The sequence below is a fragment of the Cupriavidus sp. 22TCCZM01-5 genome, from assembly GCF_057798915.1.
Map to the genome: position 1 here is coordinate 1 of NZ_JBYOJR010000035.1, position 56,020 is coordinate 56,020.

At 64.7% G+C, this 56,020-nt stretch carries 51 protein-coding genes and 2 pseudogenes (1 of these 53 cut by a window edge); 25 read left to right on the plus strand and 28 right to left on the minus strand.

All coding sequences use genetic code 11. The annotated features are described in order from the left end of the window. A pseudogene (locus AC3FNH_RS26070) lies at positions 1-187 on the minus strand (hypothetical protein); the annotation flags it as partial. A gap of 1,293 nt (positions 188-1,480) precedes the next feature. Between AC3FNH_RS26070 and AC3FNH_RS26075 the strand changes: the two are divergent. After that, positions 1,481-1,786 (plus strand): panthothenate synthetase, encoded by a 306-nt coding sequence (locus AC3FNH_RS26075; RefSeq protein WP_276102712.1) that lies wholly within the window; start codon positions 1,481-1,483, stop codon positions 1,784-1,786. Between the two features lie 265 nt (positions 1,787-2,051). Here the strand turns inward: AC3FNH_RS26075 and AC3FNH_RS26080 are convergent, their stop codons facing one another. Next, complete coding sequence (locus AC3FNH_RS26080) at positions 2,052-3,167, minus strand: ATP-binding protein (protein ID WP_488722170.1); 1,116 nt, start codon at positions 3,165-3,167, stop codon at positions 2,052-2,054. 816 nt (positions 3,168-3,983) lie between these two features. Further along, positions 3,984-4,739: an IclR family transcriptional regulator gene (locus AC3FNH_RS26085; RefSeq protein ID WP_488722120.1), complete on the minus strand. Its 756-nt coding sequence runs from the start codon at positions 4,737-4,739 to the stop codon at positions 3,984-3,986. A 129-nt stretch (positions 4,740-4,868) separates the two neighbouring features. Here AC3FNH_RS26085 and AC3FNH_RS26090 point away from each other — a divergent pair, with 129 nt between their 5' ends. The 5 genes from AC3FNH_RS26090 to AC3FNH_RS26110 all read left to right on the plus strand — a co-directional run bounded on the left by AC3FNH_RS26090 (position 4,869) and on the right by AC3FNH_RS26110 (position 9,614). Next, positions 4,869-5,807 carry a Bug family tripartite tricarboxylate transporter substrate binding protein gene (locus AC3FNH_RS26090; RefSeq protein WP_488722171.1) on the plus strand — a complete coding sequence of 313 codons (939 nt, stop codon included), beginning with the start codon at positions 4,869-4,871 and terminating at the stop codon, positions 5,805-5,807. Positions 5,808-5,915: 108 nt separating this feature from the next. Continuing rightward, entirely contained in the window at positions 5,916-6,614 is a 699-nt protein-coding gene (locus AC3FNH_RS26095) for an RraA family protein (RefSeq protein ID WP_276102716.1), read from the plus strand. After that, a complete protein-coding gene (locus AC3FNH_RS26100; protein ID WP_488722121.1) occupies positions 6,611-7,543 on the plus strand; it encodes an NAD(P)-dependent oxidoreductase in 933 nt (310 codons plus the stop codon). The genes AC3FNH_RS26095 and AC3FNH_RS26100 overlap by 4 nt, the downstream gene beginning before the upstream one ends. Before the next feature lie 9 nt (positions 7,544-7,552). Further along, entirely contained in the window at positions 7,553-8,626 is a 1,074-nt protein-coding gene (locus AC3FNH_RS26105; protein ID WP_488722122.1) for a cyclase family protein, read from the plus strand. Between the two features lie 31 nt (positions 8,627-8,657). Continuing rightward, a complete protein-coding gene (locus tag AC3FNH_RS26110) occupies positions 8,658-9,614 on the plus strand; it encodes a tripartite tricarboxylate transporter substrate binding protein (RefSeq protein WP_488722123.1) in 957 nt (318 codons plus the stop codon). Between the two features lie 201 nt (positions 9,615-9,815). Here AC3FNH_RS26110 and AC3FNH_RS26115 read toward each other — a convergent pair whose 3' ends face one another. Then, positions 9,816-10,253, minus strand: a complete 438-nt coding sequence (locus AC3FNH_RS26115; protein WP_488722124.1) for a universal stress protein — start codon at positions 10,251-10,253, stop codon at positions 9,816-9,818. Between the two features lie 403 nt (positions 10,254-10,656). On the opposite strand from AC3FNH_RS26115, the gene AC3FNH_RS26120 reads away from it, so the two are divergent. After that, complete coding sequence (locus tag AC3FNH_RS26120) at positions 10,657-12,471, plus strand: L-lactate permease (protein ID WP_488722125.1); 1,815 nt, start codon at positions 10,657-10,659, stop codon at positions 12,469-12,471. A gap of 198 nt (positions 12,472-12,669) precedes the next feature. Then, a complete protein-coding gene (locus tag AC3FNH_RS26125; RefSeq protein ID WP_488722172.1) occupies positions 12,670-13,032 on the plus strand; it encodes an AMP-binding enzyme in 363 nt (120 codons plus the stop codon). Positions 13,033-13,267: 235 nt separating this feature from the next. On the opposite strand, the gene AC3FNH_RS26130 is transcribed toward AC3FNH_RS26125, so the two are convergent. Continuing rightward, positions 13,268-14,005: an SDR family oxidoreductase gene (locus AC3FNH_RS26130; RefSeq protein ID WP_488722126.1), complete on the minus strand. Its 738-nt coding sequence runs from the start codon at positions 14,003-14,005 to the stop codon at positions 13,268-13,270. A gap of 141 nt (positions 14,006-14,146) precedes the next feature. On the opposite strand from AC3FNH_RS26130, the gene AC3FNH_RS26135 reads away from it, so the two are divergent. Next, positions 14,147-15,076 (plus strand): AraC family transcriptional regulator, encoded by a 930-nt coding sequence (locus AC3FNH_RS26135; protein ID WP_488722127.1) that lies wholly within the window; start codon positions 14,147-14,149, stop codon positions 15,074-15,076. A gap of 268 nt (positions 15,077-15,344) precedes the next feature. Here AC3FNH_RS26135 and AC3FNH_RS26140 read toward each other — a convergent pair whose 3' ends face one another. Next, complete coding sequence (locus AC3FNH_RS26140) at positions 15,345-16,259, minus strand: LysR substrate-binding domain-containing protein (protein WP_488722128.1); 915 nt, start codon at positions 16,257-16,259, stop codon at positions 15,345-15,347. 167 nt (positions 16,260-16,426) lie between these two features. On the opposite strand from AC3FNH_RS26140, the gene AC3FNH_RS26145 reads away from it, so the two are divergent. The 3 genes from AC3FNH_RS26145 (at position 16,427) to AC3FNH_RS26155 (ending at position 19,470) form a co-directional block, all read left to right on the plus strand. Then, positions 16,427-17,440, plus strand: coding sequence for a Bug family tripartite tricarboxylate transporter substrate binding protein (locus AC3FNH_RS26145; protein WP_488722129.1), 1,014 nt, complete (start codon positions 16,427-16,429; stop codon positions 17,438-17,440). 76 nt (positions 17,441-17,516) lie between these two features. Next, entirely contained in the window at positions 17,517-18,938 is a 1,422-nt protein-coding gene (locus AC3FNH_RS26150; RefSeq protein ID WP_488722130.1) for an amidase family protein, read from the plus strand. A 103-nt stretch (positions 18,939-19,041) separates the two neighbouring features. Beyond that, complete coding sequence (locus AC3FNH_RS26155; protein ID WP_488722131.1) at positions 19,042-19,470, plus strand: hypothetical protein; 429 nt, start codon at positions 19,042-19,044, stop codon at positions 19,468-19,470. Between the two features lie 53 nt (positions 19,471-19,523). Here AC3FNH_RS26155 and AC3FNH_RS26160 read toward each other — a convergent pair whose 3' ends face one another. The 9 genes from AC3FNH_RS26160 to AC3FNH_RS26200 form a co-directional block, all read right to left on the minus strand. Continuing rightward, positions 19,524-20,345, minus strand: a complete 822-nt coding sequence (locus tag AC3FNH_RS26160; protein ID WP_488722173.1) for a GntR family transcriptional regulator — start codon at positions 20,343-20,345, stop codon at positions 19,524-19,526. 342 nt (positions 20,346-20,687) lie between these two features. Continuing rightward, positions 20,688-21,989, minus strand: coding sequence for an MFS transporter (locus AC3FNH_RS26165; RefSeq protein WP_488722132.1), 1,302 nt, complete (start codon positions 21,987-21,989; stop codon positions 20,688-20,690). A gap of 37 nt (positions 21,990-22,026) precedes the next feature. Continuing rightward, a complete protein-coding gene (locus tag AC3FNH_RS26170) occupies positions 22,027-22,629 on the minus strand; it encodes a cysteine hydrolase family protein (RefSeq protein ID WP_488722133.1) in 603 nt (200 codons plus the stop codon). A gap of 304 nt (positions 22,630-22,933) precedes the next feature. Then, positions 22,934-23,791 carry a sigma-70 family RNA polymerase sigma factor gene (locus AC3FNH_RS26175; protein WP_488722134.1) on the minus strand — a complete coding sequence of 286 codons (858 nt, stop codon included), beginning with the start codon at positions 23,789-23,791 and terminating at the stop codon, positions 22,934-22,936. Beyond that, positions 23,788-24,261 carry a carboxymuconolactone decarboxylase family protein gene (locus tag AC3FNH_RS26180; RefSeq protein WP_276102733.1) on the minus strand — a complete coding sequence of 158 codons (474 nt, stop codon included), beginning with the start codon at positions 24,259-24,261 and terminating at the stop codon, positions 23,788-23,790. Before AC3FNH_RS26180 ends, AC3FNH_RS26175 begins: the two co-directional genes overlap by 4 nt. Before the next feature lie 195 nt (positions 24,262-24,456). Further along, positions 24,457-25,221 carry a bestrophin-like domain gene (locus AC3FNH_RS26185; RefSeq protein WP_276102734.1) on the minus strand — a complete coding sequence of 255 codons (765 nt, stop codon included), beginning with the start codon at positions 25,219-25,221 and terminating at the stop codon, positions 24,457-24,459. A gap of 357 nt (positions 25,222-25,578) precedes the next feature. After that, positions 25,579-26,070: a VOC family protein gene (locus AC3FNH_RS26190; protein WP_276102735.1), complete on the minus strand. Its 492-nt coding sequence runs from the start codon at positions 26,068-26,070 to the stop codon at positions 25,579-25,581. 286 nt (positions 26,071-26,356) lie between these two features. Continuing rightward, complete coding sequence (locus tag AC3FNH_RS26195) at positions 26,357-27,550, minus strand: acyl-CoA dehydrogenase family protein (RefSeq protein WP_276102736.1); 1,194 nt, start codon at positions 27,548-27,550, stop codon at positions 26,357-26,359. A gap of 13 nt (positions 27,551-27,563) precedes the next feature. After that, the gene (locus AC3FNH_RS26200) at positions 27,564-28,316 is read right to left on the minus strand and encodes an SDR family NAD(P)-dependent oxidoreductase (protein ID WP_488722135.1); all 753 of its coding nucleotides are present in this window, start codon (positions 28,314-28,316) and stop codon (positions 27,564-27,566) included. 136 nt (positions 28,317-28,452) lie between these two features. Here AC3FNH_RS26200 and AC3FNH_RS26205 point away from each other — a divergent pair, with 136 nt between their 5' ends. Together AC3FNH_RS26205 and AC3FNH_RS26210 are read left to right on the plus strand one after the other, a co-directional pair. Continuing rightward, entirely contained in the window at positions 28,453-29,136 is a 684-nt protein-coding gene (locus AC3FNH_RS26205) for a GntR family transcriptional regulator (RefSeq protein WP_276103356.1), read from the plus strand. 41 nt (positions 29,137-29,177) lie between these two features. Then, a complete protein-coding gene (locus tag AC3FNH_RS26210) occupies positions 29,178-29,462 on the plus strand; it encodes an MHYT domain-containing protein (protein WP_488722136.1) in 285 nt (94 codons plus the stop codon). A gap of 33 nt (positions 29,463-29,495) precedes the next feature. Here AC3FNH_RS26210 and AC3FNH_RS26215 read toward each other — a convergent pair whose 3' ends face one another. Next, on the minus strand, positions 29,496-31,505 hold the full coding sequence (locus tag AC3FNH_RS26215; RefSeq protein ID WP_488722137.1) for an alkaline phosphatase D family protein: 2,010 nt from the start codon (positions 31,503-31,505) through the stop codon (positions 29,496-29,498). A 346-nt stretch (positions 31,506-31,851) separates the two neighbouring features. On the opposite strand from AC3FNH_RS26215, the gene AC3FNH_RS26220 reads away from it, so the two are divergent. From AC3FNH_RS26220 to csgH, 3 genes are all read left to right on the plus strand, one after another. Then, complete coding sequence (locus AC3FNH_RS26220; RefSeq protein WP_488722138.1) at positions 31,852-33,234, plus strand: ethanolamine ammonia-lyase subunit EutB; 1,383 nt, start codon at positions 31,852-31,854, stop codon at positions 33,232-33,234. 62 nt (positions 33,235-33,296) lie between these two features. Next, positions 33,297-34,052: an ethanolamine ammonia-lyase subunit EutC gene (eutC, locus tag AC3FNH_RS26225; protein WP_488722139.1), complete on the plus strand. Its 756-nt coding sequence runs from the start codon at positions 33,297-33,299 to the stop codon at positions 34,050-34,052. Between the two features lie 53 nt (positions 34,053-34,105). Continuing rightward, a complete protein-coding gene (gene csgH / locus AC3FNH_RS26230; RefSeq protein ID WP_488722140.1) occupies positions 34,106-34,417 on the plus strand; it encodes a curli-like amyloid fiber formation chaperone CsgH in 312 nt (103 codons plus the stop codon). A 45-nt stretch (positions 34,418-34,462) separates the two neighbouring features. Here the strand turns inward: csgH and AC3FNH_RS26235 are convergent, their stop codons facing one another. The 3 genes from AC3FNH_RS26235 to AC3FNH_RS26245 all read right to left on the minus strand — a co-directional run bounded on the left by AC3FNH_RS26235 (position 34,463) and on the right by AC3FNH_RS26245 (position 37,375). Beyond that, a complete protein-coding gene (locus AC3FNH_RS26235) occupies positions 34,463-34,936 on the minus strand; it encodes an aminoacyl-tRNA deacylase (protein ID WP_276102743.1) in 474 nt (157 codons plus the stop codon). A gap of 88 nt (positions 34,937-35,024) precedes the next feature. Then, positions 35,025-35,963: a LysR family transcriptional regulator gene (locus AC3FNH_RS26240; RefSeq protein WP_488722141.1), complete on the minus strand. Its 939-nt coding sequence runs from the start codon at positions 35,961-35,963 to the stop codon at positions 35,025-35,027. 98 nt (positions 35,964-36,061) lie between these two features. Continuing rightward, complete coding sequence (locus tag AC3FNH_RS26245; protein WP_488722142.1) at positions 36,062-37,375, minus strand: MFS family transporter; 1,314 nt, start codon at positions 37,373-37,375, stop codon at positions 36,062-36,064. A 407-nt stretch (positions 37,376-37,782) separates the two neighbouring features. On the opposite strand from AC3FNH_RS26245, the gene AC3FNH_RS26250 reads away from it, so the two are divergent. Beyond that, positions 37,783-38,097 carry a hypothetical protein gene (locus tag AC3FNH_RS26250; RefSeq protein WP_276103359.1) on the plus strand — a complete coding sequence of 105 codons (315 nt, stop codon included), beginning with the start codon at positions 37,783-37,785 and terminating at the stop codon, positions 38,095-38,097. Between the two features lie 27 nt (positions 38,098-38,124). On the opposite strand, the gene AC3FNH_RS26255 is transcribed toward AC3FNH_RS26250, so the two are convergent. Continuing rightward, the gene (locus AC3FNH_RS26255) at positions 38,125-38,877 is read right to left on the minus strand and encodes an SDR family oxidoreductase (RefSeq protein ID WP_488722143.1); all 753 of its coding nucleotides are present in this window, start codon (positions 38,875-38,877) and stop codon (positions 38,125-38,127) included. Between the two features lie 163 nt (positions 38,878-39,040). On the opposite strand from AC3FNH_RS26255, the gene AC3FNH_RS26260 reads away from it, so the two are divergent. From AC3FNH_RS26260 to AC3FNH_RS26270, 3 genes and pseudogenes are all read left to right on the plus strand, one after another. Beyond that, positions 39,041-39,940 carry a LysR family transcriptional regulator gene (locus AC3FNH_RS26260; protein WP_488722144.1) on the plus strand — a complete coding sequence of 300 codons (900 nt, stop codon included), beginning with the start codon at positions 39,041-39,043 and terminating at the stop codon, positions 39,938-39,940. 7 nt (positions 39,941-39,947) lie between these two features. Then, positions 39,948-40,049 (plus strand): annotated as a pseudogene (locus tag AC3FNH_RS26265) (LysR family transcriptional regulator); the annotation flags it as partial. A 77-nt stretch (positions 40,050-40,126) separates the two neighbouring features. Further along, a complete protein-coding gene (locus AC3FNH_RS26270; protein ID WP_488722145.1) occupies positions 40,127-40,315 on the plus strand; it encodes a hypothetical protein in 189 nt (62 codons plus the stop codon). A gap of 54 nt (positions 40,316-40,369) precedes the next feature. Here AC3FNH_RS26270 and AC3FNH_RS26275 read toward each other — a convergent pair whose 3' ends face one another. The 4 genes from AC3FNH_RS26275 to AC3FNH_RS26290 form a co-directional block, all read right to left on the minus strand. Then, entirely contained in the window at positions 40,370-41,317 is a 948-nt protein-coding gene (locus AC3FNH_RS26275) for a pseudouridine-5'-phosphate glycosidase (protein ID WP_488722146.1), read from the minus strand. 136 nt (positions 41,318-41,453) lie between these two features. Further along, entirely contained in the window at positions 41,454-42,005 is a 552-nt protein-coding gene (locus AC3FNH_RS26280; RefSeq protein ID WP_276102750.1) for a BON domain-containing protein, read from the minus strand. Between the two features lie 401 nt (positions 42,006-42,406). Further along, the gene (gene fumC / locus AC3FNH_RS26285; protein ID WP_276102751.1) at positions 42,407-43,813 is read right to left on the minus strand and encodes a class II fumarate hydratase; all 1,407 of its coding nucleotides are present in this window, start codon (positions 43,811-43,813) and stop codon (positions 42,407-42,409) included. A 350-nt stretch (positions 43,814-44,163) separates the two neighbouring features. Then, positions 44,164-44,514, minus strand: coding sequence for a four-helix bundle copper-binding protein (locus tag AC3FNH_RS26290; RefSeq protein WP_224081108.1), 351 nt, complete (start codon positions 44,512-44,514; stop codon positions 44,164-44,166). Positions 44,515-44,781: 267 nt separating this feature from the next. Between AC3FNH_RS26290 and AC3FNH_RS26295 the strand changes: the two genes are divergently transcribed. Further along, positions 44,782-45,168 carry a hypothetical protein gene (locus tag AC3FNH_RS26295; RefSeq protein WP_276103361.1) on the plus strand — a complete coding sequence of 129 codons (387 nt, stop codon included), beginning with the start codon at positions 44,782-44,784 and terminating at the stop codon, positions 45,166-45,168. On the opposite strand, the gene AC3FNH_RS26300 is transcribed toward AC3FNH_RS26295, so the two are convergent. Then, a complete protein-coding gene (locus AC3FNH_RS26300) occupies positions 45,162-47,153 on the minus strand; it encodes a sensor domain-containing diguanylate cyclase (protein ID WP_488722147.1) in 1,992 nt (663 codons plus the stop codon). The two genes, AC3FNH_RS26295 and AC3FNH_RS26300, sit on opposite strands and share 7 nt — an antisense overlap. A 292-nt stretch (positions 47,154-47,445) precedes the next feature. Here AC3FNH_RS26300 and AC3FNH_RS26305 point away from each other — a divergent pair, with 292 nt between their 5' ends. Next, a complete protein-coding gene (locus AC3FNH_RS26305; protein WP_488722148.1) occupies positions 47,446-50,682 on the plus strand; it encodes a bifunctional diguanylate cyclase/phosphodiesterase in 3,237 nt (1,078 codons plus the stop codon). A gap of 77 nt (positions 50,683-50,759) precedes the next feature. Here the strand turns inward: AC3FNH_RS26305 and AC3FNH_RS26310 are convergent, their stop codons facing one another. Continuing rightward, a complete protein-coding gene (locus AC3FNH_RS26310) occupies positions 50,760-51,089 on the minus strand; it encodes a PadR family transcriptional regulator (RefSeq protein WP_276102754.1) in 330 nt (109 codons plus the stop codon). A gap of 485 nt (positions 51,090-51,574) precedes the next feature. On the opposite strand from AC3FNH_RS26310, the gene AC3FNH_RS26315 reads away from it, so the two are divergent. After that, a complete protein-coding gene (locus tag AC3FNH_RS26315) occupies positions 51,575-52,486 on the plus strand; it encodes a DMT family transporter (RefSeq protein ID WP_488722149.1) in 912 nt (303 codons plus the stop codon). A 3-nt stretch (positions 52,487-52,489) separates the two neighbouring features. Here AC3FNH_RS26315 and AC3FNH_RS26320 read toward each other — a convergent pair whose 3' ends face one another. Further along, the gene (locus AC3FNH_RS26320) at positions 52,490-52,741 is read right to left on the minus strand and encodes a hypothetical protein (RefSeq protein WP_276102756.1); all 252 of its coding nucleotides are present in this window, start codon (positions 52,739-52,741) and stop codon (positions 52,490-52,492) included. Between the two features lie 31 nt (positions 52,742-52,772). Next, the gene (gene fur / locus AC3FNH_RS26325; RefSeq protein WP_276102757.1) at positions 52,773-53,213 is read right to left on the minus strand and encodes a ferric iron uptake transcriptional regulator; all 441 of its coding nucleotides are present in this window, start codon (positions 53,211-53,213) and stop codon (positions 52,773-52,775) included. A 590-nt stretch (positions 53,214-53,803) separates the two neighbouring features. Between fur and AC3FNH_RS26330 the strand changes: the two genes are divergently transcribed. Then, positions 53,804-56,020, plus strand: the 5' portion of a protein-coding gene (locus AC3FNH_RS26330) for a bifunctional diguanylate cyclase/phosphodiesterase (RefSeq protein ID WP_488722150.1). Its footprint extends 426 nt past the window's final position; the window shows 2,217 of its 2,643 coding nt (coding positions 1-2,217); it begins with the start codon at positions 53,804-53,806; the stop codon falls past the right edge of the window.

The following is a 56,020-nucleotide window of genomic DNA, read 5'->3' on the forward strand; positions in this document are numbered from 1 at the left end:
ACATCCTCCCGATCACCATCCTCGGCCTTCGGCGGCAGCAACATGTCTTCGAGCATCCCCCGTGGTTCCGGGGTATCCCATGGCTTGCCAAGCCTCGTTTTCTGTTCCGATAGTGGCGAACCTCCGAGTCGTGCTCGGCGGTAGGTGGCAGACCTCGGAATGTAGGGCCTGTGTCAGGTTGGATCATGGTGTGCCTCCCTCATCGGTCGGCATTCGTTGAATGCAGAGGTATCGCCCCCGGTCAAGCCGACGGCTTCGCGCTACCGTCTCACGGACACTGTTCTGATGCAGCTTCCAGCGCCTATGCGGCGCAGTGTTATCGAGCAACAATGCAGAGAGGTGGTCCCGTGGTGTTTCATTGCTGGACACCTCACCTAAAACGCTGATGTTGCCAGTCTCTGCCGCCTCTGGCATGGATGACTATGGGTTCTGTCCTACATGCGCCGTGTTGTTGGGCGCACGTTGCTAGGCAGGCCGCCAGGCAGTTATCTCACACAGCCCGTTGTCCGGCACGCGACCAATTCCCTTCAGGGAGACGTCCATGCAACGTCCTATCCTTAGGGGGATTCAGTCGGGAGAAGTCACGTGCTTGACGTTAAGACGGAGCTTCGGGATCTCGAAATGAGCACCCGGCATATCACTGAGGGACGCCAACGTATTCGCCGCCAGATTGCCCTTGTACGAGAGCTGCGCGCGGACGGTCATGACGTCGCCATGGCACTCCAGCTCTTGGACGCTCTGCGAGGCTCAGTGTCTGCCCAGCGAGAGCATCGAGCGCTGATCGTGAAGGTGCTAAATGACCATTCCAGACTGCGGCTTGGCGTTGCGCTAGCCGAGGGGGCGTTCGAGCCTGCGCCCAGGCGGAGATAACACAGACTCCACCGGGGGAGCCTAGCGAATCACTCCGCCCATCGATTTCCCGTACTGAGCGTGCCCATACGGTCTACTCAGACTCGGCGACATCGCTGACGACACCAGCGTTTGTACCATCTGGCGTTCTCTGTCGAGAAGGGTCGCCTTGGTCCCTTATGGTAACCATCCTGATCCCTAGCGGATTCTGACATAGGGCCATCTATCGTTCGGCGGGGAACTTCAACGTCTAGACGGTGCTGGGCGGACGCTTACCTCGTGACCGTTGTAGCTTGAAATCCGCCGTTGGGACGGCGACTGGTCGAATGGCCGCAAGGGGTCGGTCAGAGACGTTCGCAGTTTCACGGCCGGCATCTGACCGCGACCGACCAGTTCCGGCGTTCGCCGGCGAGCGTGGGCTGACACTCAAGCGTCAGCTCGCGACAAACTGCAGACGTCGGCCGCTGTCTATCTCCCGCATCAGTTCCCTGGTTTTAGATGCTCATGCTCAGTACCGTTCCGCACGAATGAGCGAGGAGTCTAGCCTTGTGTTGCCTAGACCACTAAAGCAGCGTCGGGGAACTCTTATGCTTGAAAAGTCCATTCAGGGCTTCAAGCAAGGAGGATGATCATGCGCATGCTTCTCAACATACGAATTCCCCACGAGCCATTTAATGCCTTCGTGCGCGAAGGCACCATTGGGGAAGTGATGGCGAGGATACTAGAAGAAACAAAGCCGGAAGCCGCCTATTTCACCGAGCAAAACGGAACACGCGGAGCCATCCTCGTCGTCAACCTCGATGAGCCGTCGCAGATTCCTGCGCTCGCAGAGCCGTGGTTTCTAATGTTCAACGCCGACTGCGAGTTTCGCGTAGTGATGGCTCCGGAAGACCTGAAGAAAGCCGGGTTAGAGAATCTCGGATCGAAGTGGAAATAGCAAGAGTTGGGGAGTTGCATGAGTCTAATTAGGTGGACGACCGTTAGTTAGGAGTTATCTCCCTCGAAGCGGTGACAGATCGAAGGCTCGGAGCGGGGCGGCAAGCGACTAGCGGCCGCCCTAATGGCCAAGGGCACTGCCCGGCCATGAGCCGTCGCTCGTCAGCACGTCGTAAGGACATTCCGACGTCAATTCAGCCTCGCTAGCGGCCATTGCACTCCGGAAGACGGAAGCCGCTTCCTAGCTCAGACCTGCGTTGAGGCTGCTACCCACGACGCGGTAGACGCACAGCAAACGCAGTCTCTGCCTGGTCGGACCGAACCTCAATTGACCCCTGATGGGCTTTGGCAATTTCGCTCGCAATATAGAGCCCGAGCCCGAGGCCGCGCGGGTTGTTGTCTTCCTGATTTGGGCCTCTGCGCAGCGGCTCGAAAATCCGGTCCAGCGTCAGCCGGTCAATGGCAGGACCGCTGTTGATAACCTCTAGACAGACTTCCGCATCGAGACCGGTGACTACAATGCGGACCGGCTTGTCCGGCGCGCCGTACGCTATCGCATTGAGCACCAGATTTGAAATCAGTTGCTGCAGGCGCACGCCGTCCCAAACACCCAGTAGGTCGCCGCTTACCTCAAGATCGATGCGGCGGTCTGGATTGGCGGCACGCAACTGGTCTACGGTATCGCCAACCAGGTTAGCCAGGTCGACATCATCAGGCGCGATGTTGATGCCCAAGCCGAGTTTCGTTCGGTTGAAATCGCACAGATCATCCAAAAGCGCGTTCATGCTGGCACCGCTTCGAATCAGTCGGGTTGCCGCTTCTGATACCTTCTCCCCGGCGTTCAGCGCGGCCAGGTATTTAGCGGTCATCTGGATGGTCTGGAGGGGACTTCGCATATCGTGCCCAAGCATGCCAAGCAGCAGATTGCGAGACTGCTCTACCTCCGCATCGAAAAAATCCACTGATTCTGCGATTGCCTGATCGATCGCTTCGTTGAACCGGACCATGTCGTCCAGGTCGTCGGCGACCAACTGAAATTCGTCTAGCCACAAGCGCAGCACGCAGGCGCGAAGAGCGCGGTACTCGGCAACCAGTTGGTTAATGCTGAAGCCACCACGCGCCCGCATGACGGCGTGCGTCTGCGCTGCAGTTTCCGGCGCGTCGGGCAGTGTGGGGGCTCGCCCCAGTGACTTTTCGCGCTGAGCGTCCCTCGTTTGTGAGGTTGATAGATCCTTGGCAATGGCCTGCAGGATCTGCGGTGCGCTGTCGCGTAGGGCGAGAGAGTTCAGGCACCGTGCAGCCGGCAGCAACGTGGTGGCAAAGGCCTCCCATTCCGCCAAAATGTGCTCCATGTCCCGCAAAATGAAATCAGCTAATCGCATGGCAACCAAGAGGAATTGAAGACCTACATTTCAGCAGAATAGGAGTTTGGCTCCTCCTGAGGCAACGTCGCCACTTAGGCACACGGTCATTACCTCATGAAGTGATGGAATCTTGGGGAAAAGCCTAGGAACGAAATCAGAGCGACTGCTCTAAACTCTTCCTGGATTTGTGCGGTGCAGCAACCGAGGGGCTGGAGGCGGCCGCGATCGGCAGGCCCCCGCCACGGGCGCTGCAGTCGACCAAGCTGCCCTCGGAGCAAGACCGGCGGGCTCTTTTCGCCTGGATTATGGCCTACGACGTTGTTCTAGAGCCGCAGAATCTGGGTGGGCGTTTCTGGAAGCCAGTTGATCAACTCTTGCAGTCGGCGTGGGAAAGCCTTGGTCTGGCGCCCGGCGCAGTCGGCGAGATGCCGACCTGGTCCGGCGCGCAGCAGGGGCTGGACCGCTGGTTTCGCGAACATTGCCAGCACCTCAGCGGAGTGTGACACCGCGTGCGGGAGGCGTCTGCGATATTGGCGACCCGATGGTGGGGGTGGCGGTAGCCGCTGCAGGTCCTGAGCACCCGGCGGGGGGCCGCATCCGGTGGAAGCAACAGCGGTGAAAGAGATGTTCAAGGAAGCGCGGGTGCGCAACATGTGGGCAGAGACCGGCCACTACCTGTCACTCGCAATTCGAAACTTAACGACCAGAGTGCGCCAGACATCGGTCGCTGACCGCCTCAGCGAAGTGCCTTTCACGATCACCATTCATCCGGCCACTAGACACTTGGCTCTCATGAGGTAATCAGAGCATTGGCTCAGAATCGCCCCCTCGAAATCAGGGATGCCATGTCGTAGGCCGGACGGTCTGATCCCGGGAGCCGGAAATTGCATAGGACACTTCCTTTCCGGCTGCCAGCATCAGATCCACATACTCCGCCAACTTATCTCGCGTCAGCCGACTAATGGGCCCTGAGATGCAAAGAACCCCGGCCAAAGTCCAATTGATTCCGAACACCGGGACAGCCAGGCTCGAAACTTCAGGCTCCCGTTCGCCCATTGAAATGAAATAACCGTCTTTGCGAATGGCCTCGTATGGCTCGCCGCTTTCGCCTGCGAATGCCCGCAACACTCTGCCCGGCGCTCCGGTGAGAGGAAGCCTTTCCCCGACGCGCACGTGGTGCCGCACCGCGCCCGGTCCTTCGACTCGCACCAGGCAGGCCCGAGTGTCTCCCTCCCGGACATAAAAGGCCGCGCTTTCGCGTGTTTCGTAGCTGATTCGCCTGAGCACGGGCTCCACCGTTTCATTCACGCGAAACGCAGCCTGATAGCGCGCGCCCAGCCATCCTGCGGCCGCGCCGAGGCGCCATTGGCCATCTTCGCGTTGGACCAGGTACTCGCTTTGCGCCAGTGTCCGCGCCGTGCGCAGCACGGTCGATTTGCCCATCCCGACCCGTCGACTCAACTCCGACAGGGTCAACGAAGCGTCATCGGCAGAGAAGGCCTCGAGAATTTGCAAGGCACGGGTGACCGCGATGATTGTGTCTTTATCCGCACCTTCCGGCACCTGTTCAGGCTGAGCATTCCGTTTCATGGCACATGTTCCGCTATGGACAACGCAATTGTATAGCACGGAACAGCAATCTATAGTCAAGGCACAAATACAAGGCTTCGATTGGAGACACCCTTGAAGATCATCCTTCGCGTTCTGGCCGCCTGCACCATGGCTGCAGTGCCTGGCCTTCCTGCGTATGCCGCAGACACCTATCCGGCCAAGCCCATTCGCCTGATCGTTCCCTTCCCACCGGGCGGCGCGCCGGATACCTTCTCGCGCGAAATTGGCCAACAACTGAGCCGGGATCTGAAGTGGACCATCATCATCGACAACAAGCCAGGTGCTGGCGGCAATCTCGGCGTCGAGGCTGCGGCAAAAGCGTCGCCTGACGGCTACACGCTGGTATTCGGCCAGACCAGCAATCTTGCCATCAACCCGTCGTTGTATAAGAAGCTGCCGTATGACCCAGCGAAAGATCTGACGCCCATCGGCTTGATTGCCTCCGCACCTCTCGCGATTGTTGCCAACAACAGTTCACCATACAAGAACCTGGCCGACGTGCTTGCCGCCGCGAAAGCCAAGCCAGGCACGGTAACGTTCGGCACGCCGGGCAATGGTACGGTCGCACACCTCGCCATGGAACTCCTGCAGAAGCAGGCCGGTGTGAAGATGCAGCATATTCCATACAAGGGTGCATCGCAGGCTCTCACCGACGTTTTGAGTGGCCAGGTAGAAATCTATATTGGCTCCGTCCCTACGGTGATGGGTCAAATCAAGACGGGCAAGTTGCGCGGAATCGCTGTGACCTCTGCGAAGCGTTCGCCGCAATTGCCTAACACGCCCACCGTAGCGGAAGCCGGCGTGAAGCAATTTGACGCGGACACATGGTTCGGCCTGCTTGCACCCGCCGGCACCCCGGCACCCGTCGTCGCAAGACTCAACGCTGAATTGAATCGAGTACTCCAGGTCCCGGCCGTTCGTTCCAAGATCGAGGCGGAAGGCGGACAGGTCTTGGGCGGTAGTACCGCAGCATTTGCAGGCCTATTGCAAAAGGATCTTGCTCGCTGGCGAGTCGTGGTCAGAGACTCGGGCGCGACCATCGATTAACGCCTCGGCGCGCGCCCGCGCGCCGGATTCCACTTTCGCAGTTTCACAATCCGTCGGTTGGCTTGCCAACTGCGCGGCTGGATTCACTCGCAGATTTTAGGAGCAACTATGTCGGCAACCCAACAACTCCCTGATGTCATCCGTGATTTCGAACGCGTTTCGTCCGATATCGTCAAGCAGGCGTCCGAGTACGCGTCTTCGATCTTCGCCGATGTAGCGGGTCGCCGCGGCGGCCTGCACGGGCGGATCGCACCACTGAGCCAAAAAAGCAAGTTCTGCGGTCCGGCTGTCACCGTGGAAGTTCGCCCGGGCGATAACCTCATGATTCACGCCGCCATGGCGCTAGCTCAACCAGGCGACGTCATTCTCGTCGATGGCAAAGGCGACCAAAGCAGCGCGCTGATGGGCGCAATCATGGTTAATCAGTGCATTGCACTCGGTGTCGCGGCCGTCGTCCTGGACGCCGCTGCGCGTGATGCCGAAGAGATCATCGAGACTGGCTTCCCGATGTACTCTGTAGGACTGAATCCCAACGGGCCTACCAAATTCGTACCCGGCCGCGTGAATCATCCGATTCAATGTGGCGGCGTTACGGTGCGCCCGGGAGACCTGGTCATCGGCGATGCAGACGGCGTGGTCGTCATCGAGCGCGAAAAAGCGCCGGCTCTGATTGAGGAGGCTGCAAAGAAGGTAGCGGCGGAGCGTAAACGCATCGAAGGTATCAAGTCTGGCGAAGCACTGCGACCATCCTGGCTGGATGATGCCCTGCGTGCCGCCGGTGTCCTGAAGGCTGGGGAAACGCTGTGAGTACGCCGGACAAGCCCGTAATCGTCGTGACCGCGGCGAGCATTGCGCCACAGGCAGTCGCGCTGCTGTCAGACTTCGAACTGGTCTATGCAGGAAAAGCGGCAACCGAAGAAGAGACCGCAGAACTTTGCCGGCGTTACGCGCCTGTGGCGATCATCGTCCGCACAAGCAAGGTCGGCGCCATGGCGCTCGACGCAGCGCCGTCGATTCGCGTCCTGTCAAAGCACGGAAGTGGCATCGACAACATCGACCAGGAAGCTGCGAAGGCTCGTGGCGTCAAAGTCGTGGCCGCGACAGGCGCAAATGCGGCAGCAGTGGCCGAACAAGCGCTGGCGCTAATGCTAGCCTGCGCAAAATCGGTCGTGATCCTAGACCAGCGCACACGCAACGGCCATTGGGACAAATCGACGCATCAAAGCCTCGAACTGAAGGGGCGCACGCTCGGTCTTGTAGGCCTGGGGGCGATCGGCCGACGTTTCGCCCAGATGGCGAATGCCATGGACATGAAGGTCATTGGATATGACCCTTATGCCACCGATCTGCCGTCGAAAATCGAGCACGTCAGCCTCGACACGATCTGGCGAAATTCGGACGTCATATCGTTCCATTGTCCACTGACCACCGAGAATCGAGGACTCCTCAACGCGGATAATCTGGCCAAATGTAAGGATGGCGTTATCGTCGTCAACACCGCGCGCGGTGGACTCGTTGAAGAAAGCGCGCTTCTGGCAGCGGTTGAGGGCGGCAAAGTGGCCGCAGCAGGCCTGGATTCGTTGCAGCAAGAACCGCCGCCCGCCGATCATCCCTTCTTCAGAAACAGCAAGTTCATCATCAGCCCGCACATCGGCGGCGTAACGAGCGATGCCTTCGTCAACATGGGTGTTGCCGCCGCGACAAACGTACTGGCTGAACTCTTTAAGCAGCGGTAAGGAGCCGACATGAGCGAGGCATCCCAGCGTCGGTGGCAGCGGAAGCCGGCCGGCAGCAATTGGGGCGAATTTGGACCGAACGACCAGCGCGGACGCATGAACCTGGTGGATCGCGCCAAGGTACTGCAAGGCGTCGCAGAGGTACGCGAAGGCATTACGTTCTGCCTTTCGCTTCCCCTCGATTACCCCGGCGGCCAAACCATGAACGTGCGTCGGCAGCCACCGCGGCGCTTCGCCGTCCTTCGGGATGGAAAGAGCGCCGGGCAGCAGGGTTTCTGCTGGTCGTACCGTTCCGAGGATCCCGATCTGACGGACGTGGTCAATGACGATGTCGTGCTCATGAGCCTGCAGTATTCAACGCAGTGGGACAGCCTTGCACACGTAGGCAGTCATTTCGATGCCGACGGTGACGGCAGCGACGAAGCTGTCTTCTACAACGGCTTTCGGGCCGGCGAGGACATCAGAGCCGGTGTCGAGACTCAAGCGTCCGAGGCATGGGCAAGATACGAGAACCCGGAAGCCGGAGCGTTGAGTATCGCCGTCCTTGCTGAGCACGGTGCCCAAGGCCGCGGCGTCATGATCGACATCGAGCGCCACATTGGGCGTAAACGACAGGCTGTCGGCTACGACCAGCTCATGCGCATTCTGGAAGCAGATAACGTAACAGTCGAGTCGGGTGATATGGTCTGCCTCCATACCGGGTTCGCCGACACATTGTTATCGATGAACAAGTCGCCCGATCTCAAGGTACTCCACGAATCCGGCACCGGACTGGATGGCTACGACGCGAAGCTGCTCAATTGGATCACCGACTCGCGCCTGGCATGCCTGCTGGCAGACAACCCCGCCGTGGAGCTGGTTGTGCCGAAACCGCTGACGCCTTCCCCCATTCGCGGGCCACGACTGCCGCTGCATGAACATTGCCTGTTCAAGAATGGCATTCACCTCGGCGAGCTGTGGCATTTGACACCATTGGCATACTGGCTGCGCGAGAACAATCGTAGCCGCTTCCTGCTGACCGCGCCACCTCTGCGCCTTCCCGGCGCAGTAGGTTCGCCGGCGACTCCGATCGCGACGGTCTAGCACACAACTACAACTTTCTGGAGACGAGACAATGTTCAAGTCCGTTACCGGCGCCATTGCCGGCCTCACACTGCTGTGCGCCACCACGTGTGCCAGCGCCGCCTATCCCGATCATCCAATCCGTCTCGTCGTTCCATATCCCGCAGGCGGCGCGGCCGACACGGTCGCCCGCATCGTAGCTGCCCCTCTGGGTACCAAGCTGGGTCAGACCATTGTCGTAGACAACCGCCCCGGTGCAAGCGGTGTGATCGGTGCCGGCGCGGTCGCCAAGGCTGCGCCGGACGGCTACACCCTGCTACTGGATGCTACGGCTCACTCGGTCAACCCTAGTCTGCAACCGAAGCTTCCTTACGATACCGCGAAGGACTTTGCCCCCATCTCCCTGGTGGTACTAGTGCCAAACCTTTTAGTGGTTCCTCCAAACTCTCCGTTCAACTCGCCCAAGGATATCGTGGCGCGCGCGAAGGCTACGCCTGGAAAGCTCACCTATGCGTCCGCGGGCTCCGGCACCGCACAGCATCTGGCAGCAGAGCTGTTCCGTCAACAGTCCGGACTGACTATGCTTCACGTTCCCTACAAAGGGGGTGCACCAGCCTTGAGTGACTTGATGGGTGGCCAGGTGGACATGATGTTCAGCAACATGGCAGCGTCTTACCCACTGGTCTCCGGCAAGAAGTTGAAGGTACTGGCGACCACAGGCGCAAAGCGTTCCACCACGTTGCCCGATGTACCCACCATCTCGGAATCCGGACTTCCCGGCTACCAGGTGTATGAGTGGAATGGCTTGTTCGCGCCTGCTGGCACATCTGCGGAAATCATAGAAAAGATCAACAAGGCAACAATCGAAGTCTTGGCACAACCCGCCATCAAGGAACGTCTCGCGGCAATCGGCGCGGAGGCTTCTGGTGATAAGCCACAAGAATTTCGAAAGTTCCTTGATGCGGAGCGCGCAAAATGGGCGACAGTCATTAAACAGGGCAGTCATTAAACAGGGCAATATTCGCCCGGAATGATGTTGGGTCTGGAGAACGTACTGCGCGGAGTGTCGATGGCCGCTACGTAGGCCGTGACGGCCATTGGCATCGCCGTGCCAACGGCCGAGAAGGGTCGGTAGCGGACCGCGGTAGCTGCTGGGGCCAAAACAACTGTTGACCTCCTTGCGCCGACCGATTTCACGACCTCCGCCGCGCTAGCGATAGACGAGCACGGGAATCTTGCTGTGAGTCAGTACCTTCAACGTCTCGCTCCCGATCAGGATCCCCTGCACGCCGCGCCGCCCATGAGACGCCATCACGATCAAGTCGCAGCCCTTGTCTTCGGCCGTCTTGATAATGGCCTCATAGGGATGATCGCTAGCGACATAGGTAGTCTGACAATCCACGCCGCTAGCGCGGGCTTCTCGCGCAAGACTATCCAGATACTGGGTCGCAACCTTCAGTGCCTCGTTTGCATACTCCTCGCGGGTATTCGCCAACATTTCAACGTGATAGCTCATCAGATGGTAGTCCGGACAGACGCGCACCGCGGTGACGCGGGCTCCCATCTCTCTCGCCAATGCGATTCCCTTGTGGAAGGCCGATTCGGCCAAGGGTGAGCCATCGACTGCCAGCAGAAGATGTTTGAACATGTCGTCCTCCTCGCCTGCCGCGCGCTAGAACGAAATGCCGCTCGGCTGCGCTACGGTCAATCCGAGCGACAGAGCATGGTGAGCAGGAGCCACGGTAACGATGTACCGACTGTCTCCAAAGCCCACCATCTGACTCGAGTATAGGTGGCGAGATGGGCACGTCAACGCGCGACGGATCCCCCGTGACAATGCTCGATACCGCAATGCAGCAAGCCCGAATCTGAAACGTAAGGTGCCGCTGCGTCCTGATTTTGGTTTGCTGGCTGGTACACGCGGCAGTAGAATTTTTGCGGACCACGCTGCTCTTTCTCCGGCATCAGACAACTCGCGTACCGGATACGAATTCGCCAAATGCCCGTGCAGCCTCCGATTCATTTGAACGGGGTAACCAATGAGGGAAGCCATGTACCAGCAGACATACGATCCACTCGGGAACGTGTTTCTTTCCACAGCGGTGGCAGCGATTCCAATCCTTGTGCTGCTGTACTTCATCGCCCTGCATCGGCATCGTGACCCGCACGGCAACGTGCACCTCGGCATCTCCGCACCCTATGCGGCGTTCTATGGCGTCATCGCGGCCTTCCTGGTTTCCTGCATCGTCTTCAGGATGCCGCTTGCCTCGGCGGCATCAGCGTTTGCGCTCGGATCCCTCTCCGGCTTCCTGGGAATCATCTGGATCGTTCTCGCCGCAATGTTCCTGTACACGATGACGGTGGTAACCGGCAAGTTCGAGATTGTGAAGGAGTCCATCATCCATATCTCGTTCGATCGGCGGCTGCAGTGCGTGCTGATTGCGTTTTCATTCGGGGCGATCATTGAGGGAACCTCGGGCTTCGGGACACCCGTGGCAATCGCCGGTGCGGTGATGGTGGGCCTGGGATTCAAGCCCTTCCAGTCCGCTGTCCTGAATCTCTTGGCCAATACCGCGCCCGTCGCGTGGGGCGCGATTGGCACGCCGATCGTCACGCTGGCGGCGGTGAGCGGGCTGGACCAAGTCACGCTGTCTGCCATGGCCGGCCGCCAACTGCCTTTTGTCTCGATCCTGGTCCCCTTCTGGCTTGTTGCCACGTTCGTGAAGATGGAAGGCGGCACCTGGAAGGAGGCATTCGAAGTGTGGCCGGCAGCGCTGTGCGCGGGGGCATCGTTCGCCGTCATGCAGTGGTTCGCGTCAGGGACCAACGAGTTCCACCTGATGACGGACGTGGTCTCCGGCGTGTTTTCGGTCATCTGCACCGCACTCTTTCTGCGCTTTGCCTGGCATCCGAAGACACGCTTCCTGCTCAGGGCCGAGCGCGAGGCGCTGGCCGCGGCCGGTAAGGCCAGTGCGACAGCCCCGGCCGACAACACCGAATGGAAGTACGCTTACACGACACGCGAGACAGTCTATGCGTGGCTGCCCTGGGTGATCCTGATCCTTTGCTGTGCCATCTGGGGCATGCCAGAGTTCAAGAAGTACCTGAATAACCTTTTCTCCTCGGTCACGTTCTCTACGACATTGCTCGGCTCACCTTTCTCAGGGACGCTCTCGCTACCCGTCTGGGACATGCCTGCGCTGCACAACCTGGTGCAGAGGATGCCGCCGGTGGCGCCAGTCAATGCCAAGCCGGAGGTGGCAAGGTTCACCATCAACTGGCTCTCTGCCGCCGGGACCGGGGTGTTCGTCGCGGCGATCCTGTCCGGCCTGGTCCTCGGGCTCAGTGCGGCGCAATGGAAGGCGGCCTTCCGCCAGACCCTCCAGCGCATGAAGATTCCAGTCCTGGTGATCGCACAAGTCCTCGGACTCGGGTTCCTGACGCGGTACGCCGGTACGGACGCCGTGCTCGGCCTCGCGTTCACCGGCGCCGGCTTCCTGTATCCCTTCTTTGCCGCCTACCTTGGCTGGCTCGGCGTCTTCCTGACGGGCTCCGACACGGCTTCCAATGCCCTATTCGGCAGCCTGCAGCGAATCACTGCCCAGCAACTCAACTTGAACCCGATCCTGATCGTTGCCACGAACTCGACCGGTGGCGTGATGGGGAAAATGATCGACGCGCAGTCCATCATGGTGGCCTGCGCGGCATGCTATGACGAACCAGAGGAGAGGTCGCATGCGCTTGGACCAATCTTCCGCACCATTTTCTGGCACTCCATCGCCGGAGCCGCGGTGATTGGCCTGATAGCGCTTCTGCAAGCCTATATCTTCCCAGGGATTATTCCGGTAGCACCACTCGGCAAATGAAACGTAAGGAGCAGATTCGGCAAAGGCCAGCCCGCGCCCCGTTATCGGGTCGCATTCACATTTTCGGAAGTAACCTGCCGACGAGCGGGCGCGGCCAGTCTCGGGCATCGCCCGCCGCCGGCGTCAGCCCTTCCCCAGGATTGTCACTGCCTTGTTCGCATCGTCGAGCGAGTCCACCGACACGTAGGCGACAAGCAGATCGAATCGGCCGCGCTGCTGGTGCCAGAAGTCGCCGAGGCAGCGGTGGTGCCAGTGGCCGACGAAGTCAAGGGGAAGGTTCCCGACCTCTATGTCTCGCTCAAGCCGGGACTGGCGCCCTCCCAAAAGATCGCGAACAAGGTCGCGGCCTCGGTGGTGTCCCAGATCGGCGCGATTGCGCGTCCGCATCGCGTCGTCATTGTTCCTGACATGCCCAAGACACGCTCAGGCAAGATCATGCGCCGCATGCTGGCGGCGATCTCCAACCACCAGGATCCAGGTGACGTGTCAACGCCTGCCAATCCGGAGATTGTAGAGGAGATCAGGGACCTGACGACCTTGTCGCAGAACGGAAGCACATGAAGACCGTGGCGAGGAGTACGCATGGACGCACCTCCTATCGGCTGGCTGAGTACGGCCAGGAAGAGCCGTCCGCTAGTGTCGTGGACCCGACATTCAGGTGTCGGCTCCGTTCCAGTTTCCGGCCGTTCGCAGGTCGCCGATGCCCGGCGCATCGGCCAATGCGAACGACCCGACCAATTTGTTGAAATGTCAGCTACCAGCCAGAAGCGATAATGCCGGCTGCGGCGGCAGCAACCTATCCCTGCGCCGTGGGGCGGACGATAATCTCGCCCACGTCGACATCGGCCGGTTGCTCGATTGCAAACGCCATCGCCCGGGCAATGGCGTCCGGCGGCATGGCGAATTTATCCATCGAGGCGGAGATTTGCGCCTTGGCTTCCGGGTTGGTCACCGATTCTGCAAAGTTCGTCCGCGTGAAGCCGGGTGAAATGACCGTTACACGCATTTTGTCTCCCGCCTCCTGCCTTAACCCCTCTGAGATCGCGCGCACCGCACTCTTGGTCGCGGCGTAGACCGCCATGTTCGGCGCGATGCGAAGAGCGGCGGTGGACGCGGTATTGATGAAGTGGCCGAAGCCCTGCGTACGGAAGAGCGGTAACGCCGCTGCAATACCGTTCAGCACGCCTTTGATGTTCACGTCGATCATGTCTTCCCAATCGTCCACGCGCAACTCGTCGAGAGGAGAAATCGGCCCGACTCCAGCGTTGTTGATCAGCACGTCGAGCTGGCCGAATCGTTCGCATGCCAGTTTTACAAGTTTCGACATGTCCTCTCGGCGCCTAACGTCCGTGCATGCCCATGCGCATAGTCCCCGCGCCTTGCCAATTCGATCGGCGAGGTCGAGAAGCCTATGCTCCCCACGGGCGCCCAGCACCACTTTCGCCCCGCGCTCCGCCAGTAGCAGCGCCGCTGCCTCGCCGATTCCGCTGCTTGCACCGGTGATGACAACGACCTTGTCCTTGATTGTCGACATGATATTTTCCTCATCGCTTGTCCAAGAGGGCGGGAATCATGAAATGGCCCCAGCACGCTCTGCACATCCCATGTTCGTCTAACCGGGCCGTCTAATCTATAATCAATTCAACGCATTTATTTATCGATCGTACGGATTTGGATGGACCCGCTCTCGGATGTCTTTCACCTGCTCAAAGTCGACAGCGTGCTGGCGGCACGGCTGGAAGTGTATGGCGCCTGGTCGCTACGCTTTTCGGCTTATGAACACATCAAGTTCGGTGGCATCCTGGAAGGTGCGTTCTGGCTATGGTTCGAAGATGGCGCCCCGCCGGTCGAGCTGAGGGCGGGGGATTTCTATCTGTTGACTCAAGGGCAAGCGTATTGCACCGGAAGCGACCCTTCACTTCCTCCTGTCGACGGCCGTGAAGTGCTTGCCACGAGCCTTTGCGCAGACGGGATCGTGCGTTATGGCCGCAGCGGGGAGAAGGTCAGTGCAGCCGGAGGCCGCTTCGTCTTCGACGCCGATACCAGCGAACTCTTGCTGAAGTCCTTGCCGCCGCTTATCCATATTCCGGCTGCTTCTGAAACGGCTCCGGCGCTGCGCGCCGTGCTCGATCTGCTGCGGCTTGAAACGGAGACGCCCCGCCCGGGCGCGTCGGTTGCCGCAGCGAGCCTCGCGAACATGGTACTTGTGCAAGTCCTGCGCGAATATTTGGCGTCGGGAGCGCATACGCCGGGTTGGCTTGGCGCGCTGGCCGATCCGAAGATCGGGACCGCCCTTGCCCTCATCCATGAGGACGTAGCCCGGCGTTGGAAAGTCGATGAACTCGCGGCGGCGGTGGCCATGTCGCGCACGACGTTTGCCGAGCGCTTCAGGACGCTAGTCGGCATGACGCCCATCGATTATCTGACCGATTGGCGTATCGCAAAAGCTGGCGCCGCGCTGCGAGAAGGGAAAAGTATAGCTTCGGTCGCCGAAAGCATCGGCTATGGTTCAGAGGCTGCCTTCAATTCCGCGTTCAAACGGATCGTTGGACAAAGTCCGGGGCGCTACCGGCAATCGCAATCCGCGGCATGCAGCAGGAAATAATAAGCCGCGTTCTGATTGCAATCTCGTTCGATCGGCTCACATGGTCGCTTTCGGAAATCGCGAATATCTCAGGAGTCCTGGGCAGTCGTTCAGGACGGACGGGGTAACAGATCGCTGAGGCCGATGGAACTCGCTAGTTATTGCGTATGACGAGTGACCGCTGTACGCCGAAGTTTGCTTGGTTGACTGATTTGGCAGTGCGAACCATCGGCACAATCCGCACTGCCGATAGTTCGCCCGATGCGGTTGCAGCCGGGTCCTGATCCGGTCATCCCGTCGCCAGCTTCTTCCCGTTCACTGCAATCTCCTTTCTGAACAACTCCGCCATAGTCTCCGCCGCCAACGACAGCGGCGTATCCCGCAGCGTCAGAATCCCCAGCGTGATCGGCGGCAACGGCATCCGCAACGGCACCCGACTCACCTGCTGCGCATAGGGTTCCACGCCGAGCAGCCCGGCCGGACAGGAAAGCAGCGCATCGCTGCGCGTCATCAGGTTCCAGCTCACGCCAAAGGTATTGGCCTTGATGATGCGTGCCGGCACCGGAATACCTGCCTCCCGCAACTTGTCGAGCATATAGGTGTGATGACTGCCCGGCGACAGGTGCATCAGCCATTCGCAATCAAGCAGTTGTTCCCACTCGGTCACGTGTTCCAGAGGATGGCCACGGCGGCAGGCGACCATGATTTCCAGCCTCTGCAGCGGCTCGAAGGTGAACTCGCTGCCGATGGCTTGCTGTCCCGGCGCGGCGACGGCGAAGTCGACGGTGCCATCGCGCAGCGCGGGCAGTACCAGCGGCATCATGCCTTCTTCCACCGTGAGCTCGGCCAGCGGCATGCGCTTGCGGAAGGCGCGGATCACGTCGGGCAGCAGGCTCAGGAAGACCATCGGCGTGACGGCTACCGATACGTGCGCCTGCTTGCCGCCCTGCAACTGGCGGATGTCCTGCCGTGCCAATGCAAGCTGCGCCTGCGCCAGCCGCGCCCGCAGGGTGAGCTGGTGACCGCATTCGGTCAGCGTCACGCCGCGCGAGCTGCGCACGATCAGCGGCGCATCCAGGTCCTGTTCCAGTTCGCGGATGGCCTTGGTAATGGCGGCCTGGCTCAGGTGCAGGCTGCGCGCCGCGCCGCGGATGCTGCCGGTCTCCACCAGGCTCAGCCATGCCTTCAGGTGATGGTCCTTCACGTTGTCTCCCTCGCTTCCCGTTCTGTGAGATGTCTTGCGCTTGCTGGCGATGCGACGACAACCCTAAGTTGTCATTATCAAGAATTTAGCGTCTTTTGGCTTTCATTCTATCTGCGTAGCCTTGTTGCGAACCCCATGCCAATGCAAGGAAAACAGCGAGGAGACACATGGAGAAGACGCGCAACCCGGCAGAACGACCGGGCGTCACCCGTTTCACAGTACGGGCAATGGCCGCACTGGCGATATCAGCCCTAAGCACCGCGCCGCCGCTGGCCCGGGCCGAGTGGCCGGAGCGGCCGCTCAAGATGGTGGTGCCTTACGCGGCCGGCGCGGGCGCGGACGTAGCGCTGCGCCCGATCGCCGAGGCGATGGGCCGCGAACTGGGCAAGCCGGTGGTGATCGACAACCGGCCCAGCGCCGGCGGCATCGTCGGGACCAAGCTGGTGGCCACATCCGCTGCCGACGGTTACACCATCGGCTACGGCAATATGGTCACGCTGGCTGTCAACCGCACCTTTTACACCAAGCTTCCCTACGATCCGGAAAAGGATCTCGCGCCGATTGGCCTGGCCATCGGCAACGCCTATGTGCTGGTGGCGCGCAAGGACCTGCCGGCCAACAACCTTGCCGAGCTAATCGCATACGCGAAGCAACGCCCCGGCAAGGTGGTGATGGGGTCGCTGGGCATCGGCTCGGGCGCTCACCTGGCGGGTGAGCTGGTGCAGGGCAGCACCGCCATCAAGATGCTGCACGTGCCCTACAAGAGCGGCGCGCAGGCACTGGGCGACATGGTCAACGGCCAGGTCGATGTGATGTTCGACAACGTCTCGGGCATCCAGCAGTTCGTTGCCGGCAAGCAGATCAAGGCGCTGGCCGTGACCAGCCTGCAGCGCGTGCCGGTGCTGCCGCAGGTGCCCACCATGGACGAGAGCGGCATCAAGGGCTTCGAGGTGGTGGCCTGGGGCGGGCTGGTGGCGCCGGCGGGCACGCCCATGCCCGTCATCCGCAAACTCAACGCCGCGCTCAACAAGGCCCTGGCAGATCCCGCCGTGGTCAAGGCGAATGCCGCACTGTCGATCGAGGCCATGCCCTCCACGCCCGAGGCATTTACCAGCCTGATCCGCAGCGAGGTGCCCCGCTGGGGCGCCACCGTCAAGCGCGCCGGCATCAAGGCCGAATGATTGCACGCTTGCCGCCGCGCCGGATCGGCGTAGGCGTCATCGAATCCATCACATCCACAACCACAACGGACCATCCATGAGCAAAGAACTGTGGCGCCTGAGCGCCGTCGATCTCGCCCGGCATATCGCCTCCCGGGAAATCTCGTGCCGCGAGGCGGCGGCAAGCTGCCTGGCGCGGCTGGACGACGTCAACCCCCGCCTCAACGCGGTGGTCGAGGTGCTGGCCGACGAAGCCCTGCACGCCGCCGCCGAGGCTGATGCCATGCTGGCACGCGGCGAGCCGGTGGGCCCGCTGCACGGCGTGCCCGTGACGATCAAGGTGAACGTGGACCAGGCGGGGCGCGCCACGACCAATGGCGTAGCGGCCTACCGCAGCACCGTGGCCACTGCCGACAGCCCGGTGGTCGCCAACCTGCGCAAGGCGGGAGCCATCATCATCGGCCGCAACAATACGCCGGCGTTCTCGATGCGCTGGTTCACCGACAACGCCCCGCACGGCCGCACGCTCAATCCCTACGACGCCACGCGTACGCCCGGCGGCTCCAGCGGCGGCGCGGCGGCAGCGGTGGCGGCCGGCATCGGCCCGCTCGCGCACGGCAACGACCAGGGCGGATCGATCCGCTATCCCGCCTATGCCTGCGGCGTGGCAGGCCTGCGGCCGAGCTTCGGGCGGGTGCCGGCGTTCAACCCGTCCCAGTCGCGGGAGCGCACCATCGGCATGCACATGACCTCGGTGCAGGGGCCGCTCGCGCGCAGCGTGGCGGACCTGCGCCTGGCGCTGGCGGCGATGTCCGCGGGCGATGCCAGGGACCCATGGTGGACGCCCGCGCCGCTGGATGCCGCGCAGCCGGCCAATGCCCATCAGGCGGGTACAAGAGTCGCAGTATGCACCTCGCTGCCGGGCTACCGCGCCGACCCCGAGGTCGCCGCGGCGGTCGCGCAGGCGGCACGGTGGCTGGAACAGGCCGGTTATACGGTCGAGGAAGCCGCCCCGCCGCGCTTCACCGAGGCAACGGAGCTGTGGCTGGCACTCACCATGAACGAGACCAAGGCCAGCGTACGGCAAGCCGTAGAGAACGATGGCGATGACGCGATCTGCCGTGCCTTCGGCAGCATGTACCGGCTGGCCCCGGATCTGGATCTCGTGGGCTATATGGACGCGCTGGCCCTGCGCTCCAATCTGCTGCGCGACTGGCAACTCTTTCTTGCGCAATATCCGCTGCTGCTGATGCCGGTCTCATGGCAGCGCCCGTTCGCGGTCGACGCGGACCAGCAGGGCGATGCCGCCATGCGCGAAATCCTGGATGCGCAAAGCCCGCTGCTGGCGCCGGCCATGCTCGGCCTGCCGGGCTTGTCGGTGCCGACCGGCATGGCAGGCAGCACGCCGATGGGTGTGCAACTGGTGGCGGGGCGCTTCCAGGAGGCGCTTTGCCTGGCGGCTGGCGAGGCCATCGAACGGCGCGCAGGCTGGTCCGGGCTGGCTGAGATGCGGGCGTAACCGGTCCTGATCGAGGGAGCGCTCTGTGTTCGGGCGGCATCGGATGTGTTGATGGGGATGCGGCGCAGCCATTGATCGGGCGTAACCCGTGGGAGTAACAGGCATGGTCGCAGTCAAATTCGACGATCTTTCCATGGCTTTGGACTTCGTTAGTTCTGCTGCGCCAATGGATCACAACGCGTATGTCTCACTCGATACCGGTCAAGTCTATTGGACTTCTGATTTCGACGACGACTTCGACGACGAGATTCCTGACGACCTTGAAACTTCGGACCGCTACCTTCCGATACCGCATAAAAACGAGCTCGATCTTGGAAGAAATCTCGCCCTCCAATTTGTCGCACAAGAGTTGCCTGAGTGTTATGAACAGGTTGAAGCATTCTTCCGACTGCCACGCGCTTACGCTTGCTTCAAAGATATGCTGGCGCGCAAAGGCATTCTCGAACTCTGGCATTCGTTTGAAGCCGACTCTGTCGAAAGAGCGCTGAGGCAATGGTGTGCTGAGAACGGTCTGGAGATTCTGGAGTCGTAGCGCCAGTTAGACATAACGCAATGCGGAGCACGCACGCGCCGCCCAGTACGCACCTACTTTAAGCCAAGCGTGAACGGAAGCAGCAGCGCATTCACCAAGAGCAAGCCATAGGCGATCACCATGGCCGCCGGGATGGCGGATTTTGGTCCATCGTATGTGCGAGCGCTACGGCGCGTCCACAGGAATCCCGCGCCCATGCCCAGGATGGCAAGGCCGGAAAACAGACTCTCCAGCACAAGCGTGGCCGGACGTAGATTGCCCGGGCTACTGTCGACGCTCTTTGCAGAGCGGCGGGCATCCGCTCCCCAGTCAGCCGGTCTTTCAGAGACGGCGGCGGCAATCGGGCGAGCGGGCTCGATGGGCACTGGCTTGACCGGCGTGACAAGCGGCTCAGTCAACGTCGGCGCTTCCTGGGCGTGCTGTGTCGGCGCAGTAGCCGGCGCCGGCTCACGCCTGACCGGGTCTGGTGTAGCCGTAGCAGCGGGGTGCGGTGAGGCCGGCCGGCCCGGTGTGTTCCGCATTGCATCCCGGTCCCGCCAGAACTTGGCGAACATGCTTTCCAGGCAGCGTGCCGAGTCGCAGGCATCACGCCGCGCGCGCCATGCCGCAATGTCAGCGTCCTGAAGGGTGCCTTTGCGCAGCATCCGCTGCTGCTCGGCGTAGATACGCTCGTAGCGCCCCGACAGCGTGGCAGAGTCGCAGATCAGGTGGTGCTGCTGGCGCGTGCGCGGGCGGGCGCCGTCGGTGGCAAGCGTGCATCTTGTTCCGGCGCCTTCCGGGTCCTCGCAGTGAACCGAAGATCCCCCGGCAGGTGACTTACAGGCAATGTCCGAGGCCCGCGCGCCGCTGACAGCGGCAAGGCCAATGGCAACCATCGCGGCCACGCGCGCTATGACCCTCTTCATGTTGATTCCCCATCGAAGCGGCCCGAGGCTTCCAAGCTAGTCAAAAGTCGTCGGCTACCCAAGTACGCATTGCAATGCGCGTGGGGTAGGACACTTACTGCTGGTTCATCGAGGGAAAAATGCTCGCTGTCCGTCTCTTGCCGGCGCAAACCGGCATGTGTGGCGGGCCTGTCGATGTGACGTCCAGGCTGGCCATGGACTTACCCGCATTTAGTGCAGAGTAATCCTTGCCCGCAGTGAGCAGGAATGTTCGGATCACTTGGCCAGCCAACCGGGGACTTTGATCGCGCAGGCAAATTGGTCCTGCGCGTACTAGCTTCTACGGATCTCGTTAATCTCTGCGGCCTCGAGCTCCGCGCTGGATTCCCCATCCCTGGTGGCAATCAATGCCTTCGGCGCCAGGGGAATCAGCGGCAGGATCAGCGCGTACACCACCGTGGTTGCGATCACGCAGTAGGTAAATCCGTGCGTAGCGTCGCTGTTGTAGATCCAGGATCCCAACAGATCGCCGGCGCGCGCCGAGAGCGCCAGAACGCCATCCACCAGCATCATCAGGGTTCCTTGCAGGCCCGGCGGACAGGACCGGATCGCCAGATCGAAGTACGCCGCCGTGGCGATACCGCCCATCAGTCCTATCGGCGCCGCCAGGACAAGGGCGAGATCGGCCGAATGAATGAATGCCAGCGGAATCATCTGTGGTATCGCGATGATCGTTCCCCACCACAGCAGCTTGTCCAGCGATACCCGCTTGCACAGATAGCCATACAGCAAGAACGTTGGAACGAAGGCGGCGGCAAAGATACCGTTGTAGTACGAGTAAATCGCATCCGACGCATGCAGCGTATTGCTCAGGTAGAACTGCAGCGGCGTGGCCGCGCCCGGCGCAAAATTCCATAGAAGGCAGATGAGAACCGCCGGGTAGACGGCCTTATGCTTTGCCAGCCGCCTGACATTCCCCAAGAAATCCGTGCTGCTGGCCTGCGGCTTCTCATAGAGATGGCCGAAGACCGAAGCGGGCTTCCATAGTGCCAGCACGGCAATCAACAGATTGAGCGACGCGACAAGGAAGAAGGCGTCCTTCGCGGCAAGATGGTCGGACACATAGCCGGAGGCCAACGCGCCAGCAACAACCGGAACGGAGCTGATCACATTCAACAGGGCGCTCAGGCGTCCGGACATGAGCTTTTCCTGGCCAACCAGGGCGACCAGCCCCTGATACGCCGCGGCGACAAACCGGGACGAGACCATGGCCAGCATCATGCCGGCGAGCAGGCCGGCGTATGAGAAGCCTGAAAACGCCATCCAGGCGAGCGCGGCTGCGGTCGCGGGAGCGAAGATCAGGAAGAAGCCGCGATCCCGCAATCCCAGCGGGTTCCATTGGTCACGCGCCAGGCCAAAGGCGAATGCCACGTACACGGGGATGCCCGTCAGCAGGCGGAATGTGGAGATCTGCGTCGCCGTCGCATGCAACTGGTTCTTGAGTATGTAAGAAGCCTGAATATCGATCAGGGCGCCGCCCGGCGTAGCCAGATAGATGAACAGGGTCATCCAGCCGAAGTACTGCAGGGTCCGGTAGCTGCCTTCAGCACCATTGCGACCGGAATCTGCGGACATGTTCATATTCTCCGGACTGTCGGCGTCCCGGCCCGTGCTAGGCGAGCCACCCCAAGGCATCGGCGAGCGAGAGCACGGTTGTGCGTGAATCGAATGCCGTTGAAAAAAGATGCTCGTGCACGACCTGGTCCGGGTCGTAGCAGCAGTCCTTGACGGTGAGCAAGCGGAAGTCCGCATCACTCGCATACGCGACCGACGACAGCACAACACCGGTCGACGCAATGCCCGCCATGATCAGCGTATCGATCCCCTGGGCGGAGAGCCTCACCTGCAGGTCGGTGCCAAAGAACACGCTGGCACGATGCGCGATGATGAGAGGCTCCGTGGCCTGCCGGCCGAGTTCCGGCGAGATCTGGTCGTCGACGAAAAGCCCCAGCTTCTTGATCCCCTGTCCGTTCCGGTTCAACGGGCTGACTTCCGGGTAGCCCGGACTGAAGTGGATCTTGGCGAAATAGACGCTGACGCCCCTGGCCCGTGCGGCGTCGCACAGTCTGCGCGTATTGGAGAGCAGGGTGGGGGCGACCGACGGGAATAGCGCCATGATGTCGGCCTGGTAGTGCATGACCACCAGGGCGGTTTGCGCCGGAACCAATGCCGGCAGCTGCGTGGTCACGCCGCGCGTATCGGCGGCGCTTTCCATGTCCGGTTGATGGGCTGCCGAATCGACGGGGCGAAGTTCAACGGGGGGCGGCATAGGGCTTCCGGTGAAGAATGGCGATTGACTCTACCACGGTGTGACCCCGGCTCTCCGTCTGTTCGGAAAATAGTGCCGCGGCGCGGCATTGGAATACTCCGGCCCCTTGCAAGGGACTTCTTGCCATCCGGCCAGTTAGGGAGGGCCTTGCACTGCAGCGCACTGCGCGCCGTGGCATAGCCTTTGTTGGCCTGGAGCTGGCGCGTTCGATCCGCCTCAACGCCGAGCTGTTGGCGAGGGAGATGACCCGCTAATGCAAATGCCGCAACTTCTCCGGATTGCGCACCACATAAATCGCCGCGATCTTGCCGTCCTCAATCTCCAGCGCCGTCGTTTGCAACTCTCCATCCGACTCCAGCGTGACAAAGCCAGGCAGGCCATTGATAAACACCGCGCGCACGAAGGTCGAGCCCAGCTTCTGAAAGAGCTTCGACAGCTGCGCATGCACGCGCATCACCTCGTCGAAGCCAAGCACAGGGTGGCCGATTGCCGGGCGCTTGCCGCCGCCGTCCGCATGCAGGCTCACGTCGGCGGCCAGCATGGCGCCGAGCGCGCTCATGTCGCCGCTGCGTGATGCGTCGAAGAACGCCTTGGCGAGTTCGAGACCACGCTCCTTTTCGACCTGGAAACGCGGGCGCGATTCCCGTATATGGGTACGCGCCCGCGCCGCGAGCTGGCGGCACGAGGCCGGCTCGCGCTGGATGGTCTTGGCGACTTCGTCGAACTCCAGCCCGAAGACATCGTGCAGCAGGAACGCCGCGCGCTCGAGCGGCGACAGGCGTTCGAGCGCTAGCATCAGCGGCAGCGTGACGTCTTCCTGCTCGTCTTCCTCGAGCACGGGATCGGGCAGCCACGGCCCGATGTAGGTCTCGCGCTGGTGCCGCGCGGACTTGAGCTGGTCCAGGCACATCCGCATGACCATGCGGCGCAGGAACGCCTCGGCCACGCGCACCTCGGCGCGTTCGGCGTTCACCCAGCGGATATAGGCGTCCTGCACGATGTCCTCGGCATCCGCGACGGAACCGAGCATCCGGTACGCGACCCGGATCAGCTTGCGCCGCAGCGGCTCGAAGCTCGCCGCGGCATCCGTGAGGTTGGCGTCCGTCATCCGGCGAAGGCCTTGGCCGCCGCCTTCGCCGCCGCCGGATCGACCCACAGGCCGAAGCCGACCGCGAGGCGGTTCCAGCCGTTGATGACATTGATCATGAGCGTGAGCTTCACCTGCTCTTCCCTGGAAAAATGGTCGTTGAGCGCCGTGCGGGCGCTGTCGAGCGCATGGCCTTCGGACAAGCGGGTCAGCGCCTCTGTCCAGCCGAGCGCCGCGCGTTCGCGGTCGGTGTAGCAAGGCGCCTCGCGCCAGGCGGACAGGAGGTAAAGGCGCTGCTCGGTTTCGCCCCTCTCGCGGGCGTCCGCGGCATGCATGTTAATGCAGTTCGCGCAGGCGTTTATCTGCGAGGCGCGCACTTCGACCAGCGAGACAAGGCTCGGCTCAAGGCTGCCCGCCACGGCGAGCGATGTGCCCATCCAGGACTTCATCTGGGCGGGGGCGGCGGCAAACGGGTCGAGCTTGGCAGTCATGTTGAATCTCCTTTCAAGGGTTACGACGACATGACGAGCCAGCCCCCGCGGGTGTGACATCGGCGAAGAACTATTTTTCCGGACCCCACTTTTCCCCTCTTCAGGGCGGTCGGATTCGATGGCCGGCACCATCGCCCGTCGCGTTTTGGGCGGGAACCGGCTCGAACTGGCGCAAGACGCCGCGCGTGCCGCCAGCTAGCGGGGCAGGGATTCCTGCAAGCCAAGCAGGTTCTGCGGCGCTACGCGGATCAGCCCGCCCCGCGGGCTGTCGATATCGGCGATCAGCGCGAGCGAAAGCGCCACCGTCAGGGGCATGATCAGAAGCAGCCCGATCCGCGCCCGCGCGGTCCTGGCCCCGTAGCCCTGCATCACGCTGCTGAACACGGCGATGGCGATCATCAAGCCCCAGGCCGCCACCGGAATGCGGTTTCGCCATGCCGCTTCCGCATACCCTTGCGAGTTGATCACGTCATTCATGCCGCCGACCACCAGCCCGGTGATCGGGGTTGGCGTCTTCCGCGCGGCGTCGCGCGTGACCTTCCACATCTCGTCTTGCAGCTGGGCGGTGGCGGCGCCGATTTCCTGCAAGTCCTGTCCGCCGCGCGCCACGTAGTAGCGAATGCGTTGGTCCAGATAGCGGGCCAGCAGTTTCCTGGCCTTGTCGCCGCTTTCCGGCTCCATCAGGTCGGCCCGAAGGTATTCGGTGCCGATCGCGTTGGCTTCCTCTTCTTCCAGGTTCTTGCGTTGGTCGTAGCGCCCCACCGCCATCGACAAGGTAAAGCCGATCAGCAGGGCCAGCAGTGTCAGCGTGGCGCCCTGGACGATGCTGAAGTCTTCGCGGCTTTCGTCGGCAATGGGCCTGATGCGGCGCAGCACCAGCGCGCCGGCAGCCGTAGCCATGGCCAGCAGGACCAGCAACAGGACGAAGAGGATGGCCGGATATCGCAAGAGCTGGCTCATATCAACCCAGAAGGAGGAAGGCGTGAGCCGGACTTTCACGGCGAGGCGGGAACGAACCGGCTCCGCAATGCGGCACGGTCATTCTATGGACACTCGCTTCGGCCAGGGCGGTGCCACGAAAATTTTCAGTCCTTGGAAAAAATCATTTATGTCCACGACGCATGCTCGGTCGAGCGGTCTGCCGGCGCGCAGGGCGGTAAAGAGTCTGGCGTGCTACTGCCCGGCACCGGCGATTGCGGCAGCGGTGGCCGAGCAGCTTCGCTGTCGATGGTGGCGATCCGCGCCTCTATCAGGCGAAATCCGGCGGACGAAACCGGGTCATTGCAACCCGGCCACGCACAGGCAGCGCCATCAACGCTACGTCGGGCTGCGTCCCGCGCGGGCCGCCTCGATCGCGGCGATGTCGATCTTGGTCATGCTCATCATCGCTTCAAACGCGCGCTTGGCCGCGGCGCGATCGGGATCGGTGTAGGCCGCGGTGAGCGCGCGCGGGGTGATCTGCCACGACAGTCCCCACCGGTCCTTGCACCAGCCACAGGCACTCTCCTGGCCACCGTTGCCGACGATCGCGTTCCACAAGCGATCGGTTTCGGCCTGGTCGTCGGTGGCGATCTGGAACGAGAACGCCTCGGAGTGCTTGAAATGCGGGCCGCCGTTCAGCCCCAGGCAGGGAATGCCGGCGACGGTGAACTCGACGGTCAGCACATCGCCCTCCTTGCCGTCGGGATAGTCGCCCGGGGCACGGTGCACAGCCTGGACCGCACTGTCTGGAAATGTCTTGGCGTAGAAGTTCGCGGCGTCGAGCGCATCACCGTCATACCAAAGGCAGATCGTGTTCTTGCTGGTCATCTGTGTCTCCTGAAGGGTCGAATACCGGCATCGCAGCCGTCCGACAATGCGGATTGTCCACTTTCCGACGGGCCCGGTCAGCCGGATATGGCGGATGCAGCCGAAGGGTCCGGGTCTACATAGGGCAGGCCGGGAAGGTTTCAGTTCCGCGTGGATCGCGGCCCGACCCGGATGACGTGCAGCTTTCTTCCCTTGCAAGGGTCGGAGACCGCGCGCAGTACTGCGAGCGCGCGCTGGAAGGGGGACGGGCGCGGCGTCATGTCCTGGCGCTTAAGCGGGGATCCGGTCAGCCATGCTGCTTCGCCCCGAGCGTGTCGCGCTTGATCTTCTTCGCGAGCGACCACTTGTGGACTTCGGTGGGGCCGTCATAGATGCGGAACGCGCGCAGTTCACGGAAGGCCTGCTCGACGATCGTGTCGCGCGCCACGCCGTTGCCGCCCAGGATCTGCACGCAGCGGTCGGCGACGCGGAACAGCGCTTCCGACACGGCCACCTTGGCCATCGAACTTTCGCTGGTGCCCGCCGATCCCGTGTCGAGCACGCCCGCGCACCAGTCGATCATCAGCGCCGCCTGCTGCAGGTCGATCAGGTTCTCCGCGAGCATGAAGCCGACGCCCTCGTGGTCGATCAGCAGCTTGCCGAACGCCTTGCGCGTGGTGGCGTAGGCCCGTGCGATCTCGTCCGCGCGCGTGACCGTACCGAACCAGCGCATGCAATGCGACAGCCGCGCCGGCGACAACCGTACCTGCGCATAGCGGAAGCCTTCGTCGACTTCGCCGAGCACCTGGCTGGCCGGCACGCGCAGGTTGTCGATCACGACCAGCGCATGGCCGCCCGGCATCGAGCTGTCGATGGTGTCGAGGATGCGCTCGGTGCGAATGGCGGGGTGGGGCAGGTCGACCAGGAACATCGTCGCCTGCGCGCGCTCGCCGTCGCCGGTACGCGCCATGATGATGCCGACCTTTGCGCCTTCCGCGCCGGTAATGAACTTCTTGCGGCCATTGAGCACCCAGTCGTCGCCGTCGCGAACCGCGGTGGTACTCAGCATCGACGGATCCGATCCTGCGCCGCCTTCCTCCGCGGGTTCGGTCATGAAGAACGCCGAGCGCGCGTCGCCGCGCACGATCGGGTCAAGGAAGCGCGCCTTCTGCGCGGCGGATGCCACCTTGCCGAGCAGGAACATATTGCCCTCGTCGGGCGCCATGGTATTGACGGCGACCGGGCCGAGCGGCGACAGGCCCGAGCGCTTGAGCACGGCGGCCGTTTCGCGCTGGTCCAGGTGGCTGCCGTCGGCCAGGATATGCGGCGTCATGACGCCTGCCGCGCGGGCCTTGGCGCGCAGTTCCTCGACCAGTTCGGCGGTGGGGCCATGCGCGGTGCAGCGCGGATCCCGCTCGTAAGGCGCCACGACATCGCGCACGAAGCGCTCGACGCGGTCCGCGATCTGCTCGCTTCGTTCGGTGGGACAGGGTGTAAACATGGGTGCCATTCCCTCAGAGTGTGTTGACCAGGTGGCCGCCGTCGACGGCCAGTACGGCGCCCGTCATGTAGCGCGAGGCATCGGACGCGAGCAGCAGCAGCGGCCCGTCCAGGTCCTCGAGCTGTCCGAGACGGCGCTGCGGAATGCGGCGGATCAGCGCCTTGCCGGCGTCGGTCTGCCAGAAGTCGCGGTTGAGTTCGGTATCGATGTACCCGGGGGCGATGGCATTCACGCGAATGCCATGGCGCGCCCATTCCAGTGCGAGCGTCTTCGTCAGTTGCACGACGCCCGCCTTGGACACCGCATAGGACACCACGCCACCAGCCTGCCGCAGCCCCAGGATCGACGCCACGTTGATGATGCTGCCGCCACCGCGTTCGCGCATGCCCGGGGAAAGTGCCTGCGCCAGGAAGAACATGCCTTTGAGGTTGGTGTCGAGCACCGCATCCCAGTCTTCCTCGGTATGCGTGAAGGCCGGCGCTTCACGTACCAGCCCCGCGTTGTTGACCAGGATGTCGATGGGCCCCGCGGTGTCCACCAGTGCGGCGCGGGAAGCGGCGCTGGTCACGTCGAGCGCCACGCAGTGCGCGCGCCCGAATTGTTCCACCTGCTTCGCCACCGCTTGCAGCGCATCGGTGCGCCGTGCCGCCAGCACCACTTCGGCGCCGTGCGCGGCCAGCCGTTGCGCAAAGTGCGCTCCCAGCCCGCTCGATGCCCCCGTGACCAGCGCCCGCTTGCCAGCCAGGCCAGGCAACGTCTCCCCCATCGGTATCTCCATCCGTTTGCATAACAGGACCGGATTGTAGGATGATTTCATCCCATGTCAACGGTGTCGAACCCTGATGTCCGGCCAATCCATTAGAATCGCGCCCGTGCCAAGAACGACCTCTCCCTCCCCTGAAATGTCCAGCGATACGTCCGTTGCGTCCGGCCTGGCGGGCCGCAGTGCGTCCGATACGGTGTTCTTCGGGATCGTGAACGGCCTGGAGCTGGGCGGTTTCGCGCCCGGCCAGCGGCTGGTCGAAACCGACCTGGTGGCGCATTTCGGCGTCGGCCGCAATTCCGTGCGCGAGGCGCTGCAGCGGCTGGCTGCCGAGGGCATCGTCGACCTCCCGCGCCATCGCGGCGCGATCATCCGCCGGCTGAGCCTGCAGGAAACCCTGGACGTGCTGGATGTCGCGGAGCGCATGACCGGACTGCTCGCGCGCGCCGCCACGCGCGGCCGCGGCAACCGCGGACTGGCGCAGGCGTTGCGCGCTTCGGTACAGGGACTGGTCGCGGCGGAAAAGGCCCATGACGTGGAGGCCTTTTCGAGCACTCGGCGGCACTTCTATCGGACGCTGCTTGAAATGGGCGACAACCGCGAATTGCGGCGTCTGTTTCCGACCATCCACATGCCGATCGTGCACGCGCAGCACCGGCTCGCTTCGCTGCCGCGCATGCGCCTGGACGACTACCGCCGCATCGCCACGGCCGTGCTTGCCGGCGACCCCGATGCGGCCGAGGCGGCCGGCGCGGCGCACGTGCAGAACGTGCGCAGTGCGATCCTGGAGCGGCAGCCGGCTGAGATGGCCGGCCAGGACTGAAAGCTTCGGGTTGAAAAGTCCTGATTGCCGTGGTGGTGTCGGTGATCGGCCTCTGGCTGGCAACCACGGTCAGGACCGGGCCGCTGCAATTCGGCGCCGCCCTGGTGATGGGCCTTGCTGTGTGCGGCATGCACTATACGGGCATGTCGGCCGGCAACATGATCTGCACCAGCCCGTCGTACTCGCCGGATCTCTTCGCGATCGAGGGCGGAAACGTCGGTTACGTGGTATTCGCCATGGCACTGGTGCTGCTGATGATCACGCTGGTCATGGAAGCCACCCGCAGCGGCCGCATCGCACGTGCCGTGCAGGCGCGGTCGCGCTGAGGAACGGCCTGGCTGCCCCTGCATACCCTCCGGCTAGACCAGCGTGACGTCGGTGGCGCCCGACGCGACCTCGATCACCTGCACGCTGGCCGTGGCCGGCTGTGCCGGCGCCGTGGTGCCTTCCAGGGGCTTCATCACGTGGAAGGCGCAACTGAGCCTGGCGGGGGTGAGCGTTACCAGGGCATAGCCTTCGGCATTGGTTTCCACGTGCCGCAGCCACGGATTGAACGTGCGCAGTGTGGCATTGAGGGCGTTCGCCAGGGTGCTGCCGGCGTTGCTGTAGATGAGCTCGTGCAGCGCCGCGAACGCCTGGTCGTTGTCGACCCTGGCGCGCAGCCGGCTCAGCAGCGTGTTGCTCGACACCCCGGCCGTGACGAGGTCGACCATCACCGGCGCCGGGCTCGCGGCATCGTAGTCGTCCATCACCTGACCGGCGAAGAAGGCATGGATGTCGCCACTCAGCGTGACGACGTTGCGTACGCTGTTGGCCTTCAGGAAGGCCATCAGGTTCTTGCGCTCGGCGTTGTAGCCGTCCCACTGGTCCGCGTTGATGATGATGCGGTCAAGCAGTTCGATCGACGGCAGCCGCTTGTCGATGAAGGGCTTGATGGTGGCGTCGAAGGTGGCATCGTTGATGCCCACGCGCGACACCACGTTGCGCAGTGCGGGGTATGTGAGCCCGGCAAGCGTGCCCGCCGCCCTGGCGCCGCGCAGGTCGCTGATCAGCGCGTTGGTCATGTCCGTCACCAGCGGCGCCAGCACGCCGTTGAGCTGCGCGAGCCCCTTGGCGATCAGGTCGGCAAGCGCCTTCACGACATCCACCTGCATGCGCAGCATCGCCAGTTCGTTGCCCCAAAGCTTCCACGTGGTATTCGCGCCGCCGACGCGGTCCTGCCACCAGGCGCGCTGGGTGTCGCCCAGCATGGACACGGGCGTCAGCGTATTGCCGGCGGCGGCGATCTTGGCGGCTTCGGCCGCGGCCAGTTTGTCGGCCGGCACGAAGGAGCGCGCGCCTACGGCACCGCCCGTCGACTGCTCGGGAATGATATGGTCGGCGCGGTACAGGCGTTCGTCGGTCATCAGCAGCGTGGCCAGGTTGCCGAACGTGAACGACCGGTAGATCTGGATGTTCTGGAACGACGGATTGTTCAGGTCGATCGTGACGTCGGCTGGCAGGAACTCGAACCACGCCTGGTTGGCGCTGCGCCGCCGCGCGGTGCGCGGTGTCGCGTCGTCGTCGGCGCTGTACGTCTGGCGGTCCTGCCAGCCGTTGTCGGAGAATTCATGGTCGTCCCAGATGGCGATCACCGGGAAGGCCGCGTGCAGCGCCTGCAGGCGCGGATCGCTGCGATAACTGCGGTACAGGTAGCGGTAGTCGGCCAGGGTGGTCGCGTAGATCGAACCGTCCGGCAGTACGGTGCCGTCCGGCAGTTTCAGTACGCCATGCCGGTCCTCCACGTTGCCGTTGCGCGAGCCGCCGGGCACGGCCTCGTAGATGTAGTCGCCCACGTGGACGATGAAGTCCAGGTCCTGCCGGACCAGCTCTTCCATGCCGGCCCAGTGATTGACGTTCCAGTCCTGGCAACAGATAAAGGCAAAGCGCAGTTGCGACAACGGCGTGCCGGCAGCCGCGGCGGTGCGCGTGCGGCCGACCGTGCTTGGGCGGTTGCCGAGCAGGAAGCGGTAGTAGTACTGCGTGGACGCCGACAGGCCTGTGACCTTGTTGCGCAAGGTGTAGTCCCAGTCGGGCAGCGCGGAAAGGTGCTGGTTCACCAGCAGCGTGCCGAAGTCCTGCTGCAGCGACACCTGGAGCCGGACCTGCACCGGCCGCTGGCCGTTGCTCCCGTCCACTCGCGTCCATACCACCACGCTGTCGGGCTTCGGGTCTCCGGAGGCGACGCCATGCAAGAAGTTGAAGTTCTCGGGACTGCCGGTGTCGGCGAGTTCCGAGTCGGAGCCACCGCCGCCGCACGCGGCGAGCCCGCCCGCAGCCACGGAAACAGTCATGAAACTTCCCCACTTGAGGAACTGGCGGCGGTCCATGGCGCTTCTCCTTATTGATCCCGCATGGGTGGCATCTGGATACTAGGAACCGATTGGCAGAGCCGCTGTCGGCGCGCCGCCGACATCGCTATAGGAAAAGGATGACGCAGGCGCATGGTATGTCCCGAATGCCAGGTTTAGCGCGGCTCCGCTGTGCAATATCGCGTCATTCCGGACACGAGGCGGGATGGTGTCTGCGCCACGCCACGGCGGCAGTTGCCCGGGAACGCGAAGGACTATAGTAGCCATACTGATTCCGATGGCGAATGCGGCATGCCATCTCCTGGTCACAGCCCCGGAGCCCCCGGAGCCCCCGGAGCCTCCGGAGCCTTAACTCATTTCACTCATGGCATTCCTCCACACGGTCGGCCAGCACCGCCACGTCTTCGCCGACCTGCGCACGCTGCTGGCCAAGGCCAGTCCCGCCCGTTCAGGCGATTGCCTTGCCGGCATTGCCGCCGCGAGCGAGGAAGAGCGCATGGCGGCGCGCATGGCGCTTGCCGACGTGCCGCTTACGCAGTTCCTGTCCGAGGCGCTGGTCCCCTATGAGAACGACGAGGTGACCCGCCTGATCGTCGACAGCCACGACGCCGGCGCGTTCGCGGAGATCGCATCCCTCACGGTCGGCGACTTCCGCAACTGGCTGTTGCTGCACGAGACCGACGGCGCTGCGCTCGCCCGCGTGGCGCCCGGCATCACGCCGGAGATGGCCGCGGCGGTGAGCAAGCTCATGCGCAACCAGGACCTGGTCGCGGTCGCGCGCAAGTGCCGCGTGGTGACGCGCTTTCGCAGCACCGTGGGGCTGCCCGGCCGCCTTTCGGTGCGGCTGCAGCCGAACCATCCCACCGACGACCCCAAGGGCATTGCGGCCTCGATCATCGACGGCCTCATGTATGGCTGCGGCGATGCGACCATTGGCGTCAATCCGGCCTCGGACAGCCTCGGCGCGATCGTGTCGCTGCTGCGCATGATCGACGACCTGCGCTGCCGGTTCGACATTCCCACGCAGTCCTGCGTGCTCACGCACGTCACCCACACGCTGCGGGCGATGGAGCAGGGCGCGCCGGTGGACCTCGTGTTCCAGTCGGTGGCTGGCAGCGAGCGCGCCAACGCGGCGTTTGGCATCAGCTTGCCGCTGCTGGCCGAGGCGCATGACGCCGCGCAAGCGCTGGCACGCGGCACCGTGGGCAACAACGTGATGTACTTCGAGACCGGGCAGGGCAGCGCGCTGTCGGCCAACGCCCACCATGGCGTGGACCAGCAGACCATGGAGGCGCGCGCCTATGCCGTGGCGCGGCGGTTCTCGCCGCTGCTGGTCAATACGGTGGTGGGCTTTATCGGCCCCGAGTACCTGTATGACGGCAAGCAGATCATCCGCGCGGGGCTCGAAGACCATTTCTGCGGCAAGCTGCTCGGCGTGCCGATGGGCTGCGACGTCTGCTATACCAACCATGCCGAGGCCGACCAGGACGACATGGATACGCTGCTGACGCTGTTCGGCGTGGCCGGCATCAACTTCATCATGGGCGTGCCGGGGGCCGACGACATCATGCTGAACTACCAGAGCACGTCGTTCCACGATGCGCTGTATCTGCGCGAGGTACTCGGCCTGCGGCCCGCACCGGAGTTCGAGGCCTGGCTGCGGCGCATGGGCATCGCCGATGACAGCGGACGCCTGCTGGAGCCCGCGGATCGTCAGCCGCTGCTTGAACTGGCGCATTCGCTGTAGCCGCCGACACGACCGCCGCCATGACCAGGCTCCCGTCCCCCCCGTCTCCCCCGTCTCCCGTCATGCAGGACAACCCCTGGCAGCAGTTGCGCCAGTTCACGCGCGCGCGCATTGCGCTTGGCCGCGCCGGGCACGGCCAGACCACCGATACCGTGCTGGAATTCGGACTGGCCCATGCACAGGCGCGCGACGCGGTGCACCTGCCGCTGGACTGTGCGGCGGTCGAAGCCGCACTCGGCCAGGCGGGGTTTGCCAGCGTGCCCGTCCACAGCGCGGCACCGGACCGTGCGCACTACCTGCGCCGGCCGGACCTGGGCCGCAGGCTCGACGAGGCCAGCCGCGCGCGCCTGTCCGGCGCACGTCCCGGTGCTGCGCCCGATGTGGTGTTCGTGATTGCCGACGGCCTGTCCGCGCTGGCCGCGCAGCGCCATGGCGTGCCGCTGCTGTGCGCCGTGCGCGAACGGTTGCCGCAAGGCTGGACCGTGGCGCCGGTCGTGGTCGCCGAACAATCGCGCGTGGCGCTTGGCGATGAAGTGGGCGAGTCGATGGGCGCGCGCCAGGTCGTGATGCTGATCGGCGAAAGGCCGGGGCTGAGTTCGCCCGACAGCCTGGGCATCTACCTGACCTATGCACCGCGCATCGGCCGCACGGATGCGGAGCGCAACTGCATCTCGAATGTGCGGCCCGAAGGGCTGTCCTATGCGCGGGCGGCCGAGCGGCTGGTATTCCTGCTACGCGGCGCCGCCGCGCTTGGCGGGTCCGGCGTGGCGCTCAAGGATGACAGCGCGCATGCGCTGCCGGACGATGCGGACGGCTAGCGCGACGCGCCACTGGCTGAGCGCAACGGCAACGTCATGACACGGAGAGCGACATGCAAGCCGACATCAACCTGCAGGCCTGGCTGGAAGCGCACGCCGCCAATGGCGTGACGACGATCGCCGCCTACGTCAGCGCGGCCCGTGAGGCGGATCTGCAGTACGACATCCGCCTGCGCAGCAGCGGGCGGGGCAGTTCGTCGGCCGTCGCGCAGAGCGGCACGGTGCACGTGACGCATGACCAGCCCAGCCAGGTGTCGTCGATGGCGGTGACGCCCGTACCGGGCGGCAAGTGCGAAGTGGACCTGACGGTGCGCGAGGGCAATGCGGTGGTGGGCCGCTACACGCTCGACTGCAGCGCAAAATGACCACGGCCGGCGCATGGCCGGCCGTTGCGGTCGCCAGGTTCGCGGCTACATCATGCGCCGCGAGAAATGCCCCTGTTCGGCATCCGACATCAGTTTCGAGAACTGGTCCATGCTCATGTGCACCAGTTCCTGGTGGTCGCCCGCTTCGAAGTAGACGTCGGGGTGTTTCATCAGGCTGTCGTCGACATAGGTCTGCATGCCATACGCCATGGCCACGGGCGGGATCGCGCCGAGGTCGCAGTCCTTGAAGACTTCGCGGATCTCGTCTTCATGCGCCAGCACCAGCTTGCGGCCGGTCTGCTCGCACAGCGCGGCCATGTGCAGGTGATGGCTCGACGGGATCACGGCAGCGACGTAGCCGTTCTCGTCTTCCAGCAACAGGGTCTTGGCCAGGCGGTCTCCAGGTATGTGCGCAGCCTCTGCAGTGGCCATGCTGCTGAGGGTGTAGGGGTGGTGGACGATGTCGTACTGCGAATTCTTGCTGCTCATGCAGCTCGCCAGCGTACTTGCGAGAGCCATGATTGCTCCTCTGGATGCGAAGGCCGGCACCCCCCGGGCACCGGCGGGACCAAGGGTTTTCCTTGTGTACCTACTATAGACCGTGAGGTCAGCCGTGGCGTGGCGCCGGGGTATCGTGCAGCCGCGGCCACACGGCCTGGAGTTCGGTCTTCAGGAAGGTCAGCAGGCAGCGCGTGGCCAGGGTCTGGTAGCGGTTGGGCATGGTCAGCATATAGAGCTTGCTGCCGAACACGCTGATGCGGTAGCCGTCCAGCAGCGAAGTGAGCGTGCCGTTGGCCAGTTCATCGCCGATGGCGTAGATCGGGAAGAGGCCAATGCCCAGCCCGGCCATCACGGCGTCTTTCAGGAAGGCGAAGTTATCGGAACTCAGCGTGAGCTCCAGCACCACCTGCTCGCGCGTGGTGCCGCCTTGCGGTGGCGTGCCGGACACCTTGAGCTTCTGGCCGACCGGTGATGCGCACACGACGGCGTGTCCATCGAGCTCGGCCAGCACCCGCGGCGCGGGATGCGCGGCCAGGTAGGCCGGTGCGCCGCAGACCACCCAGTCGACCTCGCCGATCTCGGTGGCCACCACCGAGTCGGGTGGCGTGGAGATGATGCGCAAGGCCACGTCGACGTCTTCCGACACCAGGTTGTGCACGCGGTTGTCGAACACTACGTCGAGCAGGATGTCGGGATAGCGCTGCTTGAACTGCACCAGCAGCGGCGACAGCATGGTATGCCCGAGCCCGGTCGGCACCGACAGGCGCACATGGCCCTGCAGGCTCTTGCCCATATTGCTGATCAGCGCATTGGCCGCCGCGACCTCGCCCAGGATATTGCGCCCGTGCTCGTAGAGCCCGGCGCCCACGGGCGTGGGTTCGACGTGCCGCGTGGTCCGCCGCAGCAGCTGCACGCCAAGCTCTTCCTCCAGCGCCTTGAGGTGGTAGCTGACGTTGGCCCGCGTCATCTTGAGCTTGCGCGCGGCGGCGCTGAGGTTGCCGGCATCGACGATATCGACGAACAGGCGCAGGGCGTTGAGATCCATGGGGGAGACAGGCAGTTCAGGGCGCGGGCCGCCGGCGGCGGCATCCGCACCCGTATATTGCCACGCGCCGCCGGCGGCACCCGCCGCCGGCGCTGCGCTCAGTGCTCGTAATGGAGGTATTTGGCCTGGCGCGGCAGGCGCAGGCTGACCAGGAAGGCGATCACCATCATCGCGGTGACATACCAGTAGAACGCGGTTTCGTGGCCGATCGACTTGAGGCCCAGCGCGACATACTCGGCCGAGCCGCCGAAGGCCGCGTTGGCGATCGCATAGGCCAGGCCAACGCCCAGCGCCCGTACTTCAGTGGGGAACATCTCCGCCTTCACGATGCCGCTGATCGACGTATAGAAGCTGACGATGGCCAGCGCCACGCAGATCAGCACGAACGCCAGTTCGGGGCTCGATACCGTGCGCAGCGCGGTCAGGATCGGCACCGTGGCGAGCGCACCCAGCGCGCCGAACAGCAGCATGTTGTTGCGCCGGCCGATGCGGTCGGACAGGGCGCCGAACACCGGCTGCATGCACATGTACAGGAACAGGCATCCGGTCATCACGTAGCTGGCGGTCTTGATCGACATGCCGGCGGTGTTGACCAGGTACTTCTGCATGTACGTGGTGAAGGTGTAGAAAATCAGCGAACCGCCGGCGGTATAGCCGAGCACGGTGAAGAAGGCGGCCTTGTGGTTGCGGAAGATCTCCGCCACGCTGCCCGCCTCCTTGCTGCCGCGCGTGGCCGCGGACGAGGTCTCTTGCAGCGTGCGGCGCAGGAACAGTGCCACCACCGCCGTGATGGCGCCGACCACGAACGGAATGCGCCAGCCCCAGGCCTTGAGTTCCGCTTCATCGAGCAGCTGCTGCAGGATCACCACGACCAGCACGGCCAGCAACTGGCCGCCGATCAGCGTGACGTACTGGAACGACGAAAAGAAGCCGCGCCGCCCGCGCAGTGCCACTTCGCTCATGTAGGTGGCGGTGGTGCCGTACTCGCCGCCCACCGAAAGGCCCTGTATCAGGCGTGCCAGCAGCAGCAGCGCCGGCGCCCAGTTGCCGATGCTGCCATAGGTCGGCAGGCTCGCGATCAGCAGCGAGCCGAAGCACATCATCAGCACCGAGATCACCATGGAGTTCTTGCGGCCGTGGCGGTCGGCAATGGTGCCGAACAGCCAGCCGCCGATCGGCCGCATCAGGAAGCCGGCCGCGAACACGCCCGCGGTGTTCAACAGTTGCGCGGTGGGGTCGGCCTTGGGGAAGAACGAGGGCGCGAAGTAGATGGCGCAGAAGGCGTAGACGTAGAAGTCAAACCATTCGACGAGGTTGCCTGAAGAGGCGGCAACGATGGCGAAGACGCGCTTGCGCACCTCTTCGGGCGAAGGCGCGGCGGCCTGGTTGGGCGTGGCTGTGAGATCGGTCATTGTTGTGTTTTGCTATCAGGGGGCGGCGATGCAAGGGGGCTGGCCGCAATCAGCACTGGCCGCAGGATGGCTCGCGCCGGTTGGAATGCCGCCGGGTTCCGGGGTGGGGCGGCAGGGGAGGAGGGCGAGGGCATCTGGCCCGTGCTGACTGGCGTGAATCCGCGCAACTGCGGCGCGTTGAAGGCTGAGAGCCTACCCCGATCAGGGGCTGCTGCACACCCCGGCATGTCGCGGCAATCTATTGCATTGCAACATTTGTTACGTGGCGATGAGGGCTCGCGGGCGATTGTCCCGCTGGCTGGACACACTGTCTTGGCGCAGCGCCCCCCGGGGAATGGTGATGACCGCCTTGAAAGCCGCGTGCCAGTGGACAATGATGGGCCTGAGCGTCCCCAACTCCCATGCCGATGACCCATTCCCCGCGCAACTGGCTGTGCCTGATCCTGCTCGTGGCAAGCGGGCCGTCATGGGCGCAGGACCTGGTCGAATGCAGGCGCATCGACAAGGACCAGCTTGCCTCCGCCAGCACCGAGACGCTGCTGTTCCTGCGCTGCCGCGCGCGCCGGATTTCCTACGAGGCACCGCGGCTCAAGGGTGTGTCGCAGCGCGTCAAGGACGACGTGATGTTCGCGTGCCTGGACCAGGCCGACGCGGTCGAGCACCAGTTGCGCGTGCGGCATGGCTATACGCGCGAGTCGCTGGCGCGCGAACGGTGTGAATAGCGGCTCGCCGCCATGACACCGCGATGCTCATGCGAACCCGCCATTGGCCCGCAGCACCTGCGCATTGACCCAGTCCGCATCGGGCCCTGCCAGGAATGACACCACGGCGGCAATGTCCTCTGGCGTGCCGAGCCGCTCCAGCGGCGGCAGCTTCGCCATCTGCTCGATCTGCGCCTGGCTTTTGCCTTCCAGGAACAACTCCGTCGCCACCGGGCCCGGCGCCACCGCATTCACCGTGATACCGCGTCCGCGCAGTTCATTGGCCAGCACGCGCACCAATCCTTCCACGCCGGCCTTGGACGCGATGTACGGGCCATAGCCAGGGAACGAGCGCGCGATCACGCTGGTCGACAGCGCGATGATGCGCCCGCCGGCTCCGAGGCGGCTCGCTGCCTGTGACAGCACCAGGAACGTGCCGCGCAGGTTGGTGGCAATCACGCGGTCGAACGCTTCCAGGTTTTCCATCGAGATGTTCGCCATGGGCAGCACGCCGGCGCAGTTGACCACGACATCGACACGGCCGAACGCTGCCTGCGCGGCATCGAACATGCGCGTCACGTCGTCGGGCCGCGCCACGTCCGCCCGCACGGCGATCGCATTGCCGCCGCCTTCCCGGATGCCGGCGACAGTGGCCTGCGCCTGCGCGGTGTTGCCTGCATAACCCACCGCCACGTCAAAGCCGTCGGCGGCCAGGCGCAGCGCGATGGCGCGTCCGATGCCGCGCGAGGCGCCGGTGACGATGGCCGCCTTGCGGCCGGTGGTGGAATGGCTTGCGTCCATGATGCTCTCCGTGGGGGCCGGGGAATGCCCCGGCGTGGTTTCGATGGAGCTATGATGGACGTTGATGCCGGCTGGATAAATACCAGGAAACCGAAAGGATTCTCCAACCAGCGCCAACAATTCCGGCCCGATGGGCGGCCATTTGTGCCGACTAATGCCCCTTATGGATCGACTCGACACCCTGCGCCTGTTCACCCGCATCGTCGAACTGGGCAGTTTCACGCGGGCAGCCGGCGCGCTGGATATCCCGCGGGCGACGGCCACGCATGCGATCAAGGAAATGGAAGCTTCGCTGGGCGCGCGCCTGCTGGAGCGCACCACGCGCCAGGTACGCCCGACGGCCGATGGCCAGGCGTTCTATGAACGCTGCCGGCGCATCCTGACCGAACTCGAAGATGCCGAGGCGGCGCTGAGCACGTCCACGGCCAATCCGCGCGGCACGCTGCGGCTGGACCTGCATGGCGTGCATGCGCGCGAGATCATCCTGCCGCGCATCGCGCAGTTCCGGCAACGCTATCCGCAAGTCGCGCTGGTGATCAGTTCCGGCGACCGGCTGGTCGACCTTGTACGGGAAGGCATCGACTGCGTGGTGCGCGCGGGGCAGCCGCGCGACTCCTCGCTCGTGGTGAAGCGGCTCGCGCTGATGCCGGAAGTGATTTGCGCCAGTCCGGACTACCTGGCGCGCTTCGGCACGCCGCGCCATCCGGACGAACTCGCCGCGCATCGGGCGGTCGGGTTCTTCTCGGCGAGCCACGATGTCCGCTACCCGCTGACACTGACCGTGGATGGCGCCGTCACCGAGTACAAGCTGGACAGCGAGGTATCGGTCAATGACGCCGAGAACTACACCGTGTGCGCGTTGTCTGGTTGCGGCCTGATCCAGGTGCCGCGTTTTCGCGTGCAGCCCCATCTCGATGCGGGCCGGCTGGTGCAGGTGCTGGCCGACTGGCCATGCCCGGACCTGCCGGTGTCCGTGCTTTACCCATACCACCGGCAGCTGTCGCCGCGCGTGAGGGTTTTTGTCGACTGGGTCAGCCAGGTGTATGCGGAGGTGTTTGGGTAACGGCGCAGCCAATATCTACGCGATCTACCAGCAGCGCCACCAGCTTTCGTCGCGTATCCGGCTGTTCGTGGAATTCCTGGCGCTGAAGTCCAGCGAGTTTGAAAAGTAGGGCGCGATCACGCGATCACGCCAGTTCGCTGCCGCAGGCTGGCTGCCCTGCGTACAATGCGGGGCTCGACTCCTGGGATGATGTCCGTGAAGAAAACCGACCTGGAAAAAAACAAGGGCCTGAAGATTGCCAACAACATGAAGCGGGCAGGCGCCAATCGTGCCGGCTCCCTGCCGAAGACGAAGGGCCAGCAGAATGCCGGCAAGACCGGATTGCTCGGCAAGCTGTTGGGCAAGGCGCTGCCGCCGGAGAAGGCGGAGGACTGAAGTGCAGGCTTCGGCGCGTGGGCGTGGATGCGCGGCGGACCGTACTCAGATTACTCAGACCGGCCCGGCGCCGCGTGCAGCCCGGGCCAGCGCCAGCGCAAGCCGGGCGCCGACTTCGGCATTGTGTTTCACCAGCGCGATATTGGTCGCCAGGCTGCGGCCGCCCGTGAGCGCCTTGATGCGCGCCAGCAGGAACGGCGTCACGGCCTTGCCCGTGATGCCTTGCGCCCGCGCCTCATCGAGCGCCTGCTGCGTCCATGCGTCGATGTCCGCTGACGACATCGCCGCCGCTTCCGGCACCGGCGTGCTCAGCAGCACGCCGCCCGCTAGCCCGAGATCCCATTTTGCGCGGATAAAGCGCGCCTGTCCGGCGGGATCATCCAGCCGGTAGTCCGCGCGAAAGCCGCTGTCGCGCGTGTAGAACGCCGCGACATTGTCCTGTTCGCAACTGAGCACGGGCACGCCATGGGTTTCGAGATATTCGAGCGTGAGCCCGATATCGAGGATCGACTTGGCGCCCGCGCACACCACGGCCACCGAGGTCCGCGCGAGTTCCTGCAGGTCGGCCGAGATATCGAAGGTCTCCTGCGCGCCGCGGTGCACGCCGCCGATGCCGCCGGTCACGAACACCTCGATGCCGGCCAGCGCCGCGCAGATCATCGTGCCCGCCACGGTGGTGGCGCCAAGCTCGCCGCTGGCCAGTACGGCTGGCAAGTCGCGGCGGCTCACCTTGTGCGCTTCACCGGAACGGCCGAGCCGTTCGAGTTCATCGTCCGACAGGCCGATGCGGATGCGCCCGTCGATCAGCGCGATCGTCGCGGGCTCGGCACCCAGAGCGCGGATCACCGCTTCGACCTCGCGTGCCGTGCGCACGTTTTCCGGGTAAGGCATGCCGTGCGCGATGATGGTCGATTCCAGCGCGACCAGCGGGCGCCCGGCGGCACGCGCGGCGGCCACGGACGCGCTGAAGGTCAGCCAGGAATGGGCGAGGTTGGAATCCATGTCGGTGTAGCTTCGCCGGGTTGCGGGGGATGGGTGATTATGGGGGTTGTCTTGCTTGGCAGGCACGTTGCAACAAGAATCTGGCCTCCGTTGCATAAATTCGTCCGCGTAATCGACATGGACATGGTGATCCAGCCTAAGGCACCGACCTGTCGACCGCACCGGCTTTCATACTGCCCTGCGATGCCTTGCGAAACTGCGCATAAGGCACTCCCCGCTCCGGATGCGCAGTTGTTTCATCGATGACGCGCTCGACATCGGGAACCTCGCGTAACGCGGCCATGAACTGCGCCATCGGAAAGTCCGGTGCCACGCAGCCCTGGACCAGCATCCAACGCTGCCACACCGTCACCCACAAGGTACTCTGTCGCCATCCCGGCAGGTTGGCCGACAGCCATTGCAGCCGGCGGCGCGTGCTGTCGGCAATCTCCTCGTCGTAAGCGAAAGCGTTTGGCAGGCGGCAGCGCCCTTCCAGCCAACAGTGGTTGCCGTGTTCGACGCGGTGATGGGATTCTCGCTTCCACTCGGCTTCATTCACGCGCGGGCCGGCGGGTTCCGGGCAATCGGGAATTGCAGCGGAGACCTGGAAGAACGGGTCATGACCACGGTTCTGCAGGTCGTCCTCGGCATGAATGCCCGGCGTCACCAGCATCAGTGCGCACAGCATGCCGCAGTAGTCGAACTTCATCGATGTCCTCCTGACCGCCGGTGCTCTCGCATTCCGCCACTGTTCAGCGACCGCGGGGAAAGAATGGGCCTACTTGCCGCTGCGCTTGCCACCGATGCCGACCTTGCCGCGTCCGACCTTCCGATGCGGTACACAGGGGCGCAGCCTCTTTCTGGAGCCAGCCGTCAACGTGACGTGCTCCGCAGGGTAGCGGGTTGTTCTATGCAGCGCGACCTGATAAGCAGGATGGCCCGGATCTATGCGCTTGATAGCTGGCATGGTTGGCACCTCCTCAAAGAACTCTGGTTCGAAAAGGTACGGAGTGAAAGAGATAGTCAGAGGTAGCCGCCCTGAAGGCACAGGGCGTGATCTGATGACGGATGGGACATCGCATCGTCGGGTGCGATGCCCGTCTCCATGCCCTACACCTCCCTGGTCATACCCTTCAGGTCAATCCACGCGGCAAACTGTTCCTCAGTCACGTGACCGGACGCGATCGCCGCCTCGCGCAGCGACAGGTTGCGCTTGACCGCCAGCTTGGCGATCTCGGCGGCCTTGTCGTAGCCGATATGCGGGTTGAGTGCGGTCACGGGCATGAGCGAGCGTTCAAGCAGCTCGGCAATGCGCTCGCGGTCCGCTTCCACGCCTTCGACCATGTGTTCGGCGAAGCTCGACGCGGCATCGGCCAGCAGGGTCACCGACTGCAGCAGGCTGTAGACGATCACCGGCTTGTACGCATTGAGTTCGAGCGTACCCAGCGCATTGGCCAGCGTGACCGTGGTGTGGTTACCGATCACGCGGCAGCACACCATCGCCAGCGCTTCAGCCTGCGTCGGGTTGACCTTGCCGGGCATGATCGACGAGCCCGGTTCGTTGGCCGGCAGCTGCAGCTCGGCAAAGCCGGCGCGCGGGCCGGAGCCGAGCAGCATGAAGTCGCGCGCGATCTTCAGGAACGAGGATGCCGTCGTGTTGAGCGCGCCGGACAGGTCGGCCAGCGCATCGTGCGCGGCCTGCAGCGCATAGCGGTTGGGCGCCGGCTCGAACGGCAGGCCGGTATAGTCGGCCAGCGCCCGCGCGAAGGCGGCGGCAAACCCGGGCGGCGCGTTCAGGCCGGTGCCCACTGCCGTGCCGCCCTGCGCGACGGGCATCGCGCGCAGCATGGCCTGCTGCAAGCGCGACTGCGCGTCGGCCACCTGCGTCATGTAGCCCGAGAATTCCTGGCCCAGGGTCAGCGGCACTGCGTCCTGCAGGTGCGTGCGGCCGACCTTGACGATGTCGGCGAACGCATCCACCTTGCGCGCGAAGGTCTGCTGCAGGAGCTCCAGCGCGGGCAGCAGCTTCTGCTGGATCGCGCGCGTGGCGGCGATGTGCATGGCCGTGGGGAAGCTGTCGTTGGACGACTGGCTGGCGTTGACGTGGTCGTTCGGGTGCACCGGCTTCTTGCTGCCTACCTGGCCGCCCAGCAGCTGGATGGCACGGTTGGAGATGACCTCGTTGAGATTCATATTGGTCTGCGTGCCCGAACCGGTCTGCCAGACCGACAGCGGAAACTCGTCGGGCCACTGGCCTTCGATCACTTCGCTGGCGGCGTGTTCGATGGCGCCGGCCAGTTCTTGCGGCAATACGCCCAGCTCGCGGTTGGCGCGCGCGGCGCATAGCTTGAGGACGGCGAACGCTTCAATCAGCGCGGGTGGCATCTTTTCATTGCCGATGCGGAAATTCTGGCGCGAGCGTTCGGTCTGCGCCCCCCACAGGTGATCGGCGGGGACTGGCACATCGCCGAGACTGTCTTTTTCAATGCGGGTGGCGGAGGAAGACGGTGCGGACATTGACAAGCTCCTGGCAACGGGGAGAGAGGGAGACCGGTCATGGCGCGGCATGGCCGCCTATGGCCGTCCTCTAGGATAGTGCTTCATGGTTTCCGGCAGTTTCGCCATTCCCCTGCCGCCAGCATGCTTATCGCCCGGCTCGGGTTCTTCTTCATGGTGGCGCGCATGGGCAGCCTGACCCCGGCCGCCAGGCGCCCGGGCCTGTCGCAGCCGATCATTCACGGCGCAGATCCGCGCACCGGAAGAGGCCGATGGCGTCGAGCCGGCCGGTTGGAAAGCGCCGGGCCGGCTAGCAGAGATCGCGTGATGCGGCCGGCCCGTTCCTGGCGCCGGCCCGCGGCATGCGACGGCTAGGCCGTCATCTTCAGGCAGGCTTCCATGCAAGCCGCGCAGGCGCGCGCGCACTCCTGGCAATGATCGGCGTCGTGCCGCTCGCACTCTTCCTTGCACCACTTGCAGACTTCGGCGCAGTCCTCGCAGACGAGCGGGGCGAATTCGCTGTTGCGCAGCATATAGGACGCGGCCAGTTGCGCAATGCCGGCGCAGTCCATGTCCAGCGCGATGCAGCGCGCCATCTTGCGCACGTCGGGCTCTTCCAGGCATGCCGCGGCGCACTTGAGCGCGGCGGCGGCACAGGCATTGCAGGCGGCAATGCAGTCGGCGTAGCGGCGGGCGTTTTCCTGCACGGTGGGTCGGATCATGGGAGCGTCCTCCTTGGGGGATCGGTGACGGGGACAGGTACAGACCCGCGGCGGTGACGGCAACGGCGGTCGCGGGCAACCGTTATCCACAATAGCAGGCGCGCACGCGTCCTGCCGGGAAGGGTTTGCTGCACAGCAGTGATCTACAATGCCGCCTGCGCCGCACAACCGATTGCGGGAATGGTCATGGCGGTGGCACTTGCCCCCCTTGGCCGTGCTCTAATCGGAAAGACGGCATTCCACAAGCGGCAGGAAAGGACGGACATCATGGGCGAGGCAAAACGACGGGGTACGCCCCAGCAGCGGGCTGAAGAAGCGCGTGCGAAGAAAGAGGCCTTGCGCCCGGCGCAACTGGTCTGCGGCCACTGCAAGACTGCTTTCCAGGAATTTGACGAGCTGGACGTGCCCGGGCTGCCCGGCATCGACGCCGTTTTCGGCGGGCAGTGCCCGGCCTGCGGCAACGACGTGGTCGTCTTCAAGGGCGAGTCGAACGCCGTGGCCGAGGCGATGATCGCCTGGCAGAAGATGCTCGGCGCCGACGCGCAGCTGGGCTACCAGTCCAGCGACGGCCGCCATGTGTCGTATGAGCCGGGCAGCGATGGCGGCGAAGATCCCGGTGGCGCGGGCGGCACACCGCGCGGCACGGTTCACTGAGCGCTGTCGACGGTGACCAGTTCCGGCGGGCCGATCTCGTAGCGGCCCCGTCCGGCGCCCTTGGCGCGGTACAGCAGCACGTCGGCCAGGCGCATCAGTTCGCGGTCCTGGGTCGGGCCGCCGTCGTACAGCGCCACGCCGATGCTGACGTCGATGTCGGCGAAGGTGCCTTCGAAGTGAAAGCGCTGGCCCACCGCGCACAGGATGGCGGTGGCCACGCTGCGGGCCGCGGCCGCGTTGCCGACGCCTTCCAGGATCACCGCGAATTCATCGCCGCCAAGGCGCGCCACCGCGTCCTGCTTGCGCACGCAGCCCAGCACGCGCTTGGCAAAGGCCTGCAGCAGCAAGTCGCCGGCGGCGTGCCCGTGGATGTCGTTGACGGCCTTGAAGCGGTCCATGTCCAGGTACAGCAGCGCCATCCTGCCGCCGGTTTCGCGGCAGTTCGCCATGGCATGCTGGAGCCGGCTTTCGAACGCGCTGCGGTTCAATAGCTGCGTCAGGTGGTCCGTGCTGGAAATATGCGACAGGCGCATGGTCTCGAGCTTGCGTGGCGTAATGTCCTGCACGTGGATATGCACGCCGACCACTTCGCTGCCGTCCGCGCTCCATTCGGGGCGGTAGCTGGTTTCCATGCAGCGGTACTCGGGATCGTTGTCTTCGGACTCGAATGTCACCACGGCCCCGGCCAGTGCGCGTTGCAGATAGGGCTGGGCCCTGGCATAGCGTGTTTCGCCCAGCACCTCGCGCACGGTCATGCCGCGCAGTTCCTCCGGTGTCAGGCCGAAGGTGTGTTCATAGGCGATGTTGTTGAACACATAGCGCTCGTCCGTATCGATAAAGGCCAGCAGCGACGGCAGCGTGTCGGTCACGGCGCGCAGGCGCCGCTCGCTGCGGCCCAGTTCCTGGCGCCGGTCGCGCACGTCGCGCATGAGGCGGGTGAACGCGCGCGCCAGGTCGCCGATCTCGTCGCGGTGCTGCCGCGACGGCAGGCGTTCGAACGCGGACAGGTCCGAAGCACTGTCCCTGACCACCTCATGCAGCCGCATGAGCGGCGTCAGCAGGTAACGCACGGCCAGCCAGATGGAGGCGGCCACCAGGACCAGCGCCAGGCCGGCCAGCATCAGCAGGCGCTCCTGCATGCGGTGCAGCGGTGCGTAGGCCTCGCGCGCGGGCAGCAGCGCCACGAGTTCCCAGCCCGTGGTCGACATCAGATAGCGCGAGACCACCGGGCGCGTGGGCGTCAGGAATTCGAACAGCGCGGCGCGGTCGTCCTGGCCGCAGGTATCGCCGATGGCGCGGGCGGGCTGGCGCGCCTGCGCCGGGTCGGGATGCTGCACGTAGACGGGGCGGCTGCCCGCCGAGACAAGGCAGTAGAAGCCAGTGGTTCCCAGCCGGTTGTGCAGTACCTCCACGAGGAAGTTCGAGCTCGACAGGTCGAGCCAGCCGCCCACCAGGCCGGCAAACTGCCCTTGCGCCGAAATGACCGGCACCGCCACCATCACGCCAAGGCGGTCATTGATGCGCCCCCGGATCGGTGGGCTGACCACCGGCGTGCGCGTGCGTGCCGCTTCGCGGAAATAGCCGCGGTCGCCGACCTCGGCGAACACCCCGCCGTCGCCCAGCGCGGTGCCGCGCGCGTCGACCACCATCAGCGCGTTGAACGCGCCGGGAACCGGGACGGCGCGCCTGACCTGCATCATTGCCTGGGCCAGTGCGGCGTGCCCCTGCGCGCCGTGCGCCGTGGCAAGCAGGCCGCCAAGCTGCCCGGCCTGCTGCGTCAGCAGCATGATGCGGTTTTCCATGGCGGTGTCGAGCTGGTCCGCGGACAGCTTGACGATCGAGTCCTGCTCGTCCTGGAGCACGTCATGCAGGTCGCGGTGCGCCGCGTACAACGACGTGAGCACGATGCCGGTGCCGAACACCGCGGCCAGGACCGTGGTGATCAGCGCGATACGCGCTTTCAGCGTGGGCAAGAGGACGGGCATGCGGGGGCGAGGTTCGGAAATCGGCTTGCCGCGCGGGGCCGGGTCCGGGCAGGCGGGGCGCACGGCGGAACGCCTGCGGCACAACCCTACCATACCCGGCGCGGTCACGGCAGGCAGGCAATGTGCGGGGATTGACATAGCCGGCACGCTGGACTTGCGGACGGCTGTCCTTTTTCATGGCGGGATGCGTGTGGATCCGGACTGTGCGCGCAGGGGCGCGCCAAGGTATAGTGCCCCGTTGCCTGCAAGGCGCGGGCGTGCGCCGCGCGGCCATCCACGAACTCCGTCCGCCATGAAACTGCGTTTGCCATCGTCCGCCGTGCCCGCCTTGCTCGCGCTGCTGGTTGCCGCGGGTGGCACGCTGTTGACGGCCACCGCCTGGCAGCAGGCGGCGCAACCGGAGCAGCACCTGGCGCAGCAGCGCTTCGACGCGCTGCTGGCCGATACCGCGGCCGCGCTGCGCGCGCGGCTGCAGGAGAACGACCAGTTGCTGCGTGGCGTGGCCGCGCTGATGACGGCCAACCCGGCCACGTCGCGATCCCAGTGGCGCAACTACCTGTATGCGGCGCAGTTCGACGAGTTGCCGCCCGGCACGCAAGCCGTCGGCTATGCACCGGTGGTCCGGCGCGACGGCGTCGCTCGCCTGGCCGCCGCCGCCCATCGCGACGGCCTGTCCGATTTCAGCATTGCGCCCGCGGAGGTGCGCGATGTCTACGTGCCCGTCTTCTATATCGAGCCGTTGGCCGGGCGCAACGCCCGGATGCTGGGTTTCGACATGCTGTCCGAGCCGGCGCGCCGTGCCGCGCTGGAGGCCGCGCGCGACAGCGGCGAGCCGCGCGCCACCGCGGGGCTGGAGCCGATGCGCGAGGCCGAGTCCGCGACGCACCAGCTGGGCGCGCTGGTGGTCCTGCCCGTGTATGGCAGCGGCGAGGCGCTCAACAGTGTCGAAGACCGGCGTGCGGCGGTCATTGGCTATGTCTATGCGTCGCTGCGCCTGGGCGACCTGATGCGCAGCGTAACGGGGCGCGCCGCCGACGAGCTGGTGCTGTCGCTCCATGAAGGCCCCGCCAGCGCGCACGGCAAGCTCGTGTCGGGCGATCTCACCGATGGCGAGCGCCGTGACGACGGCCATCTTCCGATGCTCGCCACCGACCGGCAGTTCGACTACGGCGGACGGACGTGGACCTTGCGGGCGGCATCCCGCCCCGCGTTTGAAGCGGTCCACGGCACCGACCGTGCCCGCATGACTGCCGCCGCTGGCGCGCTGGCCACGCTGCTCATGACGCTGCTGACCTTCATGCTGGCGCGCCAGCGCGCGGCCGCCAGGCAGGACGCCCTGGCAGCCGACAGCCGCCGCGCCGCCGACCATGCCATGCTGCAGGCATGCATGGCGTTGGCTTCGGACGGATTCCTGGTGACCGATGCCGAGGGCAAGGTGATCAGCGCGAGCGAACGCGCGGCGCATTGCTTTGGCACGAGTGCCGACGAACTGCGTGGCCGGGCGCTGGCCGATCTGGTGCCGGGGGTTGCCGGCATCGCCATGGCGTCGGTAGCGCCGTCCGGGCAGGCCACGGCCCAGCGCGAGCTCGAGGGCGTGCGCGCCGACGGCAGCCGCTTCCCGCTGCGGGCCGGCATGGCGCGTCTGCCCGGCAACGGGTCCGGCGAGCCCGCCCGCTCGCTCTGGATCCTGACCGACCTCGATGAACTGTGGCGCGCGCGCCAGCAGGCCGCCGTGCAGGCCGGCCGCTACGCGAGCCTGGCCGACCACGCGCCCATGTGTGTCATCACCTTCGATGAGGACGGGTGCATCACCGGCATCAACCGCGCGGGCCGGCACATGCTCTGGTATCCCGAAACCGATCCTGGCGCGGGTATGCGCTACGCCGACCTGTACGTGGCCGACGAACTGGCCGAGCGCGCGCGCGAACTCTCGCGCGAGCTCGGGGAATCCGTCGCGCCGGGACTGCCGGCGCTGGTGGCGAAGGCGCGCCTCGGGCTGGTGGACGAGCGCGAATGGACGTGGCTGCGCAAGGGCGGCTCGCGCCTGCCGGTACAGGTGACGTTGCGCACCTTGCCCGCCGAAGAAGGCCAGCCGCGCGAGTACCAGGCCATCGCCTGCGGCCTGACCGAACGCCACCGCGTGGACGAGTACATCCGCCACCTGGCGCTGCATGACGCGCTGACGGGCCTGCCCAACCGCGCCGAACTGACCGAGCGCTGCGAAGCGCTGCTGCTGCACGGGCGCCGCCACGGCGAGCGCGTGGCCCTGCTGCTGCTCGATCTCGATCACTTCAAGCACATCAACGAATCGCTGGGCCATCCGGTCGGCGACGACGTGCTGCGCACCATCGCCGACCGCCTCAAGGCCGCGGTGCGCCAAGGCGACCTTGTCGCGCGCATGGGCGGCGACGAGTTCGCCGTGGTGCTGAGCGGGCTGCGCCAGGACAGCGAGGCCGAACTGGCTGCCTCGAAGATCCTTGCGCGGGTGTCCGAGGAGCTCGAGATCCACGGGCAGCGGCTGCGGGTGACGCCCTCGCTAGGCATCGCGATGTTCCCGACCGACGGCGAATCGCTGACCGACCTGCTCAAGTCGGCCGATGCCGCCCTGTACGCCGCCAAGCAGGGCGGCCGGGCGCAACAGCGCCGCTTTTCCAGCGAGATGGGCGAAGCGGCGCTGGCCCGTCTCACCATCGAGGGGCTGCTGCGCCGGGCGCTCGACGAAGACGAGTTCACGCTGCGCTACCAGCCCATCGTCGACGCCACCACGCTGGCCGTGGCCGGCGTGGAGGCGCTGATCGCCTGGCAGACGCCGGAGCGCGGCACGATGTCGCCGTCCGAGTTCATCCCGATTGCCGAGCAGTGCGGCCTGATCGGGGCGCTGGGCGAATGGGCGCTGGCCACGGCCTGCCGCGAGATCCAGGCGCTGCGCGTAGCGCTGGGCCGCGATATCGAGGTGGCCGTGAACATCTCGCCGCTGCAGTTGCGCCAGGCCGGGTTTCCCGACGTGGTCGCGCGCTGCCTGCAGCAGACCGGACTGCCGCCGGCCAGCCTGGTCATCGAGGTCACGGAGGGCATCCTGGTCGATGGCGGCGAGACCACCATCGACACTTTCCACCGGCTGCGCGAACTGGGCGTGCAGCTGTCGATCGACGACTTCGGCACCGGTTACTCGGGCCTGCACTACCTGACGCGGCTGCCGATCAACCGGCTCAAGATCGACAAGTCCTTCGTCGATGACGTCGCCACACCCGGGCATGACCAGGTCGTGGCGGCGGCGATCATCACGCTCGGCCACCAGCTGCACCTCAAGGTCGTGGCCGAAGGCGTGGAGACCATGGCGCAGTTCGAGTTCCTGCGTGCGCAGGGCTGCGATGCGCTGCAGGGCTACCTGTTCTGCCGCGCGGTGGGACCCGACACGCTGCGCGAGGTGCTCGACAGCGGCTTCGAGCGCATGCTGCCGGCCGATGCCTGGCGCGACGGCGCTGCGGAGCCCGCCGGACGCGCCACCCACCCAAGAATCAGCCGGTAGCCGGGCGTCTTCAAGAGCACGCAGAAACGGGTACGCCGTGGTGGCAAGGAAACGCCGCAATGGCGGCGCAAGGGAAATCAGGCCTGAGTCGTAGAGGGATTGCCGACGGCTTCCGCGCCGGGCGAGTGCAGTCGACGGTAGAGGTCGTCGATGCGTTCACGGCTGGCGCGCAATTCTTCGCGGCCCTGCTCGGTGAGCAGGTAGACGCGGCCGATGCCGTCGCGCAGCACACTCTGCAGGTAGCCTTCCATCTGCAAGGCCCGCAGCAGCGGCCGCACCGTGCCGATATCGACCTGGAAGCCGTATTCCATCAACATTTCTGCAAGCATGGCCACGGTAGCCGGGACTTCCATGGCGAACTGCAGGACGTAAACGCGGGCGAGCAAGCCCAGGAACTGTCGTTTCATGTGGCAGGCAACGCGGAACGGGGAGGGCCGGTTGACGCAAGGTTGACAATGTGAAGCATGCGCGGCCGCACGGACGTCACAACAACCTGCTGGCATGCCGGCATGGCAAGCTTGCGCCTGCTTCCGGCAAAAAAGAAGCCGCCAGTTGCCTGGCGGCTTGTCGGGAATGCGTCGGAGGGGTCAATTAACTCTGGCGCAGACCAGATTTTAATTTGATCGAAGTCCGCTTGTCACGCGCCTGTCGCATATTCCCCCCTAGCGAGGGGTATGACTGAAAGCCAGCTGCAAGGTCATGTAACGAACTCGCCACCAGATCGACCAATTTCCGCGACGAACCGGGGTGATGATCGAATTTTGTGATCATTTTGCCGCATCTCGGCCATCGACCAATGCCTGGTGCGCCGCCATGGACAGGTCCGAAAACGGCTTGCGGCAGAGCCGGCGCGGACGTCTAATCCGCCCATGCCATGGCAAGTTACCCAACCATGAAACCCGCCGATCTCATTCGCCTGCTTTCGCTGGCCGCTCTCTGGGGCGCCAGCTTCCTGTTTATCCGCATCGGGGCGCCTGTCCTGGGACCCTTGCCGACCGCCTTCGTGCGGGTGCTGATTGGCGCGGTCACGCTTGCCGCCTGCCTGCCCATGCTCGGCTTGCGCTGGAATATGCGCGGCAAGTGGCGGGCCGTGCTCACGCTGGGCGCGGTGAACTCCGGCATCCCGTTCGTCATGTACGCCATCGCGGCGCTGTGGCTGCCGGCCGGATACTCGGCCGTGTTCAACGCGATGACGCCGCTGATGGGTGTGCTGATTGGCGCGCTTTTCTTTGCGGAGCGCCTGACGCGCGCCAAGGCGGCCGGCGTGGTACTGGGCATTGCTGGCGTGGCAGTGCTCACGCGCACCGGGCCTGTGGCGTTTTCTGTGCAGGTGCTGTTTGGTGCAGTGGCCTGCCTCGTGGCGACGGCTTGCTATGGTCTGGCCGGCTTCCTGACCCGACGCTGGATCACGGAACGCGGCGGGCTGGACAGCCGCCTTGTGGCCGCCGGCAGCCTGGTCGGGGCCACGTTGTTCCTGCTGCCGTTCAGCCTTGGCGCGCTGGTCCGGCACAATACGCTGCCCGATGCCGGGACCGGGGTCTGGGCCGCCATGCTGGGGCTCGGCGTGGTCTGCACGGCGCTGGCCTACATTCTCTATTACCGGCTGATCGCCGACCTGGGCCCGGTGCGGTCCCTGACGGTCACCTTCCTGATCCCGCCCTTCGGCATGGTATGGGGCGCCTTGTTCCTGCACGAATCGCTATCGTGGGCGCACCTGGCGGGCAGCGCCTTGATCGGTGCCGCCGTTTGGATGGTGCTGCGCCCGCCTCGGCCGGTGCCGCGGCCGGAGCCGGCGCGCGGCTGAGCTTCAGCTGCCGGGAACGACGTTGTAGCGCTCGCGCGCCAGCATCACCACGCGCCGCGCCTGGCGCAGGTTGCGCACGGCATCGGCTTCGGTGCGCTCGGGGAAATCCACCTCGGCGCTCCAGTTGCAGCCGGTGTGGTCCGGCCGGTGCACGCACATGGCGCGCAGCTGGCAGTCCTGGCAACCCGGTTCCTGCCGCAGGCAGAGGTTGAGCAGGCGCTTCAGTTCGGACAGGGGCTTGGTCAGTCGCTCCACGGTCGGCTCTGCTAACGGCGCGCCACGCGTGTCAGCCGGCCGGCTGCTCGGCCCGGCATTGCGGGCAGATGCCATACAGCACCAGCATGTGTTCGCGCAGCGCGAAATCGTTGTCGGCGGCGACCTGGCGCTGGCGCTGCTCGATCCGTTCGTCGCGGAATTCCTCTACGCGTCCGCAGTTCATGCAGATCAGGTGATCGTGGTGGCCGCCTTCATTGAGTTCGAACACGGCGTGGTCCGACTCGAAGCTGTGGCGCAGCAGGATATCGGCCTGGACGAGCTGGTTGAGCACGCGGTACACGGTCGAAAGCCCGGCGTCGTCGTCCTGGGCGAGCAGGATGCGGTAGACATCTTCGGCGCTCAGGTGGCGCCGCTCGCAGGTACGGAACACGTCCAGGATACGCACGCGGGGCGACGTAGCCTTGAGGCCGGCGCGCTTGAGGTGGGCAGGATCGGACTTCACGGTTGGCATGGCATGCGGCTGCGAGCGCCGTCGGCGCACGGCGTTGGGAAATCTGCGGAAATCGGGCAGGAAGACGTCCGGAACGCCCTTGCGGTGCGTCCCGGACGTGGCGCCGTATCTGCACGGCGCGCGGAATAAAAAGGCGGCCTGGCTTGTCGACGGATGACGCGATCGGGAAAGCGGGGTCTGGTTGCTTTCCCGACCATCCGGCGACTGGCTACTGCCAAACGCTCCGCGTTACGGAGCGGTCCCCACAAAAGTCGGTAACAGGATGCCGCCAGGCGGCGACGATCCGGAAATTCTCTCCGGCGGGCCTGCTCGTTCCACCGCGTACCGCGGCGGTGCCAGGCTGGCCGGCTGGTCTGGACGGCGTTGCTGTGTCGTCAGACAGTGATGTGATAGTAAATGGGAATCGATCTCATTACAAGGGGAATTTTGAGTTTTTTGCCGAGGAGGATTTTCAGGCAGGGTCGCGCTTGCCCGGTCCGACAGCGCCTGCTGTGAGCACGGGACTAGAGTGCGTGCTGCTTGTCGGGTTCGCTGACCTCGACTAGCCTCCTATCCATGTCGATTCTTCGCTGCGCTGCGATACCCATTTGATGCCACAACGCTCGACCCCCCGATATGGCAAGGCGCTGCAGCGCCTGCGCCAGGTCTTTTCCCCGTTGAACCTGGGGGCTGCGGCGTGGCTGATTGCAACATGGGCGTTTGCGGCATTTCAGCTCGTGAGCGAGCGGGACCGCTTGCTGCACGACGCCGCGCAGCGTACCCAGGCGGAGGCCCAGGCGTTCGGCGCGTACTCGAAATCCAGCATCCTGCGGCTGTCCGAATTTCTTCTCGACCTGCGGGCCAGCTGGCTGGCCGGCCAGCCGGGGTTTATCGACATGGTGCATGAGCGGGAGAACCTGGTGGTGGACCTCTCGTTCCAGGTGTCGGTGATCGACAAGCATGGCCTGCTCATCTATTCGTCCATCGCCCCGCCCGTGCCTGGCGAGAAGGTCGATCTGAGCGGGCGCGAGCATTTCCGGGTCCATCAGGACGCGGGCGGGCGCGACATGCTGTTCATCAGCGACCCGGTGAAGGGCAAGGTCTCGCGCAAATGGTCGATCCAGTTCACGCGCCCCATCCTGCGCGCGGGCAGCTTCGACGGGGTCATCGTGGTTTCGGTCAGTCCGGAGCAGTTCGCCAGCTTTGCGCAGACGTTCACCAACCGCGGTGGCGAAGTGGCGTCGGTCATCAAGACTTCTGGCCAGGTCATTGCGCGTGTGCCGGCGTTGGAGGGCACGCTGGCCAGGGCAGTCAGTAACCGGCCGTACCTTGCCAGCGGGTCGCCCCCGTCCGGTAGCTACCGGGCGATGTCGGGCTCCGAAGGCGTGGAGCGGGTCTTCGGCTATTACCGTGTGCCGGAGTTCGGGCTTAATTTCGTAGTGGGCGAGTCGGTCGGCAAGGTGCTGGCGCCCTACGAGGTCTATCGCCGCATTGCCCTGGCCGGTGCCATGGCTTCCACGCTGCTGCTTGGCCTGCTGTACTACAGCCTGCGCCGCTCCATGGCGGAGCGACGCCGCCATATGGAGGAGATGCGGCTGGCTTCGCTGGTCTATTCGTCCAGCAGCGAAGCCATGGTGGTGACGTCGCTCGACGGCACCATCATCGACGTGAATCCGGCCTTTGCCGCCGCCACCGGCTATACAGTCGAGGAGATCAGGGGCCGCTCGGGCTATAGCGTCAGTGGGTCAGGCAATGCGACAGGGCTGGTCGAACGCCTGCGGGCCACCGTGGCAGCCAAGGGCAGCTGGAGCGGCGAACTCTCGATCCGCCGCAAGGACGGCAGCGAGTTTCCCGCCTACCTGACCGTGGATACCTACCTGGCCCACGCGTATGGCGAGCGCCGACGCGTTGCGCTGATCCATGACATGACCGAGAAGCGCCAGGCGGAGGAAGTCATCCGGCACCAGGCGAATTTCGATGCGCTCACGGACCTGCCCAACCGCCGCCTGTTCTTCGACCGGCTGGAGCAGGAAATCGAGCGTTCGCGCGCCAAGCAGGATGAGCTGGCGCTCCTGTTCATCGACCTGGATCGCTTCAAGGAGGTGAACGACACCCTCGGCCACGACCAGGGCGACCTGTTGTTGCTGGAGGCGGCGCAGCGCATTGCGGCATCGGTGCGCGCGACGGATATCGTGGCGCGGCTGGCCGGCGACGAGTTCACCGTGATCCTGCCCGCGGTGGGCGATGCCGGCGTTGCCGGGGACATTGCCCAGGCGATCCTGGAGCGGATTGCCGCGCCTTACCGCCTGGCCGGCGAACTGGTGGTGGTGTCGGCCAGCATCGGCGTGGCGACCTGGCCCAAGGACGCCGACAACGCCGAGGCCCTGCTGGTGTGCGCCGACCAGGCGATGTTTGCCGCCAAGGAGGAGGGCCGCAATCGCTGGAAGGTCTTCACCCAGGCGCTGCTGCAGGCGGAGCGGGAGCGCCTGCGCATCACGCAGGACCTGCGCACGGCGCTGGCGTCCGGGCAGTTCGCGCTGCACTACCAGCCCATTGTCAATCTGCGCACGGGCAAGGTCTGCAAGGCCGAGGCCCTGATCCGCTGGGACCATCCGGTGCGCGGGCCGATCCACCCGGCCGATTTCATTGCCGTTGCGGAGGAATCCGGCCTCATCATCGACATCGGCCGCTGGGTGCTGACGGAAGCGCTGGACCAGCTTGCGCGCTGGCAGGTGGTGTTTGGCAAGGACTTCCAGATCTCGGTCAACAAATCACCCGTGGAGTTCTGCGCGCCCGCGAACGGGCCCGAGTCCTGGTCCAGCATGATC

Coding starts and splice junctions, on each gene's coding strand:
- AC3FNH_RS26215 (WP_488722137.1), bottom strand. CDS start 31,505: ATGGACCGCCGCCAGTTCCTCAAGTGGGGAAGTTTCATGACTGTTTCC.
- AC3FNH_RS26180 (WP_276102733.1), bottom strand. CDS start 24,261: ATGACTGCCAAGCTCGACCCGTTTGCCGCCGCCCCCGCCCAGATGAAG.
- AC3FNH_RS26280 (WP_276102750.1), bottom strand. CDS start 42,005: ATGAAGTTCGACTACTGCGGCATGCTGTGCGCACTGATGCTGGTGACG.
- AC3FNH_RS26075 (WP_276102712.1), top strand. CDS start 1,481: ATGCGCATGCTTCTCAACATACGAATTCCCCACGAGCCATTTAATGCC.
- AC3FNH_RS26255 (WP_488722143.1), bottom strand. CDS start 38,877: ATGGACGCAAGCCATTCCACCACCGGCCGCAAGGCGGCCATCGTCACC.
- AC3FNH_RS26270 (WP_488722145.1), top strand. CDS start 40,127: ATGATGTCCGTGAAGAAAACCGACCTGGAAAAAAACAAGGGCCTGAAG.
- AC3FNH_RS26195 (WP_276102736.1), bottom strand. CDS start 27,550: ATGTTTACACCCTGTCCCACCGAACGAAGCGAGCAGATCGCGGACCGC.
- eutC (WP_488722139.1), top strand. CDS start 33,297: ATGCAGGACAACCCCTGGCAGCAGTTGCGCCAGTTCACGCGCGCGCGC.
- fumC (WP_276102751.1), bottom strand. CDS start 43,813: ATGTCCGCACCGTCTTCCTCCGCCACCCGCATTGAAAAAGACAGTCTC.
- AC3FNH_RS26240 (WP_488722141.1), bottom strand. CDS start 35,963: ATGGATCTCAACGCCCTGCGCCTGTTCGTCGATATCGTCGATGCCGGC.
- AC3FNH_RS26315 (WP_488722149.1), top strand. CDS start 51,575: ATGAAACCCGCCGATCTCATTCGCCTGCTTTCGCTGGCCGCTCTCTGG.
- AC3FNH_RS26245 (WP_488722142.1), bottom strand. CDS start 37,375: ATGACCGATCTCACAGCCACGCCCAACCAGGCCGCCGCGCCTTCGCCC.
- AC3FNH_RS26085 (WP_488722120.1), bottom strand. CDS start 4,739: ATGAAACGGAATGCTCAGCCTGAACAGGTGCCGGAAGGTGCGGATAAA.
- AC3FNH_RS26155 (WP_488722131.1), top strand. CDS start 19,042: ATGGTCGCAGTCAAATTCGACGATCTTTCCATGGCTTTGGACTTCGTT.
- AC3FNH_RS26150 (WP_488722130.1), top strand. CDS start 17,517: ATGAGCAAAGAACTGTGGCGCCTGAGCGCCGTCGATCTCGCCCGGCAT.
- AC3FNH_RS26105 (WP_488722122.1), top strand. CDS start 7,553: ATGAGCGAGGCATCCCAGCGTCGGTGGCAGCGGAAGCCGGCCGGCAGC.
- AC3FNH_RS26110 (WP_488722123.1), top strand. CDS start 8,658: ATGTTCAAGTCCGTTACCGGCGCCATTGCCGGCCTCACACTGCTGTGC.
- fur (WP_276102757.1), bottom strand. CDS start 53,213: ATGCCAACCGTGAAGTCCGATCCTGCCCACCTCAAGCGCGCCGGCCTC.
- AC3FNH_RS26250 (WP_276103359.1), top strand. CDS start 37,783: ATGACCCATTCCCCGCGCAACTGGCTGTGCCTGATCCTGCTCGTGGCA.
- AC3FNH_RS26260 (WP_488722144.1), top strand. CDS start 39,041: ATGGATCGACTCGACACCCTGCGCCTGTTCACCCGCATCGTCGAACTG.
- AC3FNH_RS26290 (WP_224081108.1), bottom strand. CDS start 44,514: ATGATCCGACCCACCGTGCAGGAAAACGCCCGCCGCTACGCCGACTGC.
- csgH (WP_488722140.1), top strand. CDS start 34,106: ATGCAAGCCGACATCAACCTGCAGGCCTGGCTGGAAGCGCACGCCGCC.
- AC3FNH_RS26175 (WP_488722134.1), bottom strand. CDS start 23,791: ATGACGGACGCCAACCTCACGGATGCCGCGGCGAGCTTCGAGCCGCTG.
- AC3FNH_RS26165 (WP_488722132.1), bottom strand. CDS start 21,989: ATGTCCGCAGATTCCGGTCGCAATGGTGCTGAAGGCAGCTACCGGACC.
- AC3FNH_RS26305 (WP_488722148.1), top strand. CDS start 47,446: ATGAAACTGCGTTTGCCATCGTCCGCCGTGCCCGCCTTGCTCGCGCTG.
- AC3FNH_RS26135 (WP_488722127.1), top strand. CDS start 14,147: ATGGACCCGCTCTCGGATGTCTTTCACCTGCTCAAAGTCGACAGCGTG.
- AC3FNH_RS26235 (WP_276102743.1), bottom strand. CDS start 34,936: ATGGCTCTCGCAAGTACGCTGGCGAGCTGCATGAGCAGCAAGAATTCG.
- AC3FNH_RS26120 (WP_488722125.1), top strand. CDS start 10,657: ATGTACCAGCAGACATACGATCCACTCGGGAACGTGTTTCTTTCCACA.
- AC3FNH_RS26185 (WP_276102734.1), bottom strand. CDS start 25,221: ATGAGCCAGCTCTTGCGATATCCGGCCATCCTCTTCGTCCTGTTGCTG.
- AC3FNH_RS26080 (WP_488722170.1), bottom strand. CDS start 3,167: ATGCGATTAGCTGATTTCATTTTGCGGGACATGGAGCACATTTTGGCG.
- AC3FNH_RS26170 (WP_488722133.1), bottom strand. CDS start 22,629: ATGGAAAGCGCCGCCGATACGCGCGGCGTGACCACGCAGCTGCCGGCA.
- AC3FNH_RS26275 (WP_488722146.1), bottom strand. CDS start 41,317: ATGGATTCCAACCTCGCCCATTCCTGGCTGACCTTCAGCGCGTCCGTG.
- AC3FNH_RS26205 (WP_276103356.1), top strand. CDS start 28,453: ATGTCCAGCGATACGTCCGTTGCGTCCGGCCTGGCGGGCCGCAGTGCG.
- AC3FNH_RS26295 (WP_276103361.1), top strand. CDS start 44,782: ATGGGCGAGGCAAAACGACGGGGTACGCCCCAGCAGCGGGCTGAAGAA.
- AC3FNH_RS26090 (WP_488722171.1), top strand. CDS start 4,869: ATGGCTGCAGTGCCTGGCCTTCCTGCGTATGCCGCAGACACCTATCCG.
- AC3FNH_RS26300 (WP_488722147.1), bottom strand. CDS start 47,153: ATGCCCGTCCTCTTGCCCACGCTGAAAGCGCGTATCGCGCTGATCACC.
- AC3FNH_RS26130 (WP_488722126.1), bottom strand. CDS start 14,005: ATGTCGACAATCAAGGACAAGGTCGTTGTCATCACCGGTGCAAGCAGC.
- AC3FNH_RS26115 (WP_488722124.1), bottom strand. CDS start 10,253: ATGTTCAAACATCTTCTGCTGGCAGTCGATGGCTCACCCTTGGCCGAA.
- AC3FNH_RS26200 (WP_488722135.1), bottom strand. CDS start 28,316: ATGGGGGAGACGTTGCCTGGCCTGGCTGGCAAGCGGGCGCTGGTCACG.
- AC3FNH_RS26220 (WP_488722138.1), top strand. CDS start 31,852: ATGGCATTCCTCCACACGGTCGGCCAGCACCGCCACGTCTTCGCCGAC.
- AC3FNH_RS26160 (WP_488722173.1), bottom strand. CDS start 20,345: ATGGTTGCCATTGGCCTTGCCGCTGTCAGCGGCGCGCGGGCCTCGGAC.
- AC3FNH_RS26095 (WP_276102716.1), top strand. CDS start 5,916: ATGTCGGCAACCCAACAACTCCCTGATGTCATCCGTGATTTCGAACGC.
- AC3FNH_RS26190 (WP_276102735.1), bottom strand. CDS start 26,070: ATGACCAGCAAGAACACGATCTGCCTTTGGTATGACGGTGATGCGCTC.
- AC3FNH_RS26145 (WP_488722129.1), top strand. CDS start 16,427: ATGGAGAAGACGCGCAACCCGGCAGAACGACCGGGCGTCACCCGTTTC.
- AC3FNH_RS26310 (WP_276102754.1), bottom strand. CDS start 51,089: ATGAAACGACAGTTCCTGGGCTTGCTCGCCCGCGTTTACGTCCTGCAG.